This window comes from Caballeronia sordidicola (assembly GCF_002220365.1).
GTDB classification, from domain to species: domain Bacteria; phylum Pseudomonadota; class Gammaproteobacteria; order Burkholderiales; family Burkholderiaceae; genus Caballeronia; species Caballeronia sordidicola_C.
The window spans coordinates 1-54,840 of record NZ_MTHB01000057.1 but is presented as its reverse complement, the minus strand read 5'-3'; the positions used below and the strand labels follow the sequence as shown (position 1 = coordinate 54,840).

The 54,840-nt window shown below is 57.8% G+C and carries 65 protein-coding genes and 2 pseudogenes (1 of these 67 only partly in view); 22 read left to right on the top strand and 45 right to left on the bottom strand.

The window, feature by feature from the left end:
- The 7 genes and pseudogenes from BSU04_RS10445 to BSU04_RS10425 form a co-directional block, all read left to right on the top strand.
- Positions 1-690 carry the 3' portion of a reverse transcriptase domain-containing protein gene (locus BSU04_RS10445; protein ID WP_256982431.1) on the top strand. It extends 114 nt beyond the left edge of the window, so only the last 690 of its 804 coding nucleotides appear in the window; its start codon lies off the left edge, out of view; its stop codon occupies positions 688-690.
- Between the two features lie 246 nt (positions 691-936).
- Positions 937-1,038, top strand: a pseudogene (locus BSU04_RS48760) (hypothetical protein); the annotation flags it as partial.
- An 84-nt stretch (positions 1,039-1,122) separates the two neighbouring features.
- Positions 1,123-1,314 (top strand): hypothetical protein, encoded by a 192-nt coding sequence (locus BSU04_RS47465; protein ID WP_256982423.1) that lies wholly within the window; start codon positions 1,123-1,125, stop codon positions 1,312-1,314.
- Positions 1,315-1,467: 153 nt separating this feature from the next.
- On the top strand, positions 1,468-1,830 hold the full coding sequence (locus tag BSU04_RS10435; protein WP_089160547.1) for a type II toxin-antitoxin system RelE/ParE family toxin: 363 nt from the start codon (positions 1,468-1,470) through the stop codon (positions 1,828-1,830).
- Positions 1,827-2,114, top strand: a complete 288-nt coding sequence (locus BSU04_RS10430) for an XRE family transcriptional regulator (RefSeq protein WP_089160546.1) — start codon at positions 1,827-1,829, stop codon at positions 2,112-2,114. Before BSU04_RS10435 ends, BSU04_RS10430 begins: the two co-directional genes overlap by 4 nt.
- On the top strand, positions 2,114-2,263 hold the full coding sequence (locus tag BSU04_RS46370; protein ID WP_179258275.1) for a hypothetical protein: 150 nt from the start codon (positions 2,114-2,116) through the stop codon (positions 2,261-2,263). Before BSU04_RS10430 ends, BSU04_RS46370 begins: the two co-directional genes overlap by 1 nt.
- Positions 2,264-2,471: 208 nt before the next feature.
- Positions 2,472-3,239 carry a restriction endonuclease gene (locus BSU04_RS10425; RefSeq protein ID WP_089160545.1) on the top strand — a complete coding sequence of 256 codons (768 nt, stop codon included), beginning with the start codon at positions 2,472-2,474 and terminating at the stop codon, positions 3,237-3,239.
- 125 nt (positions 3,240-3,364) lie between these two features.
- On the opposite strand, the gene BSU04_RS10420 is transcribed toward BSU04_RS10425, so the two are convergent.
- Positions 3,365-4,522, bottom strand: a complete 1,158-nt coding sequence (locus tag BSU04_RS10420) for a carboxypeptidase-like regulatory domain-containing protein (protein WP_089160544.1) — start codon at positions 4,520-4,522, stop codon at positions 3,365-3,367.
- 593 nt (positions 4,523-5,115) lie between these two features.
- Positions 5,116-5,904 carry a hypothetical protein gene (locus BSU04_RS10415; RefSeq protein WP_089160543.1) on the bottom strand — a complete coding sequence of 263 codons (789 nt, stop codon included), beginning with the start codon at positions 5,902-5,904 and terminating at the stop codon, positions 5,116-5,118.
- 171 nt (positions 5,905-6,075) lie between these two features.
- Here BSU04_RS10415 and BSU04_RS10410 point away from each other — a divergent pair, with 171 nt between their 5' ends.
- Positions 6,076-7,059 (top strand): hypothetical protein, encoded by a 984-nt coding sequence (locus tag BSU04_RS10410; protein ID WP_144021187.1) that lies wholly within the window; start codon positions 6,076-6,078, stop codon positions 7,057-7,059.
- Positions 7,060-7,221: 162 nt separating this feature from the next.
- Here the strand turns inward: BSU04_RS10410 and BSU04_RS10405 are convergent, their stop codons facing one another.
- Together BSU04_RS10405 and BSU04_RS10400 are read right to left on the bottom strand one after the other, a co-directional pair.
- Complete coding sequence (locus tag BSU04_RS10405) at positions 7,222-8,595, bottom strand: HNH endonuclease (RefSeq protein WP_144021186.1); 1,374 nt, start codon at positions 8,593-8,595, stop codon at positions 7,222-7,224.
- A gap of 153 nt (positions 8,596-8,748) precedes the next feature.
- Complete coding sequence (locus BSU04_RS10400) at positions 8,749-9,663, bottom strand: site-specific integrase (protein WP_256982435.1); 915 nt, start codon at positions 9,661-9,663, stop codon at positions 8,749-8,751.
- Between the two features lie 34 nt (positions 9,664-9,697).
- Here BSU04_RS10400 and BSU04_RS10395 point away from each other — a divergent pair, with 34 nt between their 5' ends.
- The 5 genes from BSU04_RS10395 (at position 9,698) to BSU04_RS10375 (ending at position 13,454) form a co-directional block, all read left to right on the top strand.
- Positions 9,698-10,756: a site-specific integrase gene (locus BSU04_RS10395; RefSeq protein ID WP_256982433.1), complete on the top strand. Its 1,059-nt coding sequence runs from the start codon at positions 9,698-9,700 to the stop codon at positions 10,754-10,756.
- A gap of 152 nt (positions 10,757-10,908) precedes the next feature.
- A complete protein-coding gene (locus tag BSU04_RS10390; RefSeq protein ID WP_089160539.1) occupies positions 10,909-11,739 on the top strand; it encodes a hypothetical protein in 831 nt (276 codons plus the stop codon).
- Positions 11,740-12,210: 471 nt separating this feature from the next.
- Positions 12,211-12,648, top strand: coding sequence for a hypothetical protein (locus BSU04_RS10385; protein ID WP_256982418.1), 438 nt, complete (start codon positions 12,211-12,213; stop codon positions 12,646-12,648).
- A gap of 130 nt (positions 12,649-12,778) precedes the next feature.
- Positions 12,779-13,078 (top strand): hypothetical protein, encoded by a 300-nt coding sequence (locus tag BSU04_RS46365; protein ID WP_179258273.1) that lies wholly within the window; start codon positions 12,779-12,781, stop codon positions 13,076-13,078.
- 94 nt (positions 13,079-13,172) lie between these two features.
- A complete protein-coding gene (locus BSU04_RS10375) occupies positions 13,173-13,454 on the top strand; it encodes a hypothetical protein (RefSeq protein WP_089160537.1) in 282 nt (93 codons plus the stop codon).
- Positions 13,455-13,478: 24 nt separating this feature from the next.
- On the opposite strand, the gene BSU04_RS10370 is transcribed toward BSU04_RS10375, so the two are convergent.
- The 3 genes from BSU04_RS10370 to BSU04_RS10365 all read right to left on the bottom strand — a co-directional run bounded on the left by BSU04_RS10370 (position 13,479) and on the right by BSU04_RS10365 (position 15,083).
- Entirely contained in the window at positions 13,479-14,294 is an 816-nt protein-coding gene (locus BSU04_RS10370; RefSeq protein ID WP_089160536.1) for a hypothetical protein, read from the bottom strand.
- Positions 14,295-14,422: 128 nt separating this feature from the next.
- Positions 14,423-14,575, bottom strand: a complete 153-nt coding sequence (locus BSU04_RS46360) for a hypothetical protein (RefSeq protein ID WP_179258272.1) — start codon at positions 14,573-14,575, stop codon at positions 14,423-14,425.
- A 274-nt stretch (positions 14,576-14,849) separates the two neighbouring features.
- Positions 14,850-15,083 (bottom strand): hypothetical protein, encoded by a 234-nt coding sequence (locus BSU04_RS10365; protein WP_089160535.1) that lies wholly within the window; start codon positions 15,081-15,083, stop codon positions 14,850-14,852.
- A gap of 391 nt (positions 15,084-15,474) precedes the next feature.
- Here BSU04_RS10365 and BSU04_RS10360 point away from each other — a divergent pair, with 391 nt between their 5' ends.
- From BSU04_RS10360 to BSU04_RS47460, 3 genes are read left to right on the top strand one after another with little or no spacing between them, the layout of a single operon-like run.
- Positions 15,475-16,383, top strand: a complete 909-nt coding sequence (locus BSU04_RS10360) for an ArdC family protein (RefSeq protein ID WP_089160534.1) — start codon at positions 15,475-15,477, stop codon at positions 16,381-16,383.
- Positions 16,380-16,667, top strand: coding sequence for a hypothetical protein (locus BSU04_RS10355; protein ID WP_089160533.1), 288 nt, complete (start codon positions 16,380-16,382; stop codon positions 16,665-16,667). Before BSU04_RS10360 ends, BSU04_RS10355 begins: the two co-directional genes overlap by 4 nt.
- 12 nt (positions 16,668-16,679) lie before the next feature.
- Positions 16,680-16,814 carry a hypothetical protein gene (locus tag BSU04_RS47460; RefSeq protein ID WP_256982415.1) on the top strand — a complete coding sequence of 45 codons (135 nt, stop codon included), beginning with the start codon at positions 16,680-16,682 and terminating at the stop codon, positions 16,812-16,814.
- 332 nt (positions 16,815-17,146) lie between these two features.
- Here the strand turns inward: BSU04_RS47460 and BSU04_RS10350 are convergent, their stop codons facing one another.
- The 4 genes from BSU04_RS10350 to BSU04_RS10335 all read right to left on the bottom strand — a co-directional run bounded on the left by BSU04_RS10350 (position 17,147) and on the right by BSU04_RS10335 (position 21,091).
- Entirely contained in the window at positions 17,147-17,743 is a 597-nt protein-coding gene (locus tag BSU04_RS10350; protein WP_089160532.1) for a hypothetical protein, read from the bottom strand.
- 9 nt (positions 17,744-17,752) lie between these two features.
- On the bottom strand, positions 17,753-19,570 hold the full coding sequence (locus tag BSU04_RS45290; RefSeq protein WP_144021185.1) for a hypothetical protein: 1,818 nt from the start codon (positions 19,568-19,570) through the stop codon (positions 17,753-17,755).
- A 296-nt stretch (positions 19,571-19,866) separates the two neighbouring features.
- Complete coding sequence (locus tag BSU04_RS10340) at positions 19,867-20,385, bottom strand: hypothetical protein (protein WP_144021184.1); 519 nt, start codon at positions 20,383-20,385, stop codon at positions 19,867-19,869.
- 337 nt (positions 20,386-20,722) lie between these two features.
- The gene (locus BSU04_RS10335) at positions 20,723-21,091 is read right to left on the bottom strand and encodes a hypothetical protein (protein WP_144021183.1); all 369 of its coding nucleotides are present in this window, start codon (positions 21,089-21,091) and stop codon (positions 20,723-20,725) included.
- A 425-nt stretch (positions 21,092-21,516) separates the two neighbouring features.
- Here BSU04_RS10335 and BSU04_RS10330 point away from each other — a divergent pair, with 425 nt between their 5' ends.
- The 3 genes from BSU04_RS10330 (at position 21,517) to BSU04_RS10320 (ending at position 23,283) form a co-directional block, all read left to right on the top strand.
- Positions 21,517-22,704 (top strand): transposase, encoded by a 1,188-nt coding sequence (locus BSU04_RS10330; RefSeq protein WP_089160528.1) that lies wholly within the window; start codon positions 21,517-21,519, stop codon positions 22,702-22,704.
- 93 nt (positions 22,705-22,797) lie between these two features.
- Complete coding sequence (locus tag BSU04_RS10325; RefSeq protein WP_089160527.1) at positions 22,798-22,995, top strand: type II toxin-antitoxin system RelE/ParE family toxin; 198 nt, start codon at positions 22,798-22,800, stop codon at positions 22,993-22,995.
- A complete protein-coding gene (locus BSU04_RS10320; RefSeq protein WP_089160526.1) occupies positions 22,996-23,283 on the top strand; it encodes an addiction module antidote protein in 288 nt (95 codons plus the stop codon).
- Between the two features lie 121 nt (positions 23,284-23,404).
- Here the strand turns inward: BSU04_RS10320 and BSU04_RS10315 are convergent, their stop codons facing one another.
- Entirely contained in the window at positions 23,405-23,953 is a 549-nt protein-coding gene (locus tag BSU04_RS10315; RefSeq protein ID WP_089160525.1) for a hypothetical protein, read from the bottom strand.
- 590 nt (positions 23,954-24,543) lie between these two features.
- Between BSU04_RS10315 and BSU04_RS10310 the strand changes: the two genes are divergently transcribed.
- The gene (locus tag BSU04_RS10310; RefSeq protein WP_089160524.1) at positions 24,544-24,834 is read left to right on the top strand and encodes a hypothetical protein; all 291 of its coding nucleotides are present in this window, start codon (positions 24,544-24,546) and stop codon (positions 24,832-24,834) included.
- A gap of 45 nt (positions 24,835-24,879) precedes the next feature.
- Here BSU04_RS10310 and BSU04_RS10305 read toward each other — a convergent pair whose 3' ends face one another.
- The 31 genes and pseudogenes from BSU04_RS10305 to BSU04_RS10155 form a co-directional block, all read right to left on the bottom strand.
- The gene (locus BSU04_RS10305) at positions 24,880-25,194 is read right to left on the bottom strand and encodes a hypothetical protein (protein WP_089160523.1); all 315 of its coding nucleotides are present in this window, start codon (positions 25,192-25,194) and stop codon (positions 24,880-24,882) included.
- Between the two features lie 919 nt (positions 25,195-26,113).
- Complete coding sequence (locus tag BSU04_RS10295; RefSeq protein ID WP_256982411.1) at positions 26,114-26,974, bottom strand: hypothetical protein; 861 nt, start codon at positions 26,972-26,974, stop codon at positions 26,114-26,116.
- Between the two features lie 2 nt (positions 26,975-26,976).
- Entirely contained in the window at positions 26,977-29,775 is a 2,799-nt protein-coding gene (locus BSU04_RS10290) for an LPD7 domain-containing protein (RefSeq protein WP_089160521.1), read from the bottom strand.
- Positions 29,765-30,142 carry a plasmid mobilization protein gene (locus tag BSU04_RS10285; RefSeq protein ID WP_089160520.1) on the bottom strand — a complete coding sequence of 126 codons (378 nt, stop codon included), beginning with the start codon at positions 30,140-30,142 and terminating at the stop codon, positions 29,765-29,767. The genes BSU04_RS10290 and BSU04_RS10285 overlap by 11 nt, the downstream gene beginning before the upstream one ends.
- Positions 30,142-30,699, bottom strand: a complete 558-nt coding sequence (locus BSU04_RS10280; protein WP_089160519.1) for a PH domain-containing protein — start codon at positions 30,697-30,699, stop codon at positions 30,142-30,144. Before BSU04_RS10280 ends, BSU04_RS10285 begins: the two co-directional genes overlap by 1 nt.
- 52 nt (positions 30,700-30,751) lie before the next feature.
- A complete protein-coding gene (locus tag BSU04_RS10275) occupies positions 30,752-31,357 on the bottom strand; it encodes a phospholipase D family nuclease (RefSeq protein ID WP_089160518.1) in 606 nt (201 codons plus the stop codon).
- Positions 31,358-31,497: 140 nt separating this feature from the next.
- A pseudogene (gene ssb, locus BSU04_RS10270) lies at positions 31,498-31,860 on the bottom strand (single-stranded DNA-binding protein); the annotation flags it as partial.
- Positions 31,861-31,894: 34 nt separating this feature from the next.
- Entirely contained in the window at positions 31,895-32,335 is a 441-nt protein-coding gene (locus BSU04_RS10265) for a hypothetical protein (protein WP_089160516.1), read from the bottom strand.
- A gap of 4 nt (positions 32,336-32,339) precedes the next feature.
- On the bottom strand, positions 32,340-33,053 hold the full coding sequence (stbB, locus tag BSU04_RS10260) for a StbB family protein (protein WP_089160515.1): 714 nt from the start codon (positions 33,051-33,053) through the stop codon (positions 32,340-32,342).
- Entirely contained in the window at positions 33,050-33,478 is a 429-nt protein-coding gene (locus tag BSU04_RS10255) for a hypothetical protein (RefSeq protein ID WP_089160514.1), read from the bottom strand. Before BSU04_RS10255 ends, stbB begins: the two co-directional genes overlap by 4 nt.
- Positions 33,479-33,489: 11 nt before the next feature.
- Positions 33,490-35,523 carry an LPD7 domain-containing protein gene (locus BSU04_RS10250; protein ID WP_089160513.1) on the bottom strand — a complete coding sequence of 678 codons (2,034 nt, stop codon included), beginning with the start codon at positions 35,521-35,523 and terminating at the stop codon, positions 33,490-33,492.
- Positions 35,516-37,573, bottom strand: coding sequence for a type IV secretory system conjugative DNA transfer family protein (locus BSU04_RS10245; RefSeq protein WP_256982408.1), 2,058 nt, complete (start codon positions 37,571-37,573; stop codon positions 35,516-35,518). Before BSU04_RS10245 ends, BSU04_RS10250 begins: the two co-directional genes overlap by 8 nt.
- On the bottom strand, positions 37,570-38,688 hold the full coding sequence (locus BSU04_RS10240) for an ATPase, T2SS/T4P/T4SS family (RefSeq protein ID WP_089160512.1): 1,119 nt from the start codon (positions 38,686-38,688) through the stop codon (positions 37,570-37,572). Before BSU04_RS10240 ends, BSU04_RS10245 begins: the two co-directional genes overlap by 4 nt.
- Positions 38,669-39,877 (bottom strand): type IV secretion system protein VirB10, encoded by a 1,209-nt coding sequence (gene virB10, locus BSU04_RS10235; protein WP_089160511.1) that lies wholly within the window; start codon positions 39,875-39,877, stop codon positions 38,669-38,671. Before virB10 ends, BSU04_RS10240 begins: the two co-directional genes overlap by 20 nt.
- On the bottom strand, positions 39,874-40,704 hold the full coding sequence (locus tag BSU04_RS10230; protein WP_089160510.1) for a TrbG/VirB9 family P-type conjugative transfer protein: 831 nt from the start codon (positions 40,702-40,704) through the stop codon (positions 39,874-39,876). Before BSU04_RS10230 ends, virB10 begins: the two co-directional genes overlap by 4 nt.
- Entirely contained in the window at positions 40,701-41,537 is an 837-nt protein-coding gene (locus BSU04_RS10225) for a virB8 family protein (protein WP_089160509.1), read from the bottom strand. Before BSU04_RS10225 ends, BSU04_RS10230 begins: the two co-directional genes overlap by 4 nt.
- The gene (locus tag BSU04_RS47455) at positions 41,534-41,665 is read right to left on the bottom strand and encodes a hypothetical protein (RefSeq protein ID WP_256982403.1); all 132 of its coding nucleotides are present in this window, start codon (positions 41,663-41,665) and stop codon (positions 41,534-41,536) included. The genes BSU04_RS10225 and BSU04_RS47455 overlap by 4 nt, the downstream gene beginning before the upstream one ends.
- Before the next feature lie 59 nt (positions 41,666-41,724).
- The gene (locus BSU04_RS10220) at positions 41,725-42,639 is read right to left on the bottom strand and encodes a type IV secretion system protein (RefSeq protein WP_256982402.1); all 915 of its coding nucleotides are present in this window, start codon (positions 42,637-42,639) and stop codon (positions 41,725-41,727) included.
- A gap of 16 nt (positions 42,640-42,655) precedes the next feature.
- The gene (locus BSU04_RS10215) at positions 42,656-43,111 is read right to left on the bottom strand and encodes a membrane lipoprotein lipid attachment site-containing protein (protein WP_089160508.1); all 456 of its coding nucleotides are present in this window, start codon (positions 43,109-43,111) and stop codon (positions 42,656-42,658) included.
- On the bottom strand, positions 43,108-43,809 hold the full coding sequence (gene virB5, locus BSU04_RS10210) for a P-type DNA transfer protein VirB5 (protein WP_256982401.1): 702 nt from the start codon (positions 43,807-43,809) through the stop codon (positions 43,108-43,110). The genes BSU04_RS10215 and virB5 overlap by 4 nt, the downstream gene beginning before the upstream one ends.
- Positions 43,810-43,853: 44 nt before the next feature.
- Complete coding sequence (locus BSU04_RS10205) at positions 43,854-46,229, bottom strand: transporter (protein WP_089160507.1); 2,376 nt, start codon at positions 46,227-46,229, stop codon at positions 43,854-43,856.
- A complete protein-coding gene (locus BSU04_RS10200; protein WP_089160506.1) occupies positions 46,226-46,648 on the bottom strand; it encodes a VirB3 family type IV secretion system protein in 423 nt (140 codons plus the stop codon). The genes BSU04_RS10205 and BSU04_RS10200 overlap by 4 nt, the downstream gene beginning before the upstream one ends.
- The gene (locus BSU04_RS10195) at positions 46,645-46,950 is read right to left on the bottom strand and encodes a hypothetical protein (RefSeq protein ID WP_256982399.1); all 306 of its coding nucleotides are present in this window, start codon (positions 46,948-46,950) and stop codon (positions 46,645-46,647) included. The genes BSU04_RS10200 and BSU04_RS10195 overlap by 4 nt, the downstream gene beginning before the upstream one ends.
- Before the next feature lie 181 nt (positions 46,951-47,131).
- The gene (locus BSU04_RS10190) at positions 47,132-47,314 is read right to left on the bottom strand and encodes a hypothetical protein (RefSeq protein ID WP_089160505.1); all 183 of its coding nucleotides are present in this window, start codon (positions 47,312-47,314) and stop codon (positions 47,132-47,134) included.
- Positions 47,315-47,338: 24 nt separating this feature from the next.
- Positions 47,339-48,103 carry a lytic transglycosylase domain-containing protein gene (locus BSU04_RS10185; protein WP_089160504.1) on the bottom strand — a complete coding sequence of 255 codons (765 nt, stop codon included), beginning with the start codon at positions 48,101-48,103 and terminating at the stop codon, positions 47,339-47,341.
- Positions 48,100-48,366: a hypothetical protein gene (locus BSU04_RS10180; protein ID WP_218827254.1), complete on the bottom strand. Its 267-nt coding sequence runs from the start codon at positions 48,364-48,366 to the stop codon at positions 48,100-48,102. Before BSU04_RS10180 ends, BSU04_RS10185 begins: the two co-directional genes overlap by 4 nt.
- Positions 48,366-48,671: a hypothetical protein gene (locus BSU04_RS10175; RefSeq protein ID WP_144021181.1), complete on the bottom strand. Its 306-nt coding sequence runs from the start codon at positions 48,669-48,671 to the stop codon at positions 48,366-48,368. Before BSU04_RS10175 ends, BSU04_RS10180 begins: the two co-directional genes overlap by 1 nt.
- The gene (locus BSU04_RS10170) at positions 48,668-50,776 is read right to left on the bottom strand and encodes a DNA topoisomerase (protein ID WP_089160501.1); all 2,109 of its coding nucleotides are present in this window, start codon (positions 50,774-50,776) and stop codon (positions 48,668-48,670) included. The genes BSU04_RS10175 and BSU04_RS10170 overlap by 4 nt, the downstream gene beginning before the upstream one ends.
- A gap of 11 nt (positions 50,777-50,787) precedes the next feature.
- Positions 50,788-51,006 carry a hypothetical protein gene (locus BSU04_RS10165; RefSeq protein ID WP_089160500.1) on the bottom strand — a complete coding sequence of 73 codons (219 nt, stop codon included), beginning with the start codon at positions 51,004-51,006 and terminating at the stop codon, positions 50,788-50,790.
- 72 nt (positions 51,007-51,078) lie between these two features.
- Positions 51,079-51,705: a hypothetical protein gene (locus tag BSU04_RS10160; protein WP_089160499.1), complete on the bottom strand. Its 627-nt coding sequence runs from the start codon at positions 51,703-51,705 to the stop codon at positions 51,079-51,081.
- 81 nt (positions 51,706-51,786) lie between these two features.
- Complete coding sequence (locus BSU04_RS10155; RefSeq protein ID WP_089160498.1) at positions 51,787-52,008, bottom strand: hypothetical protein; 222 nt, start codon at positions 52,006-52,008, stop codon at positions 51,787-51,789.
- A 107-nt stretch (positions 52,009-52,115) separates the two neighbouring features.
- Here BSU04_RS10155 and BSU04_RS10150 point away from each other — a divergent pair, with 107 nt between their 5' ends.
- Positions 52,116-52,496, top strand: a complete 381-nt coding sequence (locus BSU04_RS10150; protein ID WP_256982398.1) for a helix-turn-helix domain-containing protein — start codon at positions 52,116-52,118, stop codon at positions 52,494-52,496.
- A gap of 5 nt (positions 52,497-52,501) precedes the next feature.
- On the opposite strand, the gene pxpA is transcribed toward BSU04_RS10150, so the two are convergent.
- Positions 52,502-53,290: a 5-oxoprolinase subunit PxpA gene (pxpA, locus tag BSU04_RS10145; protein ID WP_089160496.1), complete on the bottom strand. Its 789-nt coding sequence runs from the start codon at positions 53,288-53,290 to the stop codon at positions 52,502-52,504.
- 100 nt (positions 53,291-53,390) lie between these two features.
- Positions 53,391-54,365 carry a TRAP transporter substrate-binding protein DctP gene (gene dctP / locus BSU04_RS10140; RefSeq protein WP_256982397.1) on the bottom strand — a complete coding sequence of 325 codons (975 nt, stop codon included), beginning with the start codon at positions 54,363-54,365 and terminating at the stop codon, positions 53,391-53,393.
- Positions 54,366-54,605: 240 nt separating this feature from the next.
- Between dctP and BSU04_RS10135 the strand changes: the two genes are divergently transcribed.
- The coding region (locus BSU04_RS10135) for a transposase (protein ID WP_144021180.1) at positions 54,606-54,840 on the top strand (235 nt) is incomplete at its 3' end.

Here is a 54,840-nt window from a genome sequence, read left to right as displayed (position 1 = left end):
GAAACCGATAACCGAGGCCGGAAGAAACGTACGACGGAGGCCAGAGACAGCAGACGTGGCATTCCGCAAGGCTCACCCATCTCACCACTGCTGGCGAATATTTACATGCGCCGGTTTGTGCTGGCATGGAAGAAGCTCGGACTTCAGCGCAGTCTTGGCAGTCGAATCGTGACTTACGCGGACGATCTGGTGATCCTGTGCAAGAAAGGGAAGGCTGAGGAAGCCTTGTCACGAATGCGCGAGATCATGGACAAACTGAAGCTGACGGTCAACGAGGAGAAGACACGAATCTGCAAGGTGCCGGAAGGCGAATTCGACTTCCTGGGTTATACGTTTGGGCGGCTGTACTCCGCGACGACTGGCCAGGCCCGTATGGGCATGCGTCCGTCGAAGAAGAGTATCCGGCGCATGGTCGAAAAGATTCATGCGATGACCGCACTCAAGACGGTGTGGCAAGAGACCACGGAGTTGGTGGGCAGGTTGAACCGCACGCTGCGCGGCTGGGCGAACTACTTCAAGGTAGGCACGGACAGACGCGCGTATCGGGCGCTCGACAGCTACACCGCTACGCGGTTGCGTCGGTGGTTACGCAACAAGTACAAGGTTCGACGTCGCAGGGGCGGGACTTATCCATCCCAGCACCTCTACGGGCACTTCGGTCTCGTGCGTCTGACTGGTCCATGGGTGTGAACCTGCTGTGTGTGAAGGCGTGATGTCCTGTCCGAGAGCCGGATGCGGGAGATCTGCATGTCCGGTTCGATGAGCGGGGTGTGGAAACGGAGTTAGGGCGAGGTTACTCGGGCACCGCCAGACGAAAGGGGCGGCAACAGACAAACCGAACCTACTGCCACCGCGCCACATCTCGACTCTACCGTAAACTGCCCTCAGATCATCGGCTCCGCGAAACTCCACGTCAGGCGAGTTCGCCGGGCTTAACTGACTTCCCTGTTCCGTTGCTCCTCGGACCCCAATTTATGCGGCCTGACGGCCGAGCAGTTCGCCGGTCGCGCTGCCGAGCATATTTCCGAACTGAACGCCATCCATCCCTTCCGCGAAGGGAATGGCCGTACACAGCGCGCTTTCCTCAAAGTTCTGAGCCAAACGGCCGAGCACCACATCGACTTGCGCAAGATCGATCCGACGCCTTGGAACGAGGCTTCGATCATTGGATTCCATGACGGCGACTATGAACCGATGCGGCAGGTTATTTCTGGTGCTGTCATCGACGAGAAGGGGGCCCGCATCGCCACCAACGAGGCGCTGCAGGAACGGGCCAATAATCCGACCCGAGGCAGGGGCGGCCGATCATTGTGATGATCCAACGCAGCCTTAGGATGTTTCTTATAAATGCCATGAAGGAAGCCGAAAGCCGAACAGCCGTTCTCGGCGAGGAGGTCTCAGACGCGACCCAACAAAAAGCTTGCAATGATGAACCTTTTATGGTACATGTACTTTTAAAGGAGCACCATGGCTCAACAAAAAGAAGATGGCACGAAAATGCCGCTGGTTTTCTACCGTACCAGCGCGAGGACGGAGCCGGTGCTTGAATGGATTAAGAGCTTGGCAGAGGACGAGCGCAAGGAAGTTGGCCGCGACCTGATGCGCGCTCAATGGCGTTGGCCGGTAGGGATGCCCTTGTGCCGCCCGATGGGAGGCGGCCTTTGGGAGGTGCGCAGTAGCTTGCCCGGCAAGCGTATTTCCCGCGTGCTGTTCTGTGTCCACGCGGGTCAGCTAGTGGCTTTGCATGGGTTCATCAAGAAAACACAGAAGACGCCGCAGGAAGACCTGGATTTGGCGAAAAAACGAATGAAGGAGGTCACAGGATCATGAGCAAAAAACATAACCCCCATATTGGCAGCAGTCTCAACGAGTTCCTCAAAGAAGAGGGCATCTTCGAGGAATTGCAGACGCAAGCCATCAAGGAAGTGGTGGCCTGGCAGTTGAGCGAGGCGATGAAGGAGCGCAGCCTTTCCAAGGCGGGCATGGCGAAACTGCTGCACACCAGCCGGACACAAGTTGATCGTCTGCTCGATCCAGCTAGCGACGTCACCCTTTCCAGCTTGCAGCGGGCGGCGGCACTGGTGGGGCGTCAGGTGCGGCTCGAGCTCGTTTGATGCTGCGGATTGAGGTCAAAAAAGACATGAGGCAGATACGGCAAGAGAAAACCCCTCTGCTCGATATCGATGCCGAAAAGAAAACCGCCATTGCCGACGCGAAGAAGGGCCGCAAGGTGAATCCTCTCGTCGCGCCGCGAAAGCGCTGAATTGCTGGCGGCGCCCAGCTCGGAAAAGGCTACATCGCCAATGGTCGCACCGTGACAATTCAAGAGACAAGGTGCAGGCCGGGGCAGGCCGTTCGCGAAGCCGCAAGCCGCGCTGCCAAGCCCATGGAACGGGCATCTCGAATAGCCAAGGTCCGGCCGGCGCATAAAACGGCTTGAAGGGCAGGGGGCCAGCCTCTAGCATCGCCCCATGATGAGCCCAGCTTCACCAGACTTTGCCCGCGCTGCCGATCAATTGCGCCAGGAGGAACTCGGCCGCCTGAGCCGCGCGATCGTGCCGACCGTGGAATCTCTGCGGCTACTGCACGGACCGGAATTGCGAGGCTTGATCGTCAGCATGCTCGAACGCAGCGGTTATGAAGTGCAAACGGCCCCGGATGCCGGAAATTTAGTCACGACGAAGGATGGAAAAAAATATCTGGTCGCCATCGCGCCAACGAACAACTCAGCATCGATCCCAGTCAGGGATGTGATGCGCCTGCATTCGGCTGTCATAGAGGCCAACGCGGCCGAGGGGTTTTTCGTGACGACGCGCGGGTTCACTCGAGACGCCGAGGCCTATGCCGCGACCGCGCCGCTTAAATTGATGGACGGCCGGAAACTCGTCATCTCGATCAAGCGCAGCATGGAGGGCATCACAATGCCCGATACCTATCGGGCGATGTGCCGCCAATGTGGGGACACCGTAAGTCACCGCCTCGACCTCGCCGAGGCCTGTAAGTGCAGTAACGGTCACGTGGTCGCGCCGACGATAGCAAAGGCGACGCTGACTGGTCAGAGGCAGGAAGGGGGTTCCCTTGGCAGCACCTACACGGAGCCCCGCCCATACAGCCGGCGCGAAGTCAGGGCGCATAACGCCAAATACGAATCCAAGAAGCGAAAGACGAAATCCAAAAAGCGCACAACCGAAGCCTCGATCGACGCTGATCCTGAATTTGACGCGGATACGTCGCGCTGAATTCGTCGATGTACTGGGATCAGTGATAGATCAGTTGCCCAGAGCGAGGGCGTGTAGTTGACGTACTCTCAAAGTAGGGAGAGCGCCGCTAATCGCTGCTTTTGCAAGATAAATTCAAATGGAGTTTAATGAACTAATGTGACGGGTAGAACACTACGCATTAGGATTACATCGCTCCCTTTCGGAACTGACACGTGGAACAACTTAGCACGAGGGAGTAGGTGATAGAACTTGAAGACGCCGTGTATGTCGGTCGACGTATGCCAGGTTGTGCCACCCGGCAACACCAAGCCAGTGACGTGGGCGTTTGCAACTGGGCGTCCCCGCAAGTTTCTAACCATTCCGACCACATCCGCGTTGACATTGCAATCGCTGCTTCCGTTGTCCTTCGGCTGAAAAAGATATGTTCCAAACGCCCCGTCCCAGTACACATCAACGTCCTGATGCCAACAGACAGTATTTGATTCGAGCAGCCCCTGAGCATCTGTGATCGTACCAGTATTGCTCTGGGTGGTTTTCTGATAAGTGAACTGATACTGAGTTCCAATAAACGCCGAGGCCGAAGTGATGAAGGAGACAGTTCCACCTCCCATAATGCTAACGGTAACTTGATTCTGATAACCGCTGATGATCCCGTGAATCTGCTGTGTGCTGGTGTCGAAGCCGGCTCCATACGTAGGATCATGCTGATGGTCCGGCCCGTTCACTTGCCAGGTCTCGTTCAAGTAAACGAAGCGCGTGGGATCTAGTACGGGGGCCGGCAGTGTAACCGGCCCCGGGCCCGTATTAAAGAATGGATCGGTCTTGACAATCGCAGACCTATCGGCCGAGGTTAGGTTACCGAGTTGTGCGGCCTTGTAAGCGGGCGTAGTCACATATCCCAAGAGCTCTCCGAGGCTAATAGCAACCACATTTACCGGCTGTCCGGGCGGAGGCTGCAACGACGTAACCGTCTGGTTGTTGTTCTGGTTCTGTACGGTCATTTGGGGGTTCGTCCAGAGCCAGAATAGGTCGTTCAGGTGGTCGGGCAGATCTGTGTTAGCAGTGACTTGCGGCCCCCAGGAACCATTTGAGGTCATTTGGAACGCCTCGCCAGTGATATCACTATATATAAAGCTTCCACTGAACTGAACAGCCGGCGCCATGAATTGAAATGAGAGGCCATCTCCTGAAGTCGTTTGAAGTTGAATTTGAGAGCCGATAGTGGTGCCGTGCAGGTACAAGGTCGTGCTCATGTTGCCCGGAGGGATGTAGGTGACGGCGAGCAGATAGTACGCGAGCATTCCAGTCGCAATCGGGCCTGTACAAGTGCACGTATAGTAGGTAATGCAACTGGGATTGGTGGGATCGCAGTTGGGAAGAAAATTTGGAGTGCAGTTGGGATAGAAGGTGCTTGAGTTCCAGTTTTGCCCGCAGCACATCCCGCCAACCGGACAACTACAGGATACAGAGCCGTCTGGAAGGCATAAGCAGGACGAATTGGGCCCGCAAGTATATTCGGCAGGACCCTGAGCGAGAGCGCTGTGGCTCAAATTACCCAGAATCAGCGCAATCAAGACCGTCACAATGTGTCGCGTTTCCATGTTCGTCGGCTCTTGTCTTTCGCTGGTGATTTGAGTAGTGGCAAAGCAGATTACGCATCGTTCTGGTGCGGACAACAACCACTACTGAACGGCTCATTTAATACGGCGGCGGCCACAAAAAAATGGTAGTGCCGAAATCAGATTTGTCCAGTTCTGAGGGTGTAAAAAGTTCGGTGTAAAACGGTCGTTTGGCGGGTGACTGCCATCACTAGGAGCATAGATGACCGTAGCGAAACGCAATAAAAGAAAGAAGCCCGATCCTGAACTCGTCAAGCTGGCAGACAACAGCCTGCTCACGAGTACCCGACCCGTTCTTTGCCTTTGTTCTTGATCCCGCCTGCTTCGAGACGCTCCGTGGGGACATCAGTGGCAACTAACGCTCGTTGCGGCATTTTGTGGTCTCCCCCATCTTCGCTTGGAGCTAGCCGATAACTATGCAATTGTTCAGAACCCGACAAACTCCCCGCTTTCGCGCGGTCCCGGGCAGCGCATTGTTGGCGCCACAGAAGATAGGCTTCTTTCGTTTCGCAACGCTTCGATCGAGCCGAGGACTTCGCCTGATAAGCCGCCCAATCGTGGTCGAGGACAAGCATCTCCTGGTCCGTCAGCGGAGTGCCGACCGGCTTTTTGTGATAAAAGACGGCCGAAACGGTAACGCCAAGCTTGGCGGCCTTTCCCTGGACAGTCGTTTTCTCCGGTTTTTCGGCCTCTCGCGCTTGCAGCCCGGCAGGAAAAAACCGCGCTTCTTGCGGTGTACCCCAAGCCCTAAAACCGTCCAGCACCCAGATCGTATTACGGACCGCCTCCTCTAAATCGAAACGCCGCTTCATCGGGTGGTCCGAAGATATCAACGCAATGTAAAGAGCGGTCGAGATAGGAAAAACCTCAACCTTTCTGGCGGTCGAGGGTTTAACTTTTGCGAACTCACCGCTCTCTTCGACCGCATAGGCAATCGACAGAGCCGTTTCGTAATTCTCGAAAATGCCGCGGTTGAAAGCGGCTGTCCCGTCGTGTTCGACGGTCATGTATCCGCCCAGCGAAGGCTTGGGAAGCGGCGGCGGTAAGGAGATCAAAGACGTCATGGCCGCCTTGATAGCGCGATCCCGTGTCGGATGCACCGTGCAAAATCGGCCTTTTCGTCGCCGATGGCGTAGCGGAGCGGCAAGCACCCAATTCGCCTTCTAAGGCCCCAATTTTTCGTTGGCTTTGCCTATACTTTTCGCCAACAGAAGAACCTCGGAGGGGCGAGGATCATGATTTCCAAAAATGTCAATGCTTCCCCGTCATCGGACGACGATGTCCGCTTCCAGGTTAGTCTTCGTATAGACAATCATCCAGGTAGGTATAGGGACGACGCCTATAATTCAGTAAGAGCAGAGAACCCGGCGCAACAATTTTGGCTGGACGTCGTCAGAGCGTCTGGAAGCCACGGGCCCAAGGTGGAAGGTGACGCAAGTTCATTAGTGCGTTGGGGAGAAAGAAAACTCAAGGATGAATTTCCAGAGAGTCTATTTGAAAAAATCCGAGATCGAGTGTCACGAGGTGACAGTAATTCCCGCGACTTGTTGTTTGCGTTCAAAATCCGTCGAATAGACTATGGCAGTCTTTTGTTCTCCGTCGATGTTGTCGGTATTAAAAATATTGCCGAACTGTTTGAGAAGAACTTTGATGTGTTTGTTTTAGTAACTTCCGCCTATGTGCGTTCCGCCTTCGGAACCACATTTAACGTCGTTGAAGACATGATCGAAGTGGATCCAATAGATTTTTGCGAAGTAAAATCGGCATTTGAGCATAATGGGGAAACCCCGAGCACGGAGAGTCCCGATCCGATACGGCTTGCGCATCTGAAATACGTCTGGAATGTCGTTCAGGGCACACTGATTTTACCTTTACTACTCGCACTCCTTGTCTGCTTTGTATGGATGAATGCGTGGTATCACGAGCGTGACGTTCAAAAGAGCGAACGTGAGGAGTTAACCAAGGAACGGGGAGCTCTGCTTGAATTATCTAAAACCCAGATTACTTCGTTGGTCCAGCAAAACACGGATCTCTCTAGATCCATCGCTCAAAATGCGGCTAGTGAAGTTTTAGCATTGACGCAAGCGAATGCCGCTCTCGCAAAGAGCCTAGCCGAAGCCAACTGCTGCTGTAATGGATGTTGCGAAAACATGAGCGATCCGAAGCCAAAACCGGAAAACCATCACAAACCCTTGCCGCATTGCAAAGGGGGGCGTTAGAGGCCGGCTCGCTGCGGACATTGGTACTACGTCGTCGACGCGCAGACAGGGGTGCACCGAGACCTGGCTCATGATCGCCAGAACATAGGTGAAATTCGCCAAAATGAAAAGAAGACCGGCGCCCTGCGTATTGCTAAAGCAGAGATTTCATCGTGTGTGACTTTAGAGGCGCTGGACGAGAGGCATCAGCACCGCTTCGCCTACGACGTGAGCGCCCGGACCCGAAGCGATAAGCTCATGCGCTCTCTCAGCCGTAAGACTCCCGCGTTGAAACTCTTCCTTAAGCTTGGTGATCAATGCTGTTTGAGCAATCGACAATGCAGCTGATGCTTGAGGCGATAGCCCATTGACCGACTTCGGATCAGTCTCGACTAATTTGCGGATGGCGTCTGCGAACGGTGCTGCTCCAGGTTGAGAAGCAAAGGCGTCAACAACGTGTAGAAGAAGATTAAAAGCGCGCTGACTGAGTTCACCGCTCAGTTCGGCAAAAAGGCCATCCAGCGGTCTGCCGTCTGCGGCACACTTGGTTAGCCGCTCAACGAGATTAATTGCTGTTCGTCGAGCCACGTGATCCTGCATTCTTCCGATCAAGAGACCCAAGCTTGCGGCGGCCTCGCCAGAATGGATCGTGTCACGCAGTCCGTCGATCCGGTCGTGTGGCTTTGCCGGGACCAACATCTGAGCATGCAGCTGCTGCTCGAATATGTCGTTCGGAGGATGCTCTGCTAGTGGATCAATGTCGACCACGAAAGCTCTCAAGGGACGATCGGCGACGGCCTCGACGAAACCAAGCTCGGCAGCGAAGTTCAATGTCGAGAAGAGCGACATCCTGCCAAAGATTTTTCCCGTTGATGGGTCAACCCCGACGACGATTCGATGCCCAAACTCGTATCTGTTTGAAGGATAGTCTTTGGGAATATCAAAGTCCCACCACACGAACGAGTCACCGTCTTCGCCAAGCGTGTATTGCTTCAAGGCGGCGACGACGTTCGTCCTTGCGAGATCGCCAAAATACTGGGCGAAATACGTTTGCAAGATATATGCAATGGCGCGAAGCCCGTCAGGGCCGCCAAAATTCGTATCGAATCGGATGTCGCCGTGCAGAAGTTGCGCCGGCAACTCCGGCCCGAGAATAACGGTTTCGCCAGCCGCTTGCCGCTCGGCAACATATTTCTCCACCGCAGCACGGTTGGGGAAACGCATGTGCCGCGTCTTCGTACCATTGTTGTTATCGACTTCCGCCACGAGACGGGGCTCATTGAACGTTGCGATGCCGATGGAATACGAAATCGGAAGCCCCGTTGCCTGGTCGATGCCAGTCGCGCTTTTCGGCTCATTACGCCTGTCCGGACGCACTCCAACAAGGGCATTAAACGCCTCAAGCTGCATCGATAAATGGGAAACCAGACCAGAATAGGCGTTGTTGTGCTGGTCGCAGTAGATCGCTTTGTTCTTTCTGCGTCCCCCGAGAGCTGCCGGGAATACATGTTCTGCGGAGCCTGCCGCCAGACCACAGATGATGCAAGTTCGAGCCATACGTCTCTATTAATTAGATTGTGGGGCGGATGCCAGTTTCAGCGAGCGGCGAGTCCGTACGAACGGAACGTTGGCGCACATTTAACTAGCTATTGTCCTTATCCGCAACCGCGCAATCGAAGCCAGAATTAATTTCGATACTGCTCTGACCCCTCAAATCACGATCCGCTCGACCTCATCGAGGCTCACCTGGTCGTTTCGTCGGTCGTAGAGGCCCGTTGTCCTCGCCGATTCATGATTTGCCATTTGCTGGGCGACTTCGAGCTTGCCACCGTTGCGCAGATATTCCGTGATCCCGGTCGCGCGGAAGGAGTGGCATCCGATTTTTTTCATTCGCGGTGTCTGGATGCCCGCGGCGAGGACGCGGCGGCGGATCATCGCATAGACGTCCGACTGCGTGAGCGGCCGGTCGGTAAGCAGCCCGGTTCGCGCGGGCGCCGAGCGGAACAGAAACCCGCTCGTAAGGCCCGCTTGGTCGAGGTACGCATGCAGATATTCTTCGAGCGAATGGTGCGCCGGCATCTCGTGGAGCTTGCCGCCTTTCTCATGCAAACAGACCCACAGCCGGCGATTTTTCTCGTAGACGTCTTCGACCTGCATCTTGATGACCGCGCCGACACGCGCAAACGTGTAAGTCATTAATGCGACTAACGCTCGATCGCGCAGACCGGCCGGCGTTGAGACGTCGATCGAATTGAGCAGCGTGCGGGTGTCTTCCGCGGAAACGACCGGCGTCGAGCCCTGTTTGACTGAATGCTTCGGACCGCGGACCACGGACGCTGGATTGGCTGCGACGACCTGGCCGACAACGAGCCAGTCGAACAGCATCTTGATTGCCGCCAGATGCACCTTGACCGAGGGGGCGGCCAGGCGGAGCTGCAGCGTTTCAACGTAGGCCGCGACGTGGACCGGCTCGATGTCCCGGAGCTCGCCAATGCGCTGCATTTCCCACCAAGCCGCAAAGTCGACAACGGCCCGCCAATAGGCTCGCCGCGTATTCGGGTTGCGGATGTTCGCGGTGAAGAATTCGAGGAAGCGCTTCGCCGAGGCTTGATCCGGCGCGAACACGGCTGGCGGCCGGAACTCTGGTTTCTTGACGATCGTGACGATTTCAGTAGCCAACTCCCCTCCTCGGTCTTTCTCATTGATAACGTCCTTTATCACAGATGATCCCACCAGCCCAAAATCAAATATGACAAACGAGATCGCCACCATCGTCCGCGGAGCGGAATTCAGTCCGCCGGCAGTTTTCGCACCGGACCCGGCCGCCGCGAAGCGCTTTCTCGAATTCTTCACCGCCAACATCCGCAATCCGAACACGCGCCGGGCCTATTGGCGGGCCGTTCGGGAATTCGCGGCCTGGTGGGATCAGCAGAACATCGGCGAGCTGCGCGATATCGAGCCGGTCCACGTCGCGACCTACGTTGAAACGCTGCAGCTCCGCATGGCGGCACCGTCCGTCAAGGTCCACCTGGCTGGGATCAAGATGCTGTTCGACTGGCTGGTGATTGGCCAGGTTGTCGCTATCAATCCTGCGGCCGTCGTACGGGGTCCGAAACATTCGGTGAAGGAAGGTTCGACGCCTGTGCTGTCGAGCGACGACACCCGCACGCTGCTCGATTCGATCGACGTTTCGACACCGATCGGCCAGCGCGATCGAGCGCTGATCGCGCTGATGACCTACACCTTCGCGCGGGTCGGTGCCGTCATCAAGATGCAGGTCGAAGACGCTTACGAGAAGAACCGCCGGCTGTGGGTGTGCCTGCATGAGAAAGGCGGCAAACGGCACGACATGCCGGCGCACCACTCGCTCGAAGAATATCTGCATGCGTATCTCGATCAAACAGGCATCGCGGACGGGTTTTTATTCCGGTCGGCGATTGCGAGGAGCGGCCAGCTCACCGATCGGCCGATGGCCCAGCAGGATGTCTACGCCATGATCCGCCGCCGTGTTGCCGTCGCCGGCATTGAAACCCCGCGGTCGAAAAAGACTGGGTGTCATTCCTTCAGGGCGACGGGTATCACAGAGTATTTAAGGAACGGCGGTCAGCTCGAAACAGCGCAGAAAATGGCGAACCATGAAAGCTCACGGACAACCGGCCTTTACGACCGGCGTGACGATCAGGTGACGCTCGATGAGGTCGAGAGGATTAGGATCTGAAATCTACAGCTACCAGGGCTCGGCCTTGCCAATAATTTGGGGGGCTGCGAGTAGCCCCCAAGGGGTCCACATATCACGCCCAAGTCGTTTCTCCTGCGACGTATCGAGAAAGGCATCTGCCTCGACAAATAAATGTGCCACGAGCCGCTAAGATGGCGGGCGCTGACAACACGAGACAAGTTACCCGGGGAGACGCAGTGATGGAGGTACAGAACAAGCTTATTGAAGCCTTTCGGTCATGGCGAGAGGTAGTGTACAAAGAGGCAGCGCGACGACAATCCCCCGCTTTTGCGAAGGAAGCGGACAAGATTCTTTCTGAACATTTAGCGCTAATAACCTCACTTCATTCAGACATGCACGACGCCGCAGCCAAGCGAACATTGGCGGAATACAAAAAGGTGCGACGTTCGCTTGAGCTAGGCATGAAAGAGCCGCGTCCAGAAAGCGGTCGGACCTTGCCTGAGTTTGCGTCAGACCCGCAAGCCGAATTGAATCAAATAAAAGAATTGCGCAAGATTAAGAATCTTGATCAAGATATTTTAAATGTAATTGACGAATTTGAAAAATCCCACGAGGATTTTACTATCCTTTCTCGTGAAATTATTCGGCTCGGCAAGGAGAGTGAAAACGCACTCTACGATCATCGGCAACACATGAACGGGTCTTTACTATTACGCATCATGAGCGCACGCGGAGTCCATTTTGCTGGCAAACATCTGTTTACGCTTTTGTTTGTCGTGCTTGTATGTGGCTATTTATACTCAAAAGCGTGCACAACGGCCGTGCATCTTGTTGTTGAATACGGAACTGCTAACCCACTGGTTTCCATTTTTTTGCTGTGGGCTGGCCTAATTTTTAAGGAGTACATCCTGAGTAAATACGTCAAGCGGATAAGAATTAAACTGGAGACACGTCTCCTGTCACCGGTGGCCAGAGCCATTTTCGACGCTCGAACGCATCTCTTGTTTGAAAGCAACGTTTGACAAATCAAATCAAGGATTCCTGACGGCAGCACTGGCCGACCGGTTCGCACCGACTGCCGCCAAGCCCGCCTTGGTTTATCCCGCTGCGGCGGCGTTCGCTGTGACTCTGGCCGCCCGGACCGATCGGCCTGCCAAAGCCGGCTAGCTAGGTTTCCCTTCTTGGCCAAGGCCGCGTGATGCTTCGCCATGCTTCCAAACATTCGCCCACCTTGGCCTTGTACCTTCGCAGGAACTTCGGGGGGCGCGATTAGCCCCCCGGGATTATGGTGGATTGGCTCAACTACGCGTATCCAGTAAATCGTCGCATTCCTAAAAACGCCGCCGCGCGGTTGTTAATTTATCGTTATGTAACGTAAAATGGGGTCTCCAGACAGGCGGGGGCCGAGCATGGCACGTGGCAAGGATATGTCGTTACAGAATCACCTCGTAACGGAAAAGCGAGGCCGGGGCCGGCCACGCAAGCTCGACGCCATGACCAATGCGCAGCGCCAGGCAGCATTTCGATTGCGGCACAGGGCGTCCGGAGAATCCGTTACCGTAACGGAAAAAAAACATGATGAGCTGGTGCTCGAATGCGAGCGGCTGCGTGACGCACTGGCGCAGGCGCGTCACGCGGTCGCCCCGCTCCGCCGCCGCGCTAGGGGCGACGCCGTCCTGCCTGCTGCGTCAGCGGTGCTGGTCGAGCCGGTGCCGGCCGCGACCGATCCGGACGAGAAGCGGCTGGTAGTGACGCTTGGCGTGCGGGAGTATTTTTCACTTGACCGGCTGGCGCTCCATCACGGTCTCACGAAACGCGCGGTGATTGAGCGACTCCTCTGGTGGGCCGATGCCAGCATCGTGCGGTCCTTTGGAGACGATGACGCAGCATTTAACCGTTACGTAAATCGTATAACGAAAAATATGAAATGACAGATCCCACGGACACTGCCAGCGGAACTTGGCGACGGGAATAGCCCTGCCATGGGTCAGCTCCGCGCTTTTGTTGCCGATTTAGACACACAGGTTAAAGTTTTCGTGCGCGTACGCCGAAAACCAGTCCATGAAAAACCAAAAACCCCTCGAAATCATCCTCGGCAGCGCGGTGGACATGGAAGCTCAGTCCCTTTGCCTTGCGGTAGCGGCGATCCGCAAGGCCCGGGGCAAGAAGAACCCTGACGACTTCCCCGTCGATACCCCTGAATGGCATCAGGTCTGCGAGGAATTCGTGAATGACGTGCTTGTCGCGCTTGGCGAAGACCCAAGCGATATGCCGGACGATTTCACATTTTTCGAGCTTGGCTACGAGAGCGAAGAGGCCTATCAGCAGGCGCTGGAAGAAGAGCGGCGCAACCAGGCCTAGGCTAAACGCCGGCAGCCTTTCAATTCGGCGCGGTCTGCATGGCGTGGCACCCTGTTTGCATGCGCCCATGCCCGCTTAACAGACGGGGGACGCTATGCAGACGATCTGCCCTGAAAACTTAAAGGATCTCGCTGATCGTTGGACGGTGCTGATCAACCAGATCAACCGCCACGAACCAAACCACTATCCCGACGAGCTGTGCATGTACGTGGCTATGCTCGCCCGGCGGGCCGAGCGGCTGATCTGCCCTGATCCTATCGAGCAACGCGACGTCTTCAATGCCGTCCACGACATGGTCGAGCGTGGAAAATTAAAGCCGGCTCTGGATAAACTGCATGACGTTATCGATCAGTGCCTGGAGAACGGAAGGCACTGATGATTGCGGTTGCGTCGCGTTCCTTCAGCGCCGCGTAAGCGTAAGGCGAGTGGCATAGACCATATCGCTTGTCATACGCTCCAAAGGCTGGATCAACCATTCCCGGGTCCACTCCATCTTCGTGTGCGTCATCAGGTCGGCGTATTTAGCATTCGCTTTCTTCGTAGAATCGAGCATGATGTGTCCGTCTGGTCCGACCAGCCACATCTCAATCGTACGCGGGTCCTTGCCGCCTGGCTTGCCGCCTACGAACACGTCCCCAACTTCCCAGCTGTGTTCAGTGGTACTTCCACTCAACAATTTTGGCTCCGCCCGGCCCTCGGGATAATAGCCATCAGGGGCGCTATTTAATCGCCTTACAAGCCAAAGCGCATATCCGTCCGGGAGGGCGCGTTTCATGGTGCCCCGAAACTTCTGCTTCACGCCGTCAATATGTTCATTATCAACATGACTGACAATGCGGATGTCGAAGTCTGCGGCTTTCGGAAGCAAAGGGCCCTTTAATGCGTGTGCGTCATGACGACGGAAGGCCTCTCTTCTCGTCATCTCGCTCCGATAGAAATACCAGCCGACAGCGACCGCCATCAGCACCGCCCCGCAGATCATCGCCGGGATGGGTCGATCGGCCCGGAAGCCGCCGATCACCGGAATTTTGTCAGGCGTGCCGATTCCGAAAACAAAAAAGACCGCGCCGACAAAAAACATCAACGTTTGCAGCGGAACCGAGAGTAATTTTTTTAAGAGGTCCATAAGGAGCCCGTAGGTCGCGGGGAAAAAAGAGTTTTTTTGTTCTTGAACCCAATAGCTACTTCCAGCAAACCTGACGTTGCCGTTTAGCATCGATGCCTCAATGCCATGCTCACTTAGGATCGGCTCGAACAGTTGTTAGCCTTGCCGGAGCACCAGACAGGTCGACACCCTGACAAGCAACATTCACTTGTCAGAGGTCTTCCACACTACATTCCAGATCAGCGTCGCAACAAAATTACCGCTACAACGGCCGGCAGCAAAAATGCCACTACCGGAGACAAGCCAGCGCTCGACAGCACTGTAAAGGCACCGATGATCGCGGCCATAGCTTGACCCAGAATATCCGGAGCCATTGATTTTGGTTGAGCCATGGGCTGTTCCTCGTCAACTTGCCACCGGTCTCATGAAGAGCCGGGAGGTGGCATCCAGACTTTGCTGTCAATTTCTCAATTTGCCGTCTCGGAAGACAGCTTTGTGCAGTGAGAGATGGCGACAGCAACCCGACTGCCCGGTTGCCAGGCTTCGCTTAAAGCGCCGCCCGAACGTTCTGTTTTCGCAAGCTGCTGAACAACGGGATTGTACGCGAATAATATCTAACGGCTGCCCGGGAAAGCCCGCGTCATGACTGTCGGCGACGCCGGCGAGCTAGCCAGGCCCACCTGATCCCTGGAGCTTCCACACCTGATCATCGTAGGCTTCCATGATCTCTTCCACGGTGTCGGGAAGCTCCTGGCCGCACAACTCATTGCGCTGCGCGAAAAAGACCTGGGAGTTGAACTCCGGCGTCAGTGCGTCGGGGCCGCGCGAATGATCGATCGCTTCGATTTTTTCGATCCGCTCGGTGCTCAAAATCTTTCCGCTTTTCAACATAAACAGCATGGTGGCCTGCCTTTCTCAGCCATCCATAGCATGTGTTGACCGAGCCATTCCAGAAAAATGTGATTTCGGGCGAACCCGGCCCGCGGCCGGACCTGGCTCTACGCGCTTCGCGCCCCGGGCCTGTAGTCCCGGCCATCCGGTGACGATCCCTTTCGCAAGGCAGCTACTCAGTCAGATGGAAGGTGCTAAGGGAAATGGCTGTGCCCTGGCCGGAGGGTTTCCCCATCTTTCGCAAAAGCTGCAAGACGGCCTTTGGCCGCCCCTGGCGGGGTGGGTGATCCCTCTCCCTCCGTCCAGCCCTTGCACCTTGCCTCCCCGGTCTGCGCCCGACGGGCAGGGGTAATCGCGCAACAGAAGCGATTAACCCCAAGCCCTAGAAGGAGCCAAGACCATGAAGACCGAGACCAAGGCGGACGTCTACACCCGCGTCACCGACAAGATCATTGCCGACCTCGAACAAGGCGTCAGGCCATGGGTAAAGCCGTGGAAGGCAGGCAATATCGAAGACCGCATCACCCTCCCCCTCCGGCATAACGGCGTGCCTTACCGTGGGATCAATGTCCTGCTGCTGTGGGGAGAAACCATGGAAAACGGCTATCGTTCAAACCGCTGGATGACGTTTAAACAGGCGCTGGAACTTGGCGGCAACGTGCGCAAGGGCGAGCGTGGCTCTTTGGTTGTCTACGCCAACAAAATCCACAAGACCGAGGCAGGCGACAACGGCGAAGAGATTGAACGCGATATCGCTTTCATGAAGGGATACACCGTGTTCAACGCCGACCAGATCGAGAACCTGCCGGAAGGCTATCAGGTGCAGCCGGACGCAGCGCGACCCGAACCACTGCAGCTGATCGAGCGAGCGGAGGCGTTCTTTGCCAAGACCGGCGCGATCATCCGGAGAGGCGGAAACCGGGCCTATTACGCACCCCTGCTGGACGTCGTGCAAATGCCGTCAGCTGATGCGTTCAAGGATGCGGAAAGCGACGCTGCGACACAGGCGCACGAGCTGACCCACTGGACCAGCCACCCTGCCCGGCTCGACCGCCAGCTTGGAAAGCGGTTCGGCGATCAGGCCTATGCAGCCGAGGAACTGATTGCCGAGATGGGGGCCGCGTTTCTGTGCGCCCAGCTTGGCATCACTCCGGAGATCCGCGAAGACCACGCATCCTATCTTGACCACTGGCTGACCGTGCTGAAGGCCGACAAGCGGGCAATCTTCACCGCCGCGAGCCAAGCGCAACGCGCCTGCGATTATCTGTTTTCCCTGCAAGGCGATGCTCAAAGCGAGGTGCCAGCATGAAAACCTTCACCGCGCTCTTTGCCGTCGACGTGCCCCATTACGGCACCGAAACCTTCGCCGCACCCAGCGCGGCCGTAGCGATCGCCACCGCTCAGGCCATGGACCCGGCCGATCTCTGCGACGATCCGGACTGGAGCAATTCGGCGTGCGCCCGGATTGTCTCGATCACGGATGACGCGACCCGCCAAACGACAGCGGAAAACGTCGCCCTCGATGGGGCGTTCCTCCGCTACGGCGGACATCCGGCTTTCCTTCTTTGCGAAGCCGCTCCCGACACGCTGTAAACGCTGGAGCGGATGGTAGCCCGTGCCGATGATTTGATGGCGGCAATCGAAGGCACGACAGACCAGTTTGAAGATGAGGTTGCCCAGCTCTGTGAAGCGACCACGGCCGCGGAAGAGATTATCGGAAAAGCGAAGGGCGAAGCCTGATGGAGTGCAGCACCGAAACATTGCAATGGCGCGGCCTCTCGGGGGAGGTCCGCTATTGTCCGGACTGGTCGCAGACCTACCGCGAGGTCTACGGCTATGGCAGACGATTTTGCAGCGTGGGTTTGCATCGACGCAATACGGCCTGCCCCACGGTCCCCTCGTATTCGGCCGACTGCCGTCTACAATCTGTCTCCATAAACAGATCGCAGTTTCTGTTTGATCGGTGGGGTCACATCTGCCTAACGATCGCTCGGCGTCAACGTAAAGTCCCCTTGGGGCTTTTATTCCGATATGACGTATAAAAAGCTAGTTCCACGGGTTACATTCGTTATTCAGCCAGAGTTTAGAAAAATTCTAAGATGGCATATTGCCGAAAACATCAATGCAAGCGCTGTCATAAACATTAAAAAAATCGCTGTTCCCCATCTGGATAAAAATGAAAAATCAATATGCGCGCTCGAAGGATCAATAACGAGCACTGATACACGCTCACCCTCCTTAAAAGTCCGATTGGGAAAAAGATAGCTAGCGTATCTATCTGCAAAAATAATCTTCTCACCGCTGCTATTTTTATATTCGACTTGAGGCATGGGGTGACCATCAACATCCATATATTGCACGACAACTCCGTCAAACCGCGGGTGGCGTTCTTGTGGAATTTGAATCCAAAATACAACGAAAACCGAAAGAGCTAGAAAAACTATAAAAAGGGCCAAAAAAGCGATGCGAAAAAATGAAAGAACAGAAATGTTTCTTGAGAGAAAAGGAAGTCCCTCTGGCCGCAGACCAATAACAAATATAATGCCAGCAATCCACAGCACTTTTACGCCCAACCGTACGTCCTTGACAAGGAACAGATGGACGCAAAATCCTATCGCGACAAGGAAAAACACCGCACAAATAAGTCTTGTAATCGATACAGCTGTCAAAGGCATTCCTTAATCGCAGTCTGGATCATCTGAATCGGGGTCGGACGCGTCAGTGTCATTGCAAACACCGGAGTGAGGTGAAATATTCACAGGCGCAGCCGGGCTCAGGGTGGATAAGTTTACCGTCTGCGGCGAGGAAAGTTGCTCGCCGCTTACCGGATCGTAAGGAACAATACTCATTTGTGGATAGTCAAATCCTGGCACGCCTATCGGGACGAGGAGGCTGTAATCGCCACTGGTGTCCGCCAGCGTGGTGAAGTTTGAACTCGTACCGGGATCAGTGAGTGAAACACCGGTAAGAGGCCACAATATCGGTGCGTTTGGATTAGCGATTGTCATCGCGCCATCGGCAAAGCCGAACGAATCCGCCGCTGGTGGAATTTCCGCATTTGAAGAATTCATAGTCTGTCCATCCGCAGTTGCTTCCGCTCCGTTTGCAGCTACAACAAGCCCGGCAATACCGTTAATTAGCGTTAGTCCTTGGACCGCCAAGCCTGGCACTGCTTGCTGTTGTGCCGCTGTTAACGCGGTGACAACTTGAGCGCCAAGTCCGACATCACTTGCTACCTCAGAGGGGAATCCAAAGACGCCAAGCATAGCGCCGAAAGTGTCTACTGCAAAGTTAGCCTGGGCGTCGTTTAGTTGGCTTTGGGCCACCGCTAATTTGGCGGGATCGCCATTGGCCGCGTCAATTGCGTTTGAAGCGGTGTACCATTTATATCCGTCGTTCGCGATCGCGGTGATCGCATAGCCGGTTCCAACAATCGTAGCGGCAGCAATCAATTCTGGACTGGCTACGACCGCGCCAAGAATGAGTGCAGCGGTTGAGATGCCTTGACCGATTGCAATAAAATTATCCGTAGAATTTTTCGCACCCGCCGCTTGAATCGCTGAGTTCGTGAGGCTGAGGGACCCGTTATAGAGCCCCAGTCCATCAATAACGCTCTTCGGTGTGACTGGGCGCTTTACCGGAACAAGATTTTTTGAAGAAGCGCTAGGCGTTCGCGCCGCGTTTGCATCTGCCACTACGGAGCTGTAGATGGTAGTCGGCAAGTAGCCAATCGACTGCAGATACATGGCGATGGTTCGATCCATGATGTCGACCGAATTGGCATCAAATGCAATTGCAGCACCATCCTTCGTTGTTCCAACTCTTAATGATGATTGACTCCCCGAAACAATGAGATCGATATTAGATCTTGCTTCGATTATATTTATTTGTTGTGCCGCGATATGCTGTTGGACAGTTGCTGTGTTGGTTTTGCTCGTTTTTAGCGAGCGCATTGCCTGAAGGGAATTGACCGTTATTCCTAAATATATTTCTTGCGCGTTGAAAAATGCGCGGGAAATTTCTCCTGCAGTTACCCCGTAACTCGCCGTGGTTGGAATATCAGCGATGGAAAGTGGGACAGGATTCGAGGAAAGAGAACCTTGAGTAATTTGAACCGATGCAGATAACGGACTCGTTTTTCCGGTTGCCGGATCTATGTATAATGGAACGGAAATGATAACTGTTCCATCGGAAGCAGTTCGAATGGGATTAATTGTCGCATTATATCCTGAGGAATTTAATAATGTTACCGTGAATGCAGCAGCTATATTCAAACCGGTCGTTGAAAGCGAAATCGGTGTTAATGCTGTGGGTGTGCTACTTGAGACAGATGATATATTCAGCGTAGGAGTTGACGTCTCGTTATTCCCTCCTCCTCCCCCACCACCACCACATGCAGCAAGCATGGATGCGATCCCAAGCCCAGTCGACTGCATGGCTGAATTACCTAGGATAGCTAACGACCCTATAATAACCTTTCTACGGGCTTGTTCCATGCTGACCTCACCCAAATTATAATATCTTATGTTGATTGAAATTTTTGGTAATAAAGATTAAGCGATTAAAAGCTAGTCCATGAATGCGCGCATTGCAATAAACGTTTGCGCTATCTGCCTTTCCAATGGTCACGCCCATACGAACCATAGGGGTAATCATTTATTCACTTTCCTGCAGGGACGTTATTTTCGGCGGCAGCTATCTTTTTTCTAAAACTTTCGCCGGAATTCCACTTGGCTATCCAAATGGAATTCCGGGCCTCTTCGGGCCGTTTATAGATCAAACTGCAGCCTGCTTAATGCGCCCGCATCAGCAAGAAGATCCCCACTGAAATCACCAAGCCGCTGACGACATAAAGATGATCCGAGATCATGGCCCATAGCGCCCGGACGAGCACAACACCGAGCACGCATAGCGCGATAGCGCCACCTATCACAACCACCGTTCCTAACGTCAGGCCAAGCCAGTACAGAACCGCCAGTCCGAGGCCGACCAGGAACAGGGTAAGGATCAGGACGCCCCCGCCACTGCCTTCCGACGTCATTCCCCCGCCTTGTACCGATTGTATTGGCGCTCGGCTTGTCGTGGGCGGGGTGTAGAAGTTTTGCGAGGGCCGTCTGTAGTAGTTTGGCGGCGTCGCCGTGAAGGTATTTTTCGGCGCCGGATGCTGGGTCGCATTCCGCTGGTCCATGAACGCCCTTGCCGTTCTAGCTTCGTGCGAATTGCATGACACTCCCGGCGTCATGCCTTTTTGCCTCTCCTGCCGCTGCCATTCTGCATATTGCTTGTAATTCTTCGCTTCGTGTTGTTCCATGATTGCCTCGACGGTTTCCACCCAGGCGGCAATTCGAATAAAGCGGACGAGCTGGGAAGGCGGCCGCTGGGAGAAAGTTTATAACTGGGAACAGTTGTAAACAAATGCCGAGGATCGGCACCGTTGAGTGCCGAGCAAAACCGCGCCGATCCTTCAATCATCAGCTGCTTTTCGGCGTGGCCAGTCGTTGCAAAACAGGATCGATGAGTAAGTAAGTACTCCTGCAATAGCCGATCTATCGTTGTCGGATTTGGGGGCGGCGAGCAGCCCCGAAGTACTTACCGATGGACGCGATATGGATGACTCTCGGGTTACATATACCATCGAAGCCGACCACTCATCCCTTGCGGGAGCGTTGCCCTGCGTCGAGGCACGACTCCTCATAAAGGAACGACTGACGGTAAAGGAACACCACATTCCTATGGATGACCGCAATAACCATAAGCGCAGCTACAAAAATCTTGATCTCATTTGGTGTGTTATCAAGTACTGACGAGACAAGAAGACCCTGATGGTGTGCAATGGCCACCAGCAACAGACCGCAGATCAGGTTCTGGCAAAAAATTGTCTCTGCGGACATTTTTGCCAAAAGCATTCCTGCATTGTTATTCCAAAGTCCTACTTTGTCTGATCGCCTAGAGATCTCCATGGAAATCCCAATCAAGTTCCAAAACCGGTAGTTTTGAAGACCGAGGGTTCGCTTCAACGATAGCCTTATCAGTAATATCGGAATTCCGGATAGAATTCCAGGCATGGTTCATTTGCAGTGAACACCCATTCGTCGGTGTAGGGTTTTTTTGCGAGAAGGAAGGAATTGTCATTTAGACGCCTTCGCTCACGATATCAATGGTTTTCCAAATTCCAGTAAAACGCATTCCTGTAGCCACGAAATGCTCGATGGCGCTCCAGGCGATCCGTGGCCAATAAACGATCACCGAGATAGCGAGAAATTTCCATTGCAGCCGCACGACGGTTCATGCCCAGAAGAACCGGGCACTGGAAGCCGCCGCCAATGAATTCAAGGATGCGGGCGATGATGAGACGCTGTTTACCATCCCGGTTACCCGGTCATTTATCCATCAGATGGTCGTCGGGTTGTTTTGCATCTGCAACTCAAGCTATCGCGGCATCATGTCTTTCCTGAAGAGCATTTTCGATTATCCGGTCGCACTGGGATCGGTGTTCAACATTCTTGATGCGGCTGCCGGCAAGGCGGCTGCCTTGAATGAGGCCTATGAACTCAGCCCGATCAAAGCCAGTGCCGCTGACGAAGTGTTCCACCGCAATCAGCCCATCCTCAGTGTCGTGGATATTGAGTCGCGCTTTTGCGCACTGCTGGCCCGCGCGGGTGATCGCGACCATGAAACATGGGGAATTCATCTGCTTGATCTTCAGGCACGCGGCTACGCGCCCGATACCAGCATTGTGGATAGTGCCAAAGGTTTGATCAAAGGCCATGCTGACATATTGCCCAAGACGACCTTGCGGCATGATCATTTTCACTTTATCCGAGACCTGAGAGACTGCGCCCGGCACCTGAAAAACCAGGTGGCATCGCGCACAACGGCGACGCTCAAGCTTGTCCGCCGCGCAGAAAAGGAGCGCGATGCGCGAAAGAAAAAAGCGCAGTCGTCGGCCGCGTCCATTGCGCTGAGCGAGCTTGTCGCACTGGAAGAAACGCACGCCACCTTCGGGCTTCTCGCGCAGTGGTTGCAACACGATGTGCTGCAACTCGCGGGCTATGAGCCGCAAGTCCGCGCCATGCTCTATGACTTTATCGTTGCCCAGATGTCGATCATCGCAGGGCGGCATCCGCATCGCATCGATGCCATTGTCACATCCCTGCATTATCGGCGCGATGCGTTGCTGGATGTCGCTGATGCCTTGAATGACCAGTTTGCGCAACTGGCCGCGCAGTACGACATATCGATCGACACCGTCTGGAACGTATGCTATACGTCCCGATACAGCATCGATCACTGCGCTTATCACGACCGGTCATCGGCATTGGAAGATCTGATTGGCGAGAAATACGACGAGATAGAAGATGCGGTGCTCGCCATTCTGGGCAAAACGCATCGCTGCAGTTCCATGGTTGAGAATCTGCACAGCCGTCTTCGGCCTTACCTGGTTGAACGGAAAACTGTCAGCCAAAAAATCATCGGACTCCTGCAGTTTTATCTAAACCATAAGCCGTTCATGCGAAGTCGGCATGAGCGGTTGAAGAATAAAACAGCGGCGCAGGCGATGACCGGGAAACCCCATCTGCCCTGGCTCGAAATGCTCGGTTTCGCCTGTTTCAAGCAGCGGGTAGCCTAACTCAATTCCGGATTTAAAGAACAATAGCTGCCCGCTTACGTTGCATGCCGGGCTGGATTCTGCACGTCTACTGTTCACTAAAATGCGGGTTTTTTGAACCATGCCCCCGGAGACATTTCTCCGGTAGGCAATGGCGTGAGCGAGTTGAGAATTCATTTTGGTCCCGGATATCGCGTTTATCTTCAGCAGCGTGGGACTACGCTTGTCGTGTTGTTGTGCGGGGGCGATAAAAGCACGCAGACACGCGACATCGATTTAGCGAAAAAATTGGCCCAAGAATGGGAGGAATAGATGGCTGAAAAACTGACGACCTACGATCCAGCCGCCGCGCTCGTAGATAGCGAAGAAATTGCATTTTTTATGGCGGATGCGTTGGAGACGGGTGACGCTGCATACATTGCGAAAGCGTTGGGGATTGTTGCTCGTGCGAAGGGAATGACACAGATTGCGAAAGACACAGGGTTATCGCGTGAGCAGTTGTACCGATCGTTTAGCGAGACCGGCAACCCGACACTGAAAACGACCCTTGCCGTGATGAGAGCGCTGGGGATCGATCTGACCGCCAAAGTCCACGCCTAAGTATTCTGAACAATCCGATTCCGCTGGCCTCTGCGATGGTCGGCGGTTTTTTTGTCCATCGGTTTCGGTCTGTTCCGTCCGCGTTCGAAAAATCCCCCTCCTGCAAAACGCTTTATGCCTGTCAGGTGTTTTTCAGGCTTGGCAATGGCGTGTCATAGATGCTGGGGTTGAAAATTTTGTCACGGGCGGCGGTCCGTTCCACTTTTTGCTCCCGTGTTAGTAATTTATCCATCCCCTTAAACGGCTTGCAGGTTCTCCAATCTTCGGGCAGCCCGACTGGTTCTTCGATTCGATTGGGAAAAGCGGCAGCGACTTGCAGGGGATTTTGCTTGGTGATGAGTGTGGGTTCCGATACCGGAATCGTCGCCGTCGCGGATGGCAAAACTCTGTCCAACCCGGATCTTGGCGGACTATTTTTTGCAGCCGATTCGGGATGGTTGCTGCTAACGAGTTCTCGCTGTTTGCGCAAACGTCTGAGGATGACTTTGAAGGTATTGAGATTCAGATCGAGCCCGAGATTGGCAAGTTCATCACGTGCAGTTTGGAGCGACACCCCTGCACAAATTGCTGCATCGACGGAATCGAAAACGTCCCGGAAGCGAGCGGTTTTAGAGCGTTGATCGCTGCTTGCGAGGTGTGCGAAACGTGTTTTTGCGATGTCCAAGTCCATTTTCAATCCAGACGAATCAGCTTGTACCCTCACTGTACTACAGACGAATCTTAAATAAGTGAAAGTGAATCTTTAAGTCACAGATTGAATCACCGAGTAGCTAAACTGAATTGATGTGCATCAAAATGACTCATAGCGCTCATTTTTCAGGTAAGCGGAGGCACGTTGCATATGTTCGACAAAATAGCTTCGCCATTTTCTCGAACATATGGTGCCCAAAGGGGGAGCCCCTTTGGAAACCCCGGCGGTGAAGCCGCCAGGTCGCCGCGACGCGCCGAGTCAGCAGCGCGTTTGATCGCGCCACGTTCACCGTGTCTGAACGCGATCTCCGAAGCACCCACTGGGTGTTCGCCATGTCGCTCTGAGCTACGCGAACCGGGGTGCTCTCAAGAAATGGATTTTTCGTACGGCAAGCCCGAAGCCGTCAGATTGAAGCCTAAGAGCTCGGGGCGCAGGTGTCAGATAATCTCGAATCACAGTTCAACCTGACTTGGTTGGCGTCCCACTCCCGACGTCCGGTTCAGGTGTACCTTGTGCCGACAGACCCCGCGTCATCGACTCAGGGACGGTTTTGGCGTTGTCGAAAAGCGATGACCGGCCGAGAAATTGACGCGGCGAATCAGCGAACCGACGCAGCCAGCGGCGAGGTGACGAAAGCTCACGCACGCGCCGAGGCGCAGGCCGAGCAGATGCGGAGTGCGCAGGTCGAGCGCGACGAAGCGCGACAGCTCGCGGCCGAGGCGCGCGAAGCCGGCGCGAAACTGGCCGGTCAACTCGAAGCGACGCAGGCTCAGAATGCCGCGCTGCTGGCCGCGCTGAAAACGGACGACACGGCTGGCGACGATAAGCCGCCACGCGGCGGCAAGGGCACAAGAAAGTGACCGCGAGCCAGCCTACAAATCAGTTTGCAGCATCGCGGCAAACATTCATGCTGCTGCGCGTGCTTGTGCGTCGTGCGCTTCGGCGAGACTCGGCGCGGTATGCGCTTCGTAGACGTTCAAGAGCTGCTCCAGTCTGGCGAGGCGGAGCTGTTGGAACGGTAGCAGGTGGAAGTCGGCAGCGATGGCGCTTACCCGAGCAGCCCAATAGTCTTTGTCAAGGCCCTGAATGACTACTGCCCCCTGTGCAGCCAGAAAACCACCCAATACCTGTTGCAGGTGATCGAGTTGGGTTTCGGCCAAGTGAGCCGAATGTTTAGGCGATTTTTTCTCGGTGCCTTCTGACCCGACTACAGCTCTCATAATTTTTCCTATTTATAGTTCTAATGGTTTTCCCCATTTGGGTGGAATTATGGAGCGCATTGGCGGCAACGGGTGTGGCCTCTCGCGCATTGAACTGAAGAAAGCAACGGCTGTCCTGTGAACTCACTCTATAGATCAGATAGTTTCTTAATTAAACGTTTGCGCGAGATCACACACTCTGTCCCTCTAAGGTACGGACGGCCTCACTTAGAAATTGGATTTTTCGAACGCCCAGCCCTTCATTCATAGGTGATTATCTTTATCAAAGGTCGGGGCCAGATGACTGGCAAAAAAGTACGTGGGATACCGCACGCGCCGCGAAAAGCTGCGGGACGTTACCGCTGGCCGGTTCGTCAAAACGGCCACCGAGTGTTCGCGGTGTCGCTCTGAGCTGCGCGAACCACGCACGTCTTTGCAGGGCCAGGCGCATGCTGCCCTCATTCCTGCAAGCCGCTTTTAGCGTGGCAGACCGAACGCGTTGTGCGCGCACCGTCGCGCCCGGATCGAGCCGCACGGGCACCGCGCCGAAGGCGTGGGAGAGCGGCGACCCGGAGCAAAGCATAGGGGCGATCCGGTTGAGCCTGCGCTTTGCGGCCGGGCCGTCCAGCTGCCGGAGGCAACGGTTTAGGCCCCTTTGGGGCGTGGAATTAAAGACTCGAAGGTACTGATAGAAGGCGGTGATTATGAACCGACAGTTAAGTCGGGGTGTTGCCGACAGTAAGCGCTTCGCGAGCGCCGATCGCGGTGATTTTGGGGACGTGCATGGGCGGCATGTCGATGCAACCGGCGATCGAAGCTCGGTTCAGCAAGATCGCGGCAGTTCAGGACGTGGCTTTCACACGGACGAGCGGGCAGATGCCGTTGTGCGGGCGCACGCGGGCCTCGCGCAGCAATCAGGGCTACGGGCGAAACGGAATCGCTAAACGGGTGGCGGGGTCGTGAAGGGCTTGTGCCGTGCTGATGGAGTCAGCTCACGGTAGGCGTGCTCGTAGCACGCCTCGCGGTTCCAGTCCGGATGTTGCAGCTTGAGTGCACCGATGCGTCGGCGCACCTGGTCGTCGAGCAGTGGGTCCGTGCTGCGAGCGATGTCGAGGTGGCTAGCATTGGCGTGACCAGATTTCGGCGTAGCCTTGCGGCCGCGTTCAAGCTGGTGACGCATGCTTTCCAGAAACAAGGCACCTTGCGCGGCTTCTCGCTCGCGACGGCCCTCTTTCGCCGCGGCCGCCGCTGCGCGATAGCGCCGAAGAATGGCCTTGCTGCGTTCGTGCTTGAGCCACTTCGCCAGGCCGAACGCGCCGAATAGCGCCGGCGGCAACTGGCGCAGCGACGCGAGCCCACGGTAGTGGCCAGCTTCGTCCAGTTCGCACCGTTGCTGGCTGCGAACGAGTCCGGCTGACTGCAGATCTCGCATCGCCCGCTCGGCGCGACGCAAGCCGATCCCGGCCTGGCGCGCGAGAAAGCGCAGCGTGACGCTCATGAAGTTGCCGTCACCTTGCGGAATGCCAACGCGCAAGCTCGGCAGATCGAGGTATTTGATGTGGGCGCGCAGCAGCTGCACGCACGCGAACCGGCGATCGCGGCGCTGCTGGCGCGGTTTGCCATTGGCGACGTTCAGGCTCGGCAGGCAGTCTGCCGGATCTTCCAGGTACGCATCGAGTTTGCCGATCAGTGCCGTGAGAATGCGCGGAATGCCCCCAACGCCCGTTTTAGGCGGATAGGGCAAGCAGCTCGCGTCGACTGGACGCGCTCCAGGGCCGGGAGCGTGGATTGAGTCGACCATCCCTAGCGCTTGGGCTCTTTCGGCGGGTTGACGACGGCTGGCGTGGGCGAGACTGGCGAGATCGGCGCCACCGTTGGCTCGCCCGCAACAGCACGCGGCCCGGCGCGCGAGCGCGCAGTAACAGTGTTCGCACGCTCGACAACGAGCTCGGCGCGGCGTGCCTGCATCACCTGGTTCAGCGTGTCGTCGGCGAACTCAACATACAGACCTGCCTCAGCCGCGACCTTCGCAGCTTCGCGCTGAAATTCCACCGGCCCATCGAGCTTGAGCACGTTGCCGAATTTGGCTTGCGCCAGGCGCAACCCGGATTCAATTGCCTCGCGATCGGTCTTCAGGACCTTAACCGACGGACCCTGATCGCGCACCACGCTGCGGCCGTCATGCCGGTAGGTGACATCGCCGCTCGCGTGGACTTCAAAGGTGAGGCGTGGCGCACGGTAGACAATCTCGTTGCGCTCGGCCAGTCCCGGTGTATTGCCGGCCGGCAGGATCCAGTTCTCGCCGTCTTTCGGCGACTCGGACGCGCTTGGCCGCAAGCGGCGCAGCTCGGCCAGCGCGCGGGTGTCACCTCCCTGGGCCTTCGCCTGCAGGAAGTCACCGAACGAGGGACCGGCCGCGGGGCCATGTTTGGCGACCAGGTTGTCGCGTTCGACCTGGCTTTGCGCACGCAATGCCTGTTCGGCGGCCACGCGCGCCATGCGGGCGACTGACACCGCCGCACGGCGAGCGGATGGCCGCAAGCTCAGGTCGTTGCGCGCCAGGTCGCGAGCGGCCGCGAAGGTTTGTTTGATCTCGCCGCGGCGTGCGTTTTCGCTCGCCTTCTGCGATTGCATGGCCGCTTGCCGGTCTGACCTCAACGCGTCACGCTCGCCCGTGAACTCGCGCCACAGCGTTGCGCGCGGCAATTCACGCGCCGACGCAGCTACAGCGCCATCGACCTGACGGCGGTACGAATCGCGCAGGATCTGCGAGGCGTCCCGCCACGACAGATGCAGTTCTTTCGTCAGGAAGTCGGAGACGTTCAGGTGGCGGGATCCAGCGCGGATCCGCGTACTGCCATCCTTGGCCACCGTCAGCGGATATTTCTCTGGCCGCACGCCATGTGAATGCGACAGTTCGGCAAGCAACCGCCGCGCGTCGAGCTGCTGACCGATCTCGGAGAATTCGGATTGTTTGCCGGAGGCCGATGCCGAGTGACGCTCACTGGCATCGCGCACACGCTGCGACACGGTGGTGTCAGCGACCCGTCCGGTTGGCGTCGCGCTTATTGGCGTCTTTACTCGCCGGCCATCTGCTCGGCGATCGCTATCCCGTCGCACGCGATGCGCTGGTAGGGCGCGTTCGAGCTCCAACTGGTGAAGTGCATGATCCGGCACCAGCACTGCGCGTCGCGGGGCGAACCGGTCCACAGGGAGCCCGGACAAACCTGACATACCGTTGGGGGACTGGGTCGAATTTCCTTGGGAAGCTGGGAGAGCGCCAGACTGCCCGCGCCCTGAAACACCGCTGCGTGCTCCGGACTCGGGGCTACGTTGCGGAAGTCCCCATCCACCTCGCTCAGGCTCGCTTCGTTCTCGCTCGCCTCGCGGGAAGGGGGCATCGAGGGCGTTTCTTCCTCGGTCGAATTCATGTAATCGTCGATCGCGTCGAAGGCGTTGCTCGAAGACGTCGTTGCCGACTCGATCGATGCGGTCGGCGGATCTTGCGGTTCCCGGCCCTGCTCGTGTTCCTGATGCTCGGTCATGATGGTCCTTGAGATGTCTTGAATAAAACGCGTCTTCGCGCTCGGCGAGCATTGCCACGCGCTCTGCACGCGAACCCGCCTGGTAGGCCGGGAAACTGTTGGTGTTGCCGTTGTTGAGATACTTGACTTCGAGGGCGCGCGTCTCGCGCCATTGCTCCAAAGCAGCGAGCATGTGCGGCGCTGTTTCACGCGGGCTGCTGCTCACTTCATATTTAGGCTGAATGTCGGCCGCGAGCTGCAGCAGCTTCTCGCTGGTGGGCAACTCGACGAAGGCGCGAGAAAACACCGCTTCCTTCAGGTTCACGCCCTTCGCGGCATCAGCGGGTTTCACATTGGCGTATTCGTTGTCGCCGCCGGCGTTACGCAAGCGCGTTTCTCCGTGTTCGGCGACCATCGCCAGAAAATCGTCATAACGCTCAATCTTGCGATCGAGCATGGCATCGAACAGCAACTCTTTGGTCTGGCGACTTGCCTCCTTAAAGAGATCGCCCTTATATCGACTGATCATCTCGGACGCATCCGTGAGTTCGACCCGGCGATTGTCTTTCGGGCTCGCCAAGCCATATTTGGCGTTCATGTGTTCCTGAAACGCCTCAACGAACTCGATGTTCGATTTGTAGTAACCCAGCGGCTCTAGATGACCACCGGAAATCAAATTCACTTTGGGAATGACCACGTGAATATGCGGCTTTCTTTCCACCAGTTCGCCGGTCGCGTCATCCTGATAGCTCTTCACCTTCGGCAAATGCGCCTCGGCGTAAAAATTCATTTCATCGCTGCGATAGGCGACCGAAACGAAGGCGCGAAATTCCGCCGTGATCGCATCGAGCGTTTCGCGATCAACGTCGTCTTCCTTAAAGCTCATGGTGACGGACAGATAGCGATCCACATCCGGCGCGGTGTCGATCGACCGAATGATCGAGTCGGTCAACTCCAGGTCGCCCGCGAGCACGACACGCTCGTCGAGCTCGTCGCGAGAAAGATCACGCCCTTGTTTGCGGCCACTTTCGAGGTATTGCTTCACGCCGTCGTGCCGGCCGGATGCTCTAAGCAACATGTCGCAGGTGCGCCTTCAGAAGCAGCTCGATTTGTTCCAGTGCATCAAGCGCCGATTCATAGGTCTGGCCCGTGGCGCTTTTATCCAGACGCGCAGCGTTGAGCACGTGAGCGATCTGGTTTAGGTTGTTGCCGGCCTTGTTCAACACGAAGAGCGCACGCTTGCGATCGGCACTCGCGGGAGCACGTGCCACGATCGTGGTTCGATTGGTCAGCACGCATTCCCGAAAGAACTGGGATGCGCTCAGGCCTGAACACGCGACCTTCTCCAGGTACGCGCCATACTCGGCCTCGGCAAGCCGGAAGCCCACCCGTTTTGCCAGGTGATCTTTTGGAGGCTTAGCTGGTCTGCCGCGTTTGGCCGACATCACACGCGCCCCATGTTGACTTCACGAATGCCCTTCGCATCACGTCGCGCGATCGCGGCCTGGTTCATCCATTCGCGCAAAGACTCTACGTTGTTCATGCCGCGAAGAATCCAGCGCGGATGATTCACATCGCTGCTTTCGACCACCAGTGTCCCAAAGCCAAGCAGGCGTTCCCACCAGTCGCTCACGCACTCGACGTTTTGGACGCGATACATCTCTACACTTGCCACCCGGCGAGTGAGGATCCCGGTGCGATAGGTCAAGCGAACGCTATCGATCACAATCTCCGTATAGGCCGTCGTCGCCGCGCGCAATGCGGCGGCCACGGCAACGGCCACGATCGCAAGCAATGACGCGACAAGCGGCAACGGTGACGCCAGGCTTGCGGTAACGAATGCCGTGCATGTAACCAGCACGCCCACGCACCCGCACTTCAAAAAGAACGGCAGATTGATTGCCCAGTTCGGTGAGCCCTGAAACTCGACCACCTGCCCCGCTTCCTGCGAGAACATCGTAGTGACATCACGGCTCGATCGGCTGCGCTCGCGCTCTTGCATAACTACTCCCTTGCGTGTGTACCGGCAGCCTGACTCAGCAGACCGCCCCGATTTAGTAAGTGGAGTGAAAATCCGACGCCTGTGGCCAACGGCTTTGCCAATGCTCGAGATAGGGCTCGGCCATCACCGGGCAGTCCCAAAGCACCAGGGCGTTTTCGCTATTTTTGGTGGCCGCGGCCCCGCTGAAATTGAACGAGCCTGTTTCCACATCCTTGCCGTCGATCACCATGGATTTATCGTGAAAACTCAAGTACACGTTGATCGTGCGAGTCGGAATACCCGCGTTCACCAGCAGATTGAGCGCCGCACGTGCCCTGCCCGAGCGGTCCTCAACCAGGTTGGTTTTCTCGTCGACGATTACCGCGACATCGACGCCGCGCTGTTTGGCGTCGATCAAATGGCGCACCACGTCGGCTGACGTGAAGGAATACGCAGCCAGCCGAATCGAGTGCTGCGCGTGGTCGATCGCGCGGTCCACCAGCCGGCTTGCACTGCCCTCCGGCGAGAAGCCTGCTTCCGGGCGGCAACTGCCAGTGGTCGAAGCAGCCGGCCTATTTGTCGTCGCCTCACCAATCCAGCTACCGAGCAAGCCCGCATGGGCTGCGAGCGGACTCAGCAACGCCAGCGCGAGACTGGCGCAAAGGAGGTTGGATCTCATCAGTTGCCTTTAAAAGAACACAGATACATGTTGGTGAAGACCTGCACGCCTGGGATGGCGCGCAGGTGTAATCGTCAGACGCCACGCGCGTCAGGCTGGTTCGACAACGCCGCTTGATCGTATTCACGGGTCCAATCGTCGTCTTCGGCATCGGCCGTGCCGGTGTGGTCTGCCCGAGCACCGCCTAGCATTTCGAGGCGATCGACCTGAATCTCAGTTGTATAGCGGTCCTGTCCGTCGCTCGCCGTCCACTTACGTGTGCGCAACCTGCCCTCGACATAGATGCGCGAGCCCTTCACCAGGTATTCGCCCGCGATCTCGGCGAGACGGCGAAAGAACACGAGTCGATGCCATTCGGTGGCTTCTTTCGTTTCGCCCGAGGTCTTGTCGCGATACCGTTCGCTTGAGGCGAGCCGGATGTTGGCCACCGCATCGCCGCTAGGCAGGTGCTTGAGCTCAGGGTCCGCGCCAAGATGGCCGGTCAGAATCACTTTGTTTGCCATGTCGTTCTCCTTTTTGACTTACGTGTTAGCTCGGCTAGCGGCCGATCACCCAGACACCGAAAAGCGCGGCGGCCGCCGTGATACCGCCCGTCATCAGCGCGACCGCAGCCATGTCGAACAGACGCCGGCCAGGCCGATCCTGGACAAGCCGCTCGATCGCGACGAGCGACACATCGACCCGCTTCAGCATGTCGCCCATCGAATCGGTGAATCGACGCTGCGCGGTCTCGCTCGCCTGAGTAGCCAGATGCGCCAAAGCGGCATCGCGCGAGTTGGCGAAGTCCGCCGCGACCTGACGAAGCTCGACGATTCGCCCGCTGATGCGTTCGTCGGAATCGCGCACGATCGCAACCAGGTCTTTCATCGACGTGTGCAGCACTTGCACATCGCCCAGCATCTCGAAGATCAGTGCATCCTTTTGCTCGTCTGAGAGTGAACGCGGCTTCCCGTTTTCTTGCGGCTCTGTCCCTGCCATGGTGTTAGCCCATCAAAGCGCGAAACACGCTTTCCAGTTGCTTGTCCACGCCCACGGCCATTGATGCGTTGGCAATGAGAAAGCCAAGCCGTTCCTTTTCACTGTCAGTGGTGGCTTCACCGAGAAGTGCCTTGTAGTGGTCGCGAGAACCGGCGAGCTCATGAACGGTTACCCCGGCCTCGGCTGCGGCCGAGAAAACACCGCTCTGATAGAGGACAACCTCCGGATCCAAGACGAACAATTGGTCCCGTTCATGGGTATGGAATATCTGTGAGTAGGCTTGCGACAACGGCTCCTGAGAGGGTTTTGGAGCCTTGTTGAACAGGACACGGATCTTTCCGGGCTCGACGCCCTTGAGTGACAGGGCTTCAATCGTCGCGCGCGTGTCTTTCTGCTGCTTGGCGTCCGCAAGCGTTGGCAACACGAACAAGTCGAACACGTCGTAGGAGCCGTCATATTCGTCCATACGCAAATCGAACTCTTCCACGTTCGATGCGCCCACATCGACGATCGCGGAGTCGACGGTGAGCAAGCGTGCGTACAACTTCCCGAACTCCTCGCCGCGCATACGCTTCGCTTGCGCGTTATTCTCCATTTCGTCGGAGTTGATGGACTCGATCGCAAAGATTTCGGCGTCCGGCATGCGGGGCGCGAGCAGGTGTCGAACGACGGTACTTTTACCCACGTTCCCTGAGAAATTGATAACAGCGATTTTCATGATTGTGATTCCTGTTGTTTGCGGGTCGCGCGACGCGTGAGCGCGCCCGGTTCGTAAATCAAAACGATGCGGTCGCCCACCACTGCTTCACACACGCACACGCCGCTCGCCTGGTAGCGCCACACCGGCTTGCCCATCACGCGCAAGCCGGTATCGGCCCGCGCGTCTGTGCCGGCTGCAGCGTCAAGCTCTGCGAGCGTCTTACCCGTGCGCACACAGGCACGCGCCTCGATATCGGTCGCTCGATGCGCAAAGCGCGCCTGCAAGGCCGCGACAAACGGCTGGTACATCGCGTCGCCCAACTGGCACACATCACACCAGTACGGCGTGCACGCGGCTGTGCGCGAGAGCCAGCCACGGTGCCAGGCGTGCTGAGCCGCGCGCGGCAGACCCTTGATCGCAGTCAATGAACGTTTCCGATTCATGATTTGCCTTGTCAGCGCGCAAGGGCGGGCGCACCCTGCCCCGGGTTGTCGCGCTTGGGCGCAGGTGCCGATGGTGCAGCGGGCGGTGTCTCGCGAACGACGCGTTCCTGCGTAACTTGCGCAAGACGCGCATCGAGCGCCGGTCCCAGTGCCTCAGCGGGTGATTCGCTGCGCACGTGTTCGTCCTGGACCTTCAATCCCGCAGCCATGGTTTCGGCAAACCGGTCCATCACCACGCGCCGCACGTTTTCAGGCAATGTCGCAATGGCTTTTTCGAGCTCTTCGCGCACGTCCCTAACGGGTGCCGCAGGACCATCCCGCTCGACGCTCCACACATTGCGGCGCGTTTCCTTCGGCTCGTAACCAATGACCTTACCGGCATCGTCCTTGACGGGCGCTTGCACCACCACCGGCTGATTGCACAGGTTTTCCAGCTTCACCGGGTCCCCGATCCGCACACCCGAATCGCCGATCGCCCGTTCGAGGTCGATGCCCCATGAGGTCTTCTCTGCACCCGCTGCATCCTTGACGGTGACGAAGTACGAGCGGCTGTTTTCGGGGTCGTTCTGGTACGGCGCCGGACCATGCGCTACCAGGACGCTGGCGACCACGGGCGTGGGGTTCGTCACGGGCGCCGACGCGGCAACCGGTGGCGTCGCAACCTCAGTCGTGGGGCTCGCTATCGGGGCCTGCGCAGCCGGTGCGATCGGCATGACTGGTGGCGTGGCGGCAGTTCTTGCAGCCGGTGCCGGTGCCGGTGCCGGTACATCTGTCTTCACACGAGCGCCGGCCGTGATCGTCAATGCCTCGCGTTCGCGGCGGGCGGCATCAAGCATCGCCAGGTCCTGCTCCTGGGGCTTGAATCCCTTCGTGGCGATCCCCGCTAGGCTCGCTTCGATCCAGGCATTGCGCTTGAACTCGTCACTACCCTTCAACTCAATCGCGCCCCAGCCCTTGGCTTGCGCCACCGCGATCATGTCGGCTGCGGTGTTGCGATCGTTTGCGGGCGTCGCCAGGCGCGCGCCATGATCTTCGAAATGCGGCTCGTGATCGGCTGACTGGCCCGGGTCCTTGCCGTCGAACTTCCAGAAACTGCCGTCGCGCACCACATACCGCGCTGCAATGTCCTCTGGAATCGCATAGCCGGTCTTGGTCATCACCGCCGGCGCACGCATCTCACTGGGCGCACTGGGTGAGTGCGCGGCGCTATCCGTGCGAGCGAGCGTGAATGGCCGGGACATCGCCTCCAGCACGCGCGAAGCAACGCCTTGGGCCCGCTTTTGCCGCTCGATCTCCGGCGTTGCAATGCGCACACCGCCAAGCCCCTCGACACTGTTTTTCTCATCGTTCTCGCGGGCTGGCCTGGCGCGCTGCGCGGCAGTCGAGGTTTCGTCCTGGTGCTCCGGAACATCGATTGCGGCCGGTGTGCTACCGGTTGCGATCGGCGGCAACGGGTCGGCGGCCCGAGCCGAAATCGACGGCGAGATTAAAGCCGAAGCCGATTGGCCCTCGACGGGGTTGTCGACGGTCGCCGACGGGCTCTCGGTCACGGCCTCGGCCTGGGTCGTTACCGGCAGCGATGCACGGGCTTCATCGACCTCCTTCGCGAGATCCGGATCCGCCTCGCGCAACGCCTGGGCATAGCCCGGCGCGGCCGCGTTGGACACGAGGTGCGCGAGTGCGCCCGCCCGTTCATCGGGCGACTGAATCGCCCTGATCTCGGCTACATCCTGCTGCACCCAACTTCGATACGCTTTCTCGGTCGCCAATGCGGCCAGCCCTTCAACCAAGCCCTCGCCATGGACCGCGTTGCGCGAGGCGATATCGGATTGGTGCGCGGGTGTCGCTTGAGCCTGCGGCATGGGCGCATCGCTCGGACCTTCAATTGCGCGAGCACGGCTCGGCATCGGCGACTGTTCAGACGCCGATTGATCGACCGGCGGCGGCACCCGCTTGAGGAACGCATCGCGGGCCGCCTGGATAGCCGCCGCATCTGCCGTGGGTGGATTCGCCGTAACGGCGGCCGGTGTAGTGCTATCAACCATTGAATACCTCCTGAGAAATTGCCGGGGCCGCTGCCGCGTCATGCGTCACGCTCGGCTTTGCATAGCGCTGTGCCACCAGGTCGGAAAAATTGAATCGAATACCGGTCAGTGCAAACACGTCCTCATCGACGCGAGCTGCGGCCTTCTTAACGAGCGTTATGGAGGCGCTTGCCGGGTCCATCTCGGCGAGATCGCTCGCCCGCACGACGCGCTCTCCATTCGGACCCTTCGCAGCCGTGCTCGCTTCGCGCTTGGCCATCCACGCGGAGATATCCACGGACGGCACATCGGTGCTCGACAGTTCATAGATACCGTTACCCTTCACCGTCTCCAAACCTGCGGCGTCCTTCAACTGCTGCTCGCTCGGCATCTTCTTACCGAGGGCGCGCAGCGACGGGCTGATCTCCTTGAGCCGATTGATGAAGAGCGGGTCGCTGTAGTAATAGGCTTTATCGCAGAGGATCGGCGTGTCGAAGCCGAGCAGGATTTCCCGCTTCTGGGGCATGGCCGCGAGCTCCTGCGGCATCATGAGCGCCCGACGCTGAGGGGACGCGTTTTCGCTACGCGAGAGGTTTTTGCCCCGTGTCTTGCCGGTGGACACCGAGGACTCGGTGAGATAGCCGAGCGTCTCGGAAATGACCTTCGACTCTTCGTGATCCTTGGGCGGATAGATGATCTTGGCCGCCATGTTGTTCACGAGCGTGCGGGTGCCCTCCTTACCGTACAGGAGCGACGGCTCCATCTGCGAGATCGACTGGATGATGATCAACAAGCGAAGGTTGTAGCCGGCGATGAACGCGTTGGCGCGGTCGATGATGTTCACCCGCCCGATCGCGGTGAATTCATCCATCACCAGCAGACACTGATATTTGAGCGACGGGTCGTGCTCGGGCAGCACCGACGTATTCAGGTCGATCAGCTGCGAGAAGAAGAGATTGACCAGGAGCGCCGCATCCTCCAACCGGTTCGGCTGGATGCCAAGATAGATCGTCATGCGCTGGCGGCGTACTTCGTTGATATCGAACGACGAATGACTGGTTGCTGCGTCCACCACGGGATTATCAAAAATCAACAGCGGCGCATTGAACGTCGACAGAATCGAATTCAGTACCTCGTCGCTCGAGGAAAGGAAGCGGTTCAGCGCGTTCGTGCACGCCATCGACAGTCCCGGCGTGGCTTTGAGCGCCGCGATATGTTCCTTCACCGGCCGACCCATGCCCGAGGACTGGCGGAACACTTCGCCCAACGTGCACGGCCGCTCGGGCGTGGCCGTCTCCATCAGATACAGAACGAGCCCCACGAACAGGTTGCGCGCCAAGTCATTCCAGAATTTGGTCTTCGCTTCGACGTTGCTGGAATAGAACTTTTGGCCGATGGCTTGCACATCCCCGATACGCAGGTGCGGTGCGCGCTTAACGATCGTGTCGAACACGTTCCAGCCGTGGGTCTTACCATCCTCAGCGAACGGCGCCCACAGGAACACCTTCTGGCCGTATTTGGCGCGGTAGCCGGAAGTGAACCGGTAGTTCTCGAACTTCAGATCGAGCACGACCACCGAGTCCGGATAGGTGAGAAGGTTCGGGATCACAATCGCCACGCCCTTGCCCGAACGGGTGGGCGCAGCAATCATCACGAACTGCTGGCCAACGAAGGTCAAGTATCGATCCTTGTACTTACCAAGAATGATCCCGGCACGGCCGCTGTCCTCGCTGAGCAAGCCCGTCTGACGAATCTCAAAGTCGCGAGCCCAGCGAGCGCTACCGTGCAATTCGCGCTTGGGCTTCGAGAAAACCGCCACGCAGGCAAGCGCGATCGGCACGATGGGTACCGCCAAGGAAGCGAAGGTGCACACGGCGAGCGCTTTCTTGACCGCTTTTACGTCGCCGTATGCATGCCAGTAATCGCGCAGCGTAAAGATGCCGACCACCGATTGCGGCAGGTGTTCCATGTGCGCGAACAAGGCGCCGCCGGCGTACTGGCCACCGACCGCGAGGCCGGCTACCCCCGCGGTTGCCAGCGCACCGACGAGCACTTTTGTCCGGCCGTTCATGAGAGCCCCCGCTGCAGTTTCCACTTGCCAACCGGATCGAAGAACACTTCCTTGAGGCGCTTGTTTTCCATGAACAGCACCACGTCGATCGTCATCTTCACTTCGCGCGCGATGTAGCTCAGATCCAAGGTCTGCCCCACGGTGCTAGCTTTCACGAGCGTTGTGATGCGCGAGAACGCCGAGATGCAATCATTGGCATGCACAGAGGTCATGCCGCCCTGATGGCCGGTGTTCAGAAGAGTCAAGTAATCCCACGTCTCGTCGCCACGCAGTTCGGCGAGAAACACGCGGTCGAACTTCATGCGCAGGGTCGAGCGCACGATCTCCTTAGCCGGAAGGTCGTCGCTGTAAAACATATGCACCCGGTTCGGATGGTGCGGCAGGGCCAGCTCGTGGGTGTCTTCAATCGTGCCAACCCGCGTGTGCGGTGACACCAGATCGGCGAGCGCTTTCATGAGCGTGGTCTTGCCAGATCCGGTACCACCCACGGTGACGATGTTCAGCTTGTTCTCGATCGCAAGCGCCAGAAACGTGCCGATATCACCGCTCGCTTTCGCTTCGATCATCGCCAGTTCGAACATCGCAAGATCAACGACCGAGGGGACACGAGCGGACGGCGACACGTCGATAAAGCCGCGCGCCGTCATATCGTCAGTCAGTCCCGGCAAAATCGGTTTCGGCGACGAATCCGTAAAACCCTTCAGGGAGCCGCTGCGCTCGTAATCGTCCATCGACAGCCGCATGGCACTCGGCACGCGCATCGTCATCGAAACCGTGTCCGGTTCAACCGCCGGTGCAATCAGGACCTGGCCGCGTTGTCCATCCGGCAGAAGAACCGGGTGAATAGGGTTCGCAGCGCTCAGGTGATCGCCCTTGAACACCACCAGCGCGTTCGCGAGCTTCTTGAGCGCATCGAGTGTCGCTTGCGGGGCGGCATGACAGACCCAGCCATCGCGGCTCTCGGTCCAGATCTCGCCCGCGCGGTTGATCGCAAGCTCGGTGGCGCCCGCTTTCGAGAGCAGAGACGACACGCCGGTGGATTCGAGCAGGCTGCGCACCGTGACGCTCTTGTCGTACGGCACTTCATTCGGTCGGTTATTGGGTGACGAGTTCATACACGCTCCGGAAGTCGACATCACGCGCCACAAAAATGTTGATCGCGGAGCCTTGATTCACATAACCCGTCGGCGGGATGTTGATGGTGTTTTTGAGGGTCTCGGTGGCCAAGTCGTCAGTGTTCGACGAGGTGGTCGACAAATTCACCTGGCTATTGCCACCGCCGACCGACCGCGAACTGAGCGCCTGGCTCGCGGTGCCGATCACGCTCAGCATCAGCGCACCGCCAAAGCGTGCTGCAAGGTGGTTATCGACATATGCTTCGTGTCCGGATGCGCCCAAGGCATCCGCACCGGGCGAATCGACATTGAGCGTGACACCGCTTGGCGTGACGATGCGCGACCACAAGACGAATACGCGCGCCTGGCCTTGCAGAAGCGCTGAGCCCTGTTCGCCGGTCGCCTCGCTGTTCTTTTCCACCAGCAATGTGTGACCGTCCGCGGAATACACATCCTTCGTGACAATGCAGGACGTCATGCCTGCATAGGTCGTCACGATCTTGGTCTTGGTGACGCAGGGGATAGTCGTACCACGCGTGAGCAAATACGTCAGGTCCGCAAACCGGCTTGCCGTCACGCTCGCAAGCGTCGAGGGCTTCAGGCGCCCATCGAGGCCGCTCTGTGCCGAACCGCCCGGTGCAGCGGCCGCCGCATGCGCGTCCGCCGGCGCGGTGTCGTCCTTGCCCAATTTCAGAACCACGTCACCGTCGAGACGCCGCTCGGCGACCGTCTCAATGTGGACAGGCTTGGCGCCGCTACCCGCTTGCGTGCCCTGACCACCAACGGGTGCGACAGCAATTGCACCGGCCGGCGCCAGCACACCCGACGCACCAGCGGGTCTAGCAGCCGCCAGCAGAGCATCACGTTGCGCCTGAGCGGCACGCTCTTTCTCAAGCCGGTCCTTATCTGCCCCGAAGTCATGTCCGCTGCCGTCATCCTTCGTCTGCTGCTTGGCAAGCGTTCGCGCATCATCACGTTCCTGCAAATGACGCTCGGACAGCCGTTTCACAAAAATCGCGGCGCCCGCTGCGGCCACCGCAAGCGCGGCAATCACCGCGAGCACGACCCACAATTTGCTGACATTCGATTTCTTGCGCGTGGGCTTCAGACTCGGCAGGCCGCGCTCGCCCGAGATACTGTCGATGACACTCGGCTCTTCGCCGCCCTCTGGATTGTTCAGGCTGTTCATTTGTCCGCCCCTTTGACCAGACGCACCGTGTTGCTCACGGTGCTGCCCGTCGCGTTAAATTGACCGTCGGGCGAATAGGCGTTGTTGCGCACGCCAAGCACCGAATCGCCCAGGCGCAGGACGAAGCCAGCGCCGGTTTCGTGAACCACCACCGTATCGCCCTCAGCGTGCGAGTTCACCAACGCTTCCGACCCGTCCGGCAGCAAACGGAAGATCGCCGGCGCATCACGGCTCGTGGCATAGCGAAAGTACGTAAAGCGCCCGTCGTCCCACATCGAAGTCGGCGCAAGCAACGTATTGCCGTGCATGTCGTAGTTTTCGTTTTGGTGCACGGAGGCGCTCGCGCTGCTACGGCCCACGGCATCAGCAAGGGCGCGCTTTTTAGCGGCTTCAAGCGCCAGACGCGCGCGCGTGTCGGGATAGTCAAACGAGAGCGTCCAGGTCGGCACGCCACCGCGTTTGACCGTTTCGAGCTTGAAGGTGTAGCGCCGGCGGTTGGTGACCACGATCAGGTTCGTGTCGGGCTTCACCGTCACGGGCTTGAACATGATCCAGTTGCCGCCTGCGCCCACCTTCCACGCCCGCGCATCGCCGAGACCTACGGCCGACTCCTTGCTGTCCACCACTTCGCCTTCTTCGAACTGCACCAGCGTGGCGTTGCCCGCGATCGTTTCAACGCGGTACACCTCGTTCACGTCATAGCGGGCGCAGCGCACATGTTCATCATTGCCGCACGCGTTGGGCGTTTGCAGCGCCCATGCGGAGGCAGGAAGCGCACCCCCAAGCACCGCCAGCGCGACCAATTTGAGTTTCAAGACTCTTTTCATTGCGCACTCCCTTGAGCCGCCATGGAAGGCACGCTCGGTGCAGAAAGCGTCGATGCGGCCGCCGGTGCAGCAGCCGTCGCATCGGTGCTGCGGGTCCAATCCCGATCAACCGTAAAGCTGGTTACCCGAAAGCCGTTCGGATTGACATCGAGCTCGCTGCGCTTTTCTGGAATTTGCTCGTGGCGGTAACTGATGGTGGCAACCCAGTACTCCGTCTTGGGTTGCTGACCGGAACCGAGCGGGATGAGCTTTTTCGAAAAGAACACTTGCGCGGTTGATCCAACAAACGTGATCGGTCCCACGCGCGCCACGATCCGGTATTGATCCTTCAATACCTTTTGCGGCGCATTGGGTAGCGCAAACAGCTTCACGTACACATCTCGTTCCTGTTCAGCGCTCATCAATTTGACGCTGTTGAAAAGGTCCTGAATCGTTTCCCAGTCGTAGCTCTCACGCATCTCGACATACCGGCGCAGATCCGCTCGGTCCTGTGCTTCGGTGAAGCTCATATGACCCTCCGTCGCCACATCCAACACGTCTGTGACACCATTAACGGTGTTCACCCGCAACACAGCGGGCGGATTTGGACGCTTTAGGAGTACTAATGCTGAAGAACCAACAATAGAAACTGCAGCGACCACCAGCGCGCCTACCGCACCGCGCAGGGCCAATTGCGTGATTCTTTTCTGTGAGTCCTGCTTGGACTTCTCGAACAGCATCGCTTGCTTCAGATACCACTTGCCCATTTCAATTGCTGCGGGCTCCTTTGTGGCGGCCGTACCCGCCGCCTCGGCGGGAGTGCCGGCACTAACCGCTGTGCGTTTGAACATCATTCTTGTGCTCCCTGTGTGGCAATCGGGTGATTGACCGGAACCCACGCGCCTGTCGGTTGGGGAGGCTTCGGCGCAGAACAAGCGGCGAGCAGCAGCATCAGCGCGCTTGCAACGATTAGCTTTTTCATGATCTCTTCTCACTGGTTGACTTCGCGCGCCCGGCTACCGGGCTCGCCATGCACGTCGACTACTTTTTGTTGATTTCACCGCCTTCTGGTTTTGCGCTGCCCGAACTCGACCCGTCTTTGCCCTTGACCAATCCCTTCAGCGCCTTACCTATGCCCATCGCTCCGGACAATGTTCCAACCATCCCCGAGATGCCGACGCCCCCCGCAAGCTGCGAGGCAAGCGAAGGAAGGTTTACTGAAACGAAGATGAATCCGATCCCCATCATCACCAACCCTGTCAAGTCAGAGACCGTTACCGTGTCCGGAATCATCGACGAAGCGAAGTTGATTTCGATCGCGCCTGCTGCGGCAAAGAGCGCCACGAGAAAGGCGTAGTTCAGACACTGCGCAATCCAGGCTTCGAAGAACTTGCGCGTCGCTGGAAACAACGCGAGTGAGATAAACATGGGACCGAGGGCCAGTAGCAACCCAAGGGCAAACTTCGCGAGAATGATGTACGCCGCCGCGATCGCAATGAACGGCATCGCGAAGAGCAGTGTGATTCCAATGAAGCAAACAGTATTAACCGTGCTCGCGATCCCGCTGGTGTGGTTGTATAGCGTCGTCATCGCCGTCACATACGCATTTGTAATCGTGTCAAGCGCGGCGCCAGTCGATACGTTCCCGGTCAACGCCGTTGCAAGATCATCCCCCAAGCCGTTCAGGAAAGGCACCACGTACTGCGTGTAGTAGGTGATGTTCATGCCCAACGTCAAGATCACTACCCAGGCGACCATCTTCATCATGAAATCCTGGATTGGCATGTCGGTACCGCCTCGCCAATACGACATCATGACTAGGCTGACGTAGACACCAAAGCACGCGGCCATCAACGGTGTAATCAAGGTGATCACGTTTTGCGAACCCGTGTTAATCGTGTTCATCACGTTGTTGTCGAACGCGTTCAAAAGTTGCGTGAAGACGGTTACCGCCACGGTAGCCTCCTGTCAATTACTGCTTCTGAAGATCAATCGGGCCCAGCTCTGTCAAAGCGAAGTAGCCGGTCTTGCTAATGAACGGCTTGGGTTCACCATCGTCTGACCACCCTACTGGCACATGAATCACAGCGAACGTCGTGGTTTTGACTCCATCGACATCGACCGAGACCGGATGTTTGACTTCCTTCGCGAGATCAGCTTTTGTCATTGGTGTAACAGGCTCGAATGAGTCAACGTCAACCCATTGCTTTTTTGGACGCCACCATTTGCCCTTGTCATACTCGTAGAGGATGTAGCCGGTGTTGTCTTTTTCGATTTTCGCGAACGGCGTGATTTTCCCGCCACCATCCTGGTCCGCGTTGTAGATACCAACAATGTCATCGGCTGCGGGAGCAGGAGCGTTCGGTTTCTGGTTGCAGCCAGCCAATGCAGCCGCAATTACCATAAGAAAGAGAAAGAGCTTCTTCATTGCGCGGCTCCTGTGATCATGTTGGTGTACTCCTGGTCGCGCTGCTGCTCTGAGAGCTTAATCTCGGCTTGCTGCAATTGCCCCATCAGATTCAGCCGCGTCTGTTCGTTCTGGATCATCGCGTTCTCGGACTGCAAGCGGTTCTGGAGATCCGCCTTTGCCGCCGGGTCCTGCGTCGCATCTGACTGCTGCATCAGGCTCTTGATGTTTTGCAAGCGCGAGATGTTGGCCTGATAGGCCTGCATGGACATGGCTTTGTTCGCTGCAAGCGTATCGTTGTAGCGCTGCTGACCGGGCGTAGATGCCGTCATGCCTTCTTCAGACTCGATTTGCGTCGCCGCGCTGCTGATCCCCGACAGTTGCCCGCTCTTCGTCTGGTCATAGATCGACTGCCATTGGTCCGGCAGATAGCTGCGCAGGGACGGATTGTCGAGGATCTGGCCGAGACCTCGATTGCCCGTGAGCGCACTGAGCTGCGTCGTCATAGTCGTGTACTGCTGCTCCATGGTCTGGACCTGCTGTTCCAGTTGCCCCGCCATGACAACGTCTTGCGCGAGCTCAGCCACGCTGATCACCGGAATGCCTTGCGCATACGTATTGACCGCAGGTGCTGCAATCACCAGCGCAACGGCCGAGGTAGTGATTGCGCGAGCAAGTGCGCTCATGCTGGAACGGCTTTGCTTTGCTATTTGGGTCATTACTTTTCCTTCGAGTTGGTTAAACGATCCGGCTCGCCTGAGTGTCATGCCGCGTCCTGGTCACGCTTGCCCTTGCGACGCTCCTGGAAGATCGCGAGGCACACGTCGATATCCGGTCCGTGCTCAGCCCAAATCTCCTCCCAGATCGCCACGTTATCGACCGAGCCCGACAGGATCGCGAGCTCATCGGAGAAGCCGTACAGGTCCAGCATCGCGAACACGGACTGGTTGCTCTGCTTGATCAGGAACGTGCGTGATTCCTTCGACAGCTTTTGCAACTCCTCGAATTCCCGCTGGCTCAAATTGCAGCGCTTGTAGCTCTCGAACTCCGCTTCCGGATTGGGCAGGTAGATCTTGGTAGCCGTCTGCTGCTGGATGGCAGCGAAAATCGGCGAGTTGATCGCGTCTTCGGGGGACTGCGACACCAACACCATGAACTCGTCAGACTTTCGCCCGGTCTTGAGCACCTTGAGGATCATCGCCTGCGTGGTCGGATACTTCGCCGGCAACCAGAACTCCTCGACAATCGTGACCAGCAAGCCGCCCTTCTCCTGCATCAGGTCCTTCAGGTGGAACAGATGCGCGAGCACGGGTTCGGTCGGCTCGTAGTTGTCTTTCAGAAAATCAGTGACATCGAATCCAATGCGCCGCTGCGAGGCCACGTCGATCATCGAGTCCGGCGCGTTGTCCAGCGCCCACGCGAATCGGCCTTCGGTCGCGTGGCACCACTTGTGCAGCCTCACCGCGAGGCAGTTGTCGCCCGTATTCGGAATCGTTTCGAGCAGACGGCTGAAGCGCCGTTGCTGACGGTCTTTGATCTTGTAGACCGTGTCGACCGCGACCTTGATGAACTGCTCGTCCTCCGCTGAGATCTTGCCGTCGGTGTCTCGCCCGCACGCGCGCACCAGGTCGTAGCAGTGCTCGCGGTTCTTCGGCGTGTCAGGCAGGCCAAAGGGCGCAAGCCCAGTCGGTTCACCCGCACGCAACGGGAAATAAACACCACCGAGTACATGGATGAACATCTCCATGCCCCGGTCAAGGTCCATCGCGAAGATCTTCGGGTCAAAGCGCTCCAGAAACGCCAACATGGTGAGCTGGGTGGTCGTCTTGCCCACGCCCGTCGCGCCCAGCATCAGCGTATGACCGGCGACCTTCTCGCCGGTGTTGTCCTGGTCCAGGCGCGACGCATGATTGTTAAAATTGAACATGCCCTTTGCGGTCGTGTGCAGTGGCATTACTGCCGAGCCATCGCCCAGCGGATTGCCGGTGCGCTTGCCCGACGAATAGTTGTGCATGGAGAATGCGGCCGCCAGATTGCGAGTGGACTTCGGCATCGGCCGCGGCTTGCGGGTCGCACCTGGAATCTGACTGAAGTACGTCGTGGGCGCAGACAGCGTTGCCTTGATCCAGCGCACGCCACACTCACCTAGCGAGCGCGCCGTAACGAACGTGCCGTTGTCGATGGCTTTTTGCGCGGTTTCTCCATACACGACGAGCGCGCCGTGATAGTCACCAAAGGCCAACTCACGCGAGCTGATATAGCCTTGCGCGGTTTGCAGTTCCTCGATCTGGTGCGTGGCCTTGTCGCCGGCCGACTTCAATTTATTCGCTTGGGATTCGAGCGCGTCTTGCGCCTCGTACGTCCCCATGCACGAAAACGTTTGCGTCAACGTGAACTCGGCGGGCAGGGTCAGCAGCGGGTTCAACTGCCCCCAGCCGCACTTCGGGAAGTCTTTCAGGTCATAGCAGGTCGCAAACTTCGACTTGGCCTCACCTCGGATCTCCAGCACGTCATAGCCGAAATGCAGCCACGCGTTCGGAATCAGCTCATAGCCCGGCGCGTCGGTCACGGGGATGTCCTCTTCCACCCCGTTTATCAACTCGCCCATGAAGCGATACGGTTGCGAGAAAAGCATCCCATTGCGCTCGAAGGTCGTCAGGTATTCCGGGTCGTACGCCACCAGCTGCTTCATGACGGTTTCGCCCAGGTCCTCAAGCTCAGCAATGCCTTCTTCAAGATCGTCCAGCTTGAGCACCAGCGACATGAAAAACTTATTCTCGAAAAACGCACGCTTGCGAAACCCACGGTCCAGATACTTATCGACAAGCTGCTGTACGAAGTTGGAGGTGAACGTGTAACGCTGGGCGAATGACACGTGCCGGCGATTGAATGTCAGGTGGATGGAGAGCCGGTTGCCCTTATCCATGGCAAGCGCCGCGAAGAACCGGTTCAGCGCATCAAAATGGTTTTCGATCACGCGGGTACTGACCGACTCGAACGGCATGCCGGCAATCTCAATGCACAGCACCGCACGACCGTCCTCCAGACTGGTGACGCGGGCGGACACGGGGCGTCCGATCGGCGGCAACTTGTCCTGCACGGCCGGCAGTTTCTTCAACAGGTCGCTGCTGTATTTCATGTGTTCCTCTCACTTTTTTTAGCCGCTACGTGCGCGTAAAAATCGGACACGAACTTCGATTGACTGGCCTTCTCAAAGGGCCGTTTGTAGTTCGCGAGGCGCCGGCCGTATTGCATCGGTGCGAGCGTGTAGGTGTTACCGAAGCAGCGCGCGAGCGAGCGGTCGAGCACGCACAAGGCTTCGAGCAGCAAGATGCGCAGCGCCTGGTCGTCGGTTGCGCAGATGCGCTTGAAGAACAGGAAGACGGGAATGCTCGGCACAGCGAACAGCAGGCCACCGGGACCCATCGTCGCCGCACCGAGAAGCGCCGCTAACACCGCTGCTGCAAACACGAACAGCGTCGGAATCAGCGGCACGCCCCATATCATCGCGGTGCGACCCAGGCCTGCATACGACGGATACAGGGTCTTGTCGCTCATGACGTCATGAGGGTCCATGCCCACGGAGCAAGCACGCTAACGCTACCCACTGCTGCGACCTTGGCGATGGCGCCGCCAAAGTCATGCACCCAGTCGGCTTTGTTGGACCAGCATTGCAGGCCCACCCACAGCAGGTAGCAGATCGCGAGGATGCCGCCCAACGCGTAGAACCAGACTTCAAAGCTGGTGACGGCGGTGGTGCCAGAGTCCAAGCCGCTGGAATTGGCCGCACCCGAGGTGACTGCAAGCGTGCTGCCAAGCAGGGCGGACAAGCGAACGGAAGGTTTGATGCTCAATTTCATGAAGTGCCTCATTTCAGGTTAGGTCAAAATTCGCCGAAGGTGTCCCACGATCGCCGTGGAGATTCCTCAGGGGTGATACTTCGCTCGCCGGCATCGAGCGCGCAGCTCGATGGCGGGCGGATCGGATTGAGTAGTCCGAAACCGAAAACTAGATGAAGCTCGTTAGAAACCGATACCCGCGCTAGCGACGGCCCGTGACCAGGCGGCCGTAGGAATACGCCGCCTCAATCTGCGTGCCATGTGCACCGTTCGCAAAGTCACGCAGCGCGAACACACACACCTGGTTACCCCTGCGCACCACAAACCTGACGTGACCATCCAGACTCTTGTGCGCTGCCCGATGCAATGCTTTCGAAACTCTCATGACCGCCTCCTGTGGCTAGAAAAATCAAAAGTCGCCGAACGTGTCCCATGTCGCATGCGCTCGCGCCTTCCCGCCGAGCGCGGGCGGCTCGTCCAGTGGCGCTGGCCGGACGGTGCGCGCCACTTGCCCTGATATCCCACGCAACCCTGACTCGGGCGTCACGGCAGGCACGACCGGAATCGCTTGCGCGCTGGCTGGCTCGTTGACGTGTACGTTCGCTTCGGTCTGCACCTGCAATGCCATCTGCGCCTGCACCTCATCTGTTACGACCGCGGTGTTCGTCACGCCAGCAGGCGCGGGCAACGCGTTTGCCACGACTCGCTGCACGTAGCTGGACTGCGCATACCGGGCGCCGGAGTCGGCGGTAAAGCCGCGCTGGAAGTTACCGCTGTAGTAGCAACTGAACGCCGCGCGCAAGGCCTGCTGCCCCGCACCCATCCGCGCCGAGGCGCGGCGATAACAGTCGGCGAGAATCGCGGAACCGGCACGCAGGTTCGCGCACGGATCGAACGCAGCTGCCGCGTCCTGACCGGTCAGCCCGTAGCGGCCAAGGTTGGCGCGGTTCACCTGACTTAAGCCCACGCTGTAGTTCCAGCCCGCCGCATCCAGTGCCTTCACGGTCGCGACCGCTTCGTCGCGACTGTGCGGCTGGCGCACAAGACGGCCGCCAACGACGCCGATCGCATAGGGCTGAAAGCCCGATTCGGTGCGCACGATCGCCTGCAATGTGCTCGGGTGAACGGCCGGCGCGCACTGCTGGGCGAGCGTATTGAAATCGACGGGCATCATTTGCCACCCCACCGCGTGCGTTTGCTTGGGTCCTGATGGCGCGTGCCACACAGCTCGCAAGCGGCGGTGTCGCGGGAAGTACCATCGCTCGGGAAAAGCTTGCGACGAGCACGGAACGTGCGACTGCGAGATACAGACTCGGCAACGGACCACACCGTTTTGCCAGCGCCGGTCTTGCCAAACTGCAGCGTGTGGCCGACGTTTTCTGACAGCGCGCTATCGAACAGGTCGGTCGTTGGGGTATCTTCAGGTTGCTTGGCCATCATTTCTCCCCGCGTTTCGCGCGCTCGCTCAGTCGGCCCGGCCACGGGCGCGGGAAGTTTTGGTTCGACAAGCCCCGCACCACCCCGGTGGCGAGCGCCAGATCAGTCAGGAACTGATCCTGTGACTCAACCCATCCTTCAATCCACCAGTAGCTGCTCAACAGATGCGGAAAGTCTCTCTGAAGCGTTTCGAGTAACTCTCGGTTTTCGTCGATGCGCTTATGAATTCCACGCGCACTTTGCGCGACCACTTCCTGAATCGCTGCGAGCTGACGCTTGGCCTTTATTCCGAAAAAATCCATCACGCGACCTCCACTTTCTTGATTCCGAAGCCCTTAGCCGGCTTTGCCTTCATCTGGAAATTGGGTTTGCCGTCCTGGTCGGGATAAGACGCCGAACACTTGGGCTCAGCAGTGAAATTCGAGCAGCCCCAGAAAGGTCCCTTCTCGCTCTTGAGCTGGCGCAACTGGCCGCTCCTGCATTTCGGGCACGGCACACCGGGTGCCACCGGCAAGTTCATCGACGCGGTACGCAGGCCGGTCACGACCTTCGTGATAAACCCGACATTGCGTTCGATAAACTGCTCATAGCTGATCTCCCCCGAAGCCACGCCATCAAGCGCGATCTTGAACATGCCAGCCATCGTCGGATCCTTCACGGGCCCGGGCAGCGCATCGAGCAATCCACGGCCGCTCTTGCTCGTCATGAACTTGGTCTTCGAGCCCTTCAGCGGTTCCAGAAAGCCCCGCTCTCGTAGCTCCGAAATGATCCCGGCGCGCGTGGCACTGGTGCCGATCCCCTTGCCTTCTTTGAGGCGTGCCTTCGCGGCCGGATCGGTGGTGAACTTGTGCAGATCGATCATCGCCTTGAGCAGCGAGGATTCATCAAACCGCTCAGGCGCTTTTGTCTCCCGGCTCTGCAGCGTGCAAGCCGCACACGTGACAGCGTCGCCCTGGGCCATCGCTGGCAAGTGCTGCTTGCCCTCGCTACCATCGGCGTCAGCGCTGGCGGCCGCCGCGTCGTCTTCAACCGGCGCATAGACCTCGCGCCAGCCAAGCGACACCGGCGTTTTGCCACTGGCAAGAAATCGCTCGCCATCGACATGGGCTTCAATCTTGGTCTGCATGAAGACCGCTGGCGGATAGAACTGCGCGAGATAGCTGCGCACAATCATGTCGTACACGTTTCGTTCAAGCGGCGTGAGGCCGGAAAGATCGGCGGTTGCTACCGTTGGCACGATGCCGTGATGGCTCGTGCCATCGACCTTTTTGTCATTGAAGGCCGAGGACTTGAGCGACGGATCCGTACGATCGATCACGCCTTGCATGGCGGGCAGGTTCTTTCGAAGTGCAGCGAGGATCTCCGGTGCGTCCGCGTGCTGCGCTTCGGACAAATGCCGCACTTCAGTGCGCGGATAGGTCGTCAGCTGCAAGGGACGGTCGTACAGCTTTTGCGCGGCCTCCAGGACCTCTGCTCCCGTGCAACCAAATTTGGTACAGGCGGCCACCGTCAGCTCGTTGAGCGACATCGGCAGCGGCGCACCCTCGCGGCGCTCAGCCTTCTCGTAGTCGGTGATGCTCGCGATCTGTCCGCTCAGGCGCTCCGTCAGCGCTTTGGCGACGGATCCATCTACCAGGCGCTTCGCATCATCCAGTCCCGCCTGTTCGTCGCTCGCTTTCCACATTCCAATGAAAGGCCCGTTTGCATGTTCGATGCGCGCGGTCATCGTGAAATACGGCACCGACCTGAACGTTTCGATCGCACGATCCCGGTCACAGACAATCTTGAGCGCCGGTGTCTGCACGCTGCCGACCGTCAGCGCACCGTCGAAACCGAGTGCGCGCGCCCGCAAGGTCGCCGCGCGTGTCAGATTCAGGCCGAACAACCAGTTGTAGTGCGATTGCGCATAGGCCCATCTGTACCAGGCACGAAACTCGGGTGCGTCATTGCTGCGCATGTTCGCAAGTGACTGGCGGACCTTCGTCTCGTTATAGTCGTTCACGAGGAGCCGAATCACGGGCTTCCGGTTGCCGAAGTAGTGGAGCACTTCGTCGACGATCAGTTGCCCTTCCGGCTCCGGGTCGCCGAGGTGGACCACTTCGTCGACTGTCTTGAGCAGTTTTTCGATCGCGGCGAGGTTGCGCTGCAGCCGAGCTTCGGGTTCCATGATCCAGGTGGTGGGTACGATCGGCAGATCCTGCTCGCGCCAGATCTTGTTGCCCTTCTTGTTAAGCGGTACATCGTCGGGCAGATAGGCATCGGGCATCGCTTGCGCGAGCGCGTGACCGGCGAGCGGCACGAACGCATCGTCACCGACATAGGTGATCGCACCGTCCTTGCGCACGGCACCCGGCAACACCTTGGCAACGGCTTCTGCAAGACTGGGCTTTTCAGAAATGAACAGGCGCATCGTGAGATTCCTTAAGCCGCTTTCTGTTGCGACATCGAGCGCACGAAGCCGTGATGCGGCTCACCATGCAACGGCTGGTCGAAGAAAATGCGCTGCGCCAACGTCGCGTCGGTATGGAACGCACCAGGGTTCGCTCCCTGCAACTCACGAATCGCGCGTTCAAGGCCACCGACACACTCGTTGGAGTTTAGGAATACTTCGCGTTGCTCTTGAGTCAGTAAGATAGACATTGTTTGATCCGGAAGTTGTGAGGTTGAGTGCTGCTAGACGACTAGACGCCGGTCAGCGAGATCGACGCGCGCTTAACCGCCCTGACCACCGGAGGCCGAGTTCTGCTGATTCTGTAGCTGGAGGAATTGCTGCTGAGCGGTGGCCGGATCATATGTCGGCGTAGTACCGTCGCCGTAGTATTCGCTGACAGTCGCGCCTTGCGTGGTGTTCCACCACACCCGCGACCAAAGCTTGCCATCGATGTTCACGTTGATCGCACCGGTGGCGCCGCACAGCAGCTCGCTTTGCTCGGGACCACCCCAGAACAAAAGATTAGGACGGCAATAATTTGCGCTGGCGCCGACATTGGCGGCACCAGTGCCGTTGCCGAGGCTGGCAAGCGTGCTCGCTGGAATGGCGCTGCGGATTTGCGGCGGGAGATCGGCGACGCTGGAATTCAGATCACAGGTGGGAAACGGGTCACCGTGGCGAAGTGCCGTCCACAGTTTCTCGATCGGCGGAACGCACGCCCCTTCTGCTTCCGGGCCACGGGGATCGGACAGGCACAACAGCACCTGGCAGCCCCAGTCGTCGGCTTGCGCGATAACGGGCTGTGCAAGTGGCAGTGCAACGCACGCGGACAACACCGCCCGAGTGAGGCGTCGAAGCGACGGCGCGAGAAGACCTCGCCACACGCGGTTTATAATGGCCTTAGCCATGTGGGACCTCGTAAGTTACCAACTTCATGGTTAGGTTGGTGTCGGTGTTAGTAGCACCGGCATCAACCGCTTTCCTATCTTTCAGTCCTGAATGCCCGCGGGCATTTGAAGATTCACAACGCCCTCCTTCAATCCCAGCAAGACCGCCGCGTTGTGCGCGTGGCCACGCTTGCCCTTCAGTCTCCCTTGCAGCACTCCGCTCGCAATGTTGCGGGGAATTCCATGTTTTACCGCCCAGCTCGAAACGGAGACGCCACACCGGTCGAACTCTGCGCGTACCTCTTCCAATGTTTTCAGTGCCATGCAGTGGCCCGTATACTGATCGACTAAAGGTAAACTACAACCAGTATGGGACATTTACGTCCCATTTGCAACATTTAAGACCAATTTATATGCCATCTACATTTAGTTTGCGCCTGGCCGAAGAGCGTGACCGGCTCGGACTTACTCAGGGAAACATCTCCGAATGGACAGGCATCAACCGCAAGACGCAATCTGCCTACGAAAAAGAACAGCGTTATCCGGACGCTGGCTATCTCATGACTCTGCTCGAGCACGGCTTTGACGTGTGGTACTTGCTAACCGGAAAACGAGCCCCGCGCTACGGCGCTGTTGATGAGCAATTGCTACAAAACGTGTTCACCATCATCGAAACCAGTATCTCGGCCGTTGGGCATTCCATGGACGTGGAAAAAAAAGCGAAGCTTGTCGCGTTGATTTATCAGACCGCTTCCGAAACCGGCCAGGTCGATCCACTCGTCGCGCAGAAAGCGATCGACCTCATTTCCTGACTACCTCAGCTATTCAACTCAACGTCCGGAATCAGTGGCGCTGAGCGACTTGATGAGCGAACCGCTATGTCGGCTTTGTCCAGCGCGGCACAAATCTGTTTGGCAAACGTCACCGCGTGCGGCCCGTCTCCGTGCAAGCACACTGTATCGGGGCACACCTGTATCCAACTGCCATCACGGGCACGTACGAGCTCATCGCGCACCATTCCCAGTGCTTGTTCGCATGCAGCCGCGTCATTTTCGAGAAGTGCGCCGGGCTCCGTGCGCGGCACGAGTTGGCCATCCGGCATGTAGCCCCTATCCGCAAACACTTCCTCAACGGCTGACAGCCCGGCCTCGCGAGCAATACGAACCAGTTGTCCGCCCGCAAGCCCGAAAATCGCAAGCTCCGGATTAAAATCCAAGACTGCCTGCACGATCGCGTAGGCGAGATGTCTATGTCTTTCTGCCTCGTTGTACAGAGCGCCATGCGGTTTCACATGCGCAAGACGACCGCCCAGGCTGCTCACAATGGCCGAGAGTGCGCCGATCTGATACTGCACTCCGGAATACACGTCTTCGGGCGGAAGGTTCATTGCTGTCCGACCGAAGTTCTCCCGGTCGGGGTATCCGGGGTGAGCACCAATTGCGACGCCACGCCGAAGTGCTTCTCCTGCGACGCGTTTCATCGTTGACGCATCGCCCGCGTGCCAGCCGCAGGCAATGTTGGCCGAACTGGCGAAGCCCAGCAATGCAATGTCGTGTTCGAAGCCTTCGCCGATGTCCACGTTAAGATCAATTGTTTTTGAAGTCATGTCAGGTCCCACCTGTATCCTCATATCAGACATGCGCGACGTACCCAATGCGAATTGCAGCATGTCGGCGGTGCAACAACGGCGGCTAGAACGCGGCCACTCAGGACAGTTTGTGTGCGCATTCCACGGCCTCTAACGAGATCGAGGGGCATACGTGCTGTGCCAACACCCTCCCCCGTCTCCGAAACCGCGTAATGAAGCCGGCTTCATTCGGCGGAACCCGGGAAATCCAGTCATCAAGACGCGCCTGCCCTACTTCGTTGAGGCGTTCGCGCAATGTCCCGTCGATGGAAATGTTCACGGCTACGCCGGCACGCCGCATCTCGGCATAGTTTTGCTCAATGCGTGCCGGCAAAGCGGTCCACTGCTTCTCTTGGACTTCAGCGACTGCTTTATCTAGATCGAATCGCAAATATTCCGGAAGCGCCTCGTATCGCGCCTGACTCATCACGACGAACGACACCGGGAACGCGTAATGAATCGAGGCGAAGTTGGGAAGATCCGCTTGCAACGATTTCCCTACTGCCCCATCGCCGGACGACAACACACCATCGAGCGCGCCAATGCGCAGCAGTGGCTTAACGTCCCGAACGGAGAGCACCGCTGCGCGTGCGCCTACGCTGGTCAGCACTGCGGCCGAGGCAGCGTCGTATGTGCGTATCCGGAGGCTTGCGATGTCCGCAACCGTTGCTATCGGCTGACGCGACCACAATCCGGTGGGCGGCCATGGCGACATGAACAGCATGTGAAGTCCCGCGCGGGAAAGCGCATTTCGGTAAGCCGGCTCTGCGAGGCAAGCAAGGCGTCGTGATTCGTCTACTGACTGGACCTCGAAAGGCAACGTCGGCAATTCAAAAAGGGGGTCGATCTGCGTCAACTCGCCACTGAACACGTCAGCCACCTGGATATGGTCTTCCAGAACTGCCGATACGAGATCGGTTGACCCACGCTTCGTCTTGAATTGGGTTTTACCGGTCAGGGCCCCGCCCGTATGCTTCGACAAAGCTGCGGAAAATAGATCGACCCCGCGGCCCGCCACCGTGTCGGCGGGATACTCCGTCACAATTGACCACACTTGTCCTGCCCGGGCAGTCTGGTACGTTGCGCAACAGATCAACATCCCCGTTGCGGCAGCATATACAGTAAGTCGTCCTAATTTGTACCAAATCATTGCGAGGAAAACCGCCAGTCAGAAAATGACTAGAGCAATGGCCTCACAGAGAGGCGCATCGTAAGCGGCTCGGCCCGACCGTTTCGCCATGCTGACTTTTCCAAAGCATGATGAGGGCGTTCAGATCAACGGAGCCAGTCAGCCATGTCGAACGCAGGGGGCGCAGCCCATCCCCGTCGCACGTACGCGCGAAAATTCAAGCAGCAGGTGATCAGAGAGACGTTGGTGCCTGGCATGTCGGTGTCGATTGTTGCGCGCCGGCACGACATCAACGCCAATGTAGTGTTCGGATGGCGCAAGCAATATCGTGAAGGCAAGCTCGTCGTCCCTGCACTCGACGTTGCGCCGAGCATGCCATGCACGGAACTGCTGAGCGTCG

Coding starts and splice junctions, on each gene's coding strand:
- BSU04_RS10435 (WP_089160547.1), top strand. CDS start 1,468: ATGGCTCAACAAAAAGAAGATGGCACGAAAATGCCGCTGGTTTTCTAC.
- BSU04_RS10430 (WP_089160546.1), top strand. CDS start 1,827: ATGAGCAAAAAACATAACCCCCATATTGGCAGCAGTCTCAACGAGTTC.
- BSU04_RS46370 (WP_179258275.1), top strand. CDS start 2,114: ATGCTGCGGATTGAGGTCAAAAAAGACATGAGGCAGATACGGCAAGAG.
- BSU04_RS10425 (WP_089160545.1), top strand. CDS start 2,472: ATGATGAGCCCAGCTTCACCAGACTTTGCCCGCGCTGCCGATCAATTG.
- BSU04_RS10420 (WP_089160544.1), bottom strand. CDS start 4,522: ATGCTCGCGTACTATCTGCTCGCCGTCACCTACATCCCTCCGGGCAAC.
- BSU04_RS10415 (WP_089160543.1), bottom strand. CDS start 5,904: ATGACGTCTTTGATCTCCTTACCGCCGCCGCTTCCCAAGCCTTCGCTG.
- BSU04_RS10410 (WP_144021187.1), top strand. CDS start 6,076: ATGATTTCCAAAAATGTCAATGCTTCCCCGTCATCGGACGACGATGTC.
- BSU04_RS10405 (WP_144021186.1), bottom strand. CDS start 8,595: ATGGCTCGAACTTGCATCATCTGTGGTCTGGCGGCAGGCTCCGCAGAA.
- BSU04_RS10390 (WP_089160539.1), top strand. CDS start 10,909: ATGGCGGGCGCTGACAACACGAGACAAGTTACCCGGGGAGACGCAGTG.
- BSU04_RS10385 (WP_256982418.1), top strand. CDS start 12,211: ATGACCAATGCGCAGCGCCAGGCAGCATTTCGATTGCGGCACAGGGCG.
- BSU04_RS46365 (WP_179258273.1), top strand. CDS start 12,779: ATGAAAAACCAAAAACCCCTCGAAATCATCCTCGGCAGCGCGGTGGAC.
- BSU04_RS10375 (WP_089160537.1), top strand. CDS start 13,173: ATGCAGACGATCTGCCCTGAAAACTTAAAGGATCTCGCTGATCGTTGG.
- BSU04_RS10370 (WP_089160536.1), bottom strand. CDS start 14,294: ATGCTAAACGGCAACGTCAGGTTTGCTGGAAGTAGCTATTGGGTTCAA.
- BSU04_RS46360 (WP_179258272.1), bottom strand. CDS start 14,575: ATGGCTCAACCAAAATCAATGGCTCCGGATATTCTGGGTCAAGCTATG.
- BSU04_RS10365 (WP_089160535.1), bottom strand. CDS start 15,083: ATGCTGTTTATGTTGAAAAGCGGAAAGATTTTGAGCACCGAGCGGATC.
- BSU04_RS10360 (WP_089160534.1), top strand. CDS start 15,475: ATGAAGACCGAGACCAAGGCGGACGTCTACACCCGCGTCACCGACAAG.
- BSU04_RS10355 (WP_089160533.1), top strand. CDS start 16,380: ATGAAAACCTTCACCGCGCTCTTTGCCGTCGACGTGCCCCATTACGGC.
- BSU04_RS47460 (WP_256982415.1), top strand. CDS start 16,680: ATGGTAGCCCGTGCCGATGATTTGATGGCGGCAATCGAAGGCACGACA.
- BSU04_RS45290 (WP_144021185.1), bottom strand. CDS start 19,570: ATGGAACAAGCCCGTAGAAAGGTTATTATAGGGTCGTTAGCTATCCTA.
- BSU04_RS10340 (WP_144021184.1), bottom strand. CDS start 20,385: ATGGAACAACACGAAGCGAAGAATTACAAGCAATATGCAGAATGGCAG.
- BSU04_RS10330 (WP_089160528.1), top strand. CDS start 21,517: ATGTCTTTCCTGAAGAGCATTTTCGATTATCCGGTCGCACTGGGATCG.
- BSU04_RS10320 (WP_089160526.1), top strand. CDS start 22,996: ATGGCTGAAAAACTGACGACCTACGATCCAGCCGCCGCGCTCGTAGAT.
- BSU04_RS10315 (WP_089160525.1), bottom strand. CDS start 23,953: ATGGACTTGGACATCGCAAAAACACGTTTCGCACACCTCGCAAGCAGC.
- BSU04_RS10310 (WP_089160524.1), top strand. CDS start 24,544: ATGACCGGCCGAGAAATTGACGCGGCGAATCAGCGAACCGACGCAGCC.
- BSU04_RS10305 (WP_089160523.1), bottom strand. CDS start 25,194: ATGAGAGCTGTAGTCGGGTCAGAAGGCACCGAGAAAAAATCGCCTAAA.
- BSU04_RS10295 (WP_256982411.1), bottom strand. CDS start 26,974: ATGGTCGACTCAATCCACGCTCCCGGCCCTGGAGCGCGTCCAGTCGAC.
- BSU04_RS10290 (WP_089160521.1), bottom strand. CDS start 29,775: ATGTTGCTTAGAGCATCCGGCCGGCACGACGGCGTGAAGCAATACCTC.
- BSU04_RS10285 (WP_089160520.1), bottom strand. CDS start 30,142: ATGTCGGCCAAACGCGGCAGACCAGCTAAGCCTCCAAAAGATCACCTG.
- BSU04_RS10280 (WP_089160519.1), bottom strand. CDS start 30,699: ATGCAAGAGCGCGAGCGCAGCCGATCGAGCCGTGATGTCACTACGATG.
- BSU04_RS10275 (WP_089160518.1), bottom strand. CDS start 31,357: ATGAGATCCAACCTCCTTTGCGCCAGTCTCGCGCTGGCGTTGCTGAGT.
- BSU04_RS10265 (WP_089160516.1), bottom strand. CDS start 32,335: ATGGCAGGGACAGAGCCGCAAGAAAACGGGAAGCCGCGTTCACTCTCA.
- stbB (WP_089160515.1), bottom strand. CDS start 33,053: ATGAAAATCGCTGTTATCAATTTCTCAGGGAACGTGGGTAAAAGTACC.
- BSU04_RS10255 (WP_089160514.1), bottom strand. CDS start 33,478: ATGAATCGGAAACGTTCATTGACTGCGATCAAGGGTCTGCCGCGCGCG.
- BSU04_RS10250 (WP_089160513.1), bottom strand. CDS start 35,523: ATGGTTGATAGCACTACACCGGCCGCCGTTACGGCGAATCCACCCACG.
- BSU04_RS10245 (WP_256982408.1), bottom strand. CDS start 37,573: ATGAACGGCCGGACAAAAGTGCTCGTCGGTGCGCTGGCAACCGCGGGG.
- BSU04_RS10240 (WP_089160512.1), bottom strand. CDS start 38,688: ATGAACTCGTCACCCAATAACCGACCGAATGAAGTGCCGTACGACAAG.
- virB10 (WP_089160511.1), bottom strand. CDS start 39,877: ATGAACAGCCTGAACAATCCAGAGGGCGGCGAAGAGCCGAGTGTCATC.
- BSU04_RS10230 (WP_089160510.1), bottom strand. CDS start 40,704: ATGAAAAGAGTCTTGAAACTCAAATTGGTCGCGCTGGCGGTGCTTGGG.
- BSU04_RS10225 (WP_089160509.1), bottom strand. CDS start 41,537: ATGATGTTCAAACGCACAGCGGTTAGTGCCGGCACTCCCGCCGAGGCG.
- BSU04_RS47455 (WP_256982403.1), bottom strand. CDS start 41,665: ATGAAAAAGCTAATCGTTGCAAGCGCGCTGATGCTGCTGCTCGCCGCT.
- BSU04_RS10215 (WP_089160508.1), bottom strand. CDS start 43,111: ATGAAGAAGCTCTTTCTCTTTCTTATGGTAATTGCGGCTGCATTGGCT.
- virB5 (WP_256982401.1), bottom strand. CDS start 43,809: ATGACCCAAATAGCAAAGCAAAGCCGTTCCAGCATGAGCGCACTTGCT.
- BSU04_RS10205 (WP_089160507.1), bottom strand. CDS start 46,229: ATGAAATACAGCAGCGACCTGTTGAAGAAACTGCCGGCCGTGCAGGAC.
- BSU04_RS10200 (WP_089160506.1), bottom strand. CDS start 46,648: ATGAGCGACAAGACCCTGTATCCGTCGTATGCAGGCCTGGGTCGCACC.
- BSU04_RS10195 (WP_256982399.1), bottom strand. CDS start 46,950: ATGAAATTGAGCATCAAACCTTCCGTTCGCTTGTCCGCCCTGCTTGGC.
- BSU04_RS10190 (WP_089160505.1), bottom strand. CDS start 47,314: ATGAGAGTTTCGAAAGCATTGCATCGGGCAGCGCACAAGAGTCTGGAT.
- BSU04_RS10185 (WP_089160504.1), bottom strand. CDS start 48,103: ATGATGCCCGTCGATTTCAATACGCTCGCCCAGCAGTGCGCGCCGGCC.
- BSU04_RS10180 (WP_218827254.1), bottom strand. CDS start 48,366: ATGGCCAAGCAACCTGAAGATACCCCAACGACCGACCTGTTCGATAGC.
- BSU04_RS10170 (WP_089160501.1), bottom strand. CDS start 50,776: ATGCGCCTGTTCATTTCTGAAAAGCCCAGTCTTGCAGAAGCCGTTGCC.
- BSU04_RS10165 (WP_089160500.1), bottom strand. CDS start 51,006: ATGTCTATCTTACTGACTCAAGAGCAACGCGAAGTATTCCTAAACTCC.
- BSU04_RS10160 (WP_089160499.1), bottom strand. CDS start 51,705: ATGGCTAAGGCCATTATAAACCGCGTGTGGCGAGGTCTTCTCGCGCCG.
- BSU04_RS10155 (WP_089160498.1), bottom strand. CDS start 52,008: ATGGCACTGAAAACATTGGAAGAGGTACGCGCAGAGTTCGACCGGTGT.
- pxpA (WP_089160496.1), bottom strand. CDS start 53,290: ATGACTTCAAAAACAATTGATCTTAACGTGGACATCGGCGAAGGCTTC.